We start from the raw sequence: 43,360 nt of genomic DNA on the forward strand, positions 1-43,360 counted from the left end.
TACGGGCCCGGCGACCGCTTGGTTGAAAGTGAGTTGGCCGAGCGCTTCGGCGTGTCTCGTACGCCGATCCGCGAGGCGTTGCAGCGCCTTGAGACGCAATCTCTGCTGGAGCGCGATGGCCGTTCGATGATTGTGGCGTCGCTCGATCACAATCAGATGGCCGAGCTTTATGTCGTGCGTCGCGAGCTTGAAGGTTTGGCCGCGCGTCTGGCCGCGCGCCATGCCACCGCCGAGGAAATCACGATATTGCGCGAGATGGTGAACAGCGATGACCAACTCGTGAAGGATCCGGCCGCGCTATCGCGGGCCAACCGGCGGTTCCATCAGCAGATCCATCTGGCCTCGCATAACCGTTATCTGGTGCAACAGTTGGATCTGGTGCATCGTACCATGGCCCTAATGACCACCACTTCGCTTGCTGTTGAGGGACGCTGCGAAATTGCCCAAAGCGAACATGACGGGATCGTGTCTGCCATCGAAGCCCGCGATGAAAAAGGGGCGGAAAAGGCGCTGCGTGACCATATTTCGGTCGCCTTCATGACGCGGTTGAAGCAGGATGCGGATGCGCGCGAACGCATGTCCTGACCGATCAGCAGGGCGGAGTGTCCGGGGCGGCCTGACCGTGCTGGGTCTTATCCCAATAGAATGGTCGGAACAGCAGTTCATATAGTGCCTTGTATGCGGCGATGCAGCCCAAAGGAAAATACAGGACCAGAGTTGGGACATAGGGCATGAGAAAGCGCCGCTCGCGGCGTGACACGCTGATCAGCCCGATCACGATACTTACTCCTTCGACAGCAATGAACATTGCGCTGACCGTGGCCACAAGGGCAGGCGAAAATGTATCTTTCATGGGATGCGGCAGGCCCAGTAGAATCAGCCAGAACGACCATAGAACGGGAGCCAACAGGAACTGACTTAACGTGCCGATGAAAAATGCCTGCACGCCAAGAAATCTCCATAGTCCGAGATCGCTTAACAGTCGGGCGGGGTTTCTCATATGAACCAGATAGGTCACCATGAATCCCTTGAGCCAGCGTGACCGTTGCTTGACCCAGGGCCAAGGCCGGCAATTGGCTTCTTCATAGGTCGTGGATTGAAGCATTTCGGTGCGGTATCCGGCCCGACACAGCCGCACGCCCAGATCCGCGTCTTCGGTCACGTTATGGGCGTCCCATCCCCCCAATTGTTCAAGCACGTCGCGCCGGAAGAACAGTGTCGTGCCGCCCAATGGCACCACCAATCCCAGCCGTGCGATGCCCTGCAGTACGATACGGAACCAAGCGGAGTACTCGATGGTAAAACACCGAGCCAGCCAGTTCGTGCGGGGGTTATAGTAATCGAGGACGCCCTGAAGGCAGACCACGTCGGGCGGGACGGTGGCGAAATGGGCAACAGCAATTTCGATCTGGTCGCTTTCGGGGGCATCCTCGGCATCCCAGACACCGATGATCTCGCCGTGGCAGAAATCCAAGGCATAGTTCATCGCCCGTGGTTTTGTGGTCAGCCCGTCATGGGCGGGAACTTCGATTAGACGGATCCAATCGGGCAGCGAGTATTTATCCAGTGTCGCGCGGGTTGTGTCGTCTTCTTCCTCAAGTACCAGAACCACATCCAGCAAAACCTTTGGATAGGTTAGCAGTTCAAGGCGGCGCAGCAGATCACCGATGATCTCACCCTCATGAAAAAGCGGCACCAGAACCGAAACATGGGGCAGTCGGAATGTGGCCTCTGATGTCGCTGTCGCAAGGGGGCGCCTCTGTTGTCCGATCTGCGAGAGGTGCGCGCAAGCGGCGACGGTCTTTAGGATTGCGAACATGACCAGCGAGCTGATCGCAAGCAGACTGAGTCCCGTGAACATTGTTACCGGAGCGACAATCAGCGCCGCGAGCGTAAGGGTCAGCATTGCTAGCAACACTGCGCGCTTGCGATGTTTCCAAGTGCGGCAACTATATTGCTGCGCCACCCGTTCGCTTGCTGCTATTGCCAAATCGGTGCGGAATTCACGCGCAATCGCAGTGGCAATGGCGTGCTCTCCGGTCAGCACCGGTGTCACATGAATGAACACGTCGCTCAGACGATTGCGGATCAATTCGAAACGATCCGGGCGGCAGGTGGCAATCATGACGGTATCGCCCGGTTGCTGCCACGGTATCACACGATGATGCAGCCAGAACTCGGCCGGCAGGCGGCGGCATAATGTTGTGTCGGGCGGTATGCTTTCGAGGTCGACGAGGGACAGGCTGTATTGAGCGGCCAGCGCCGCTTCAAGCGTCTGGCGTGTGATCCACCCCTCGGCCATGAGGATTTCGCCGATGGGCGCGCCCAGTCGCAATTGCAACTCCAGCGCCTTGAGTAACTGATCGGGGCGGATCGCGCCCATTTTTACCAGATGGTGCCCGAGCGGCGCATGCGGCTCGGACCGTGACGCGACCGGGCGATTGATATCAAGGAGCTGCAACTGGCTCCGCATAAGTGCATCCGACACACATCATTTCAGATACGCATCACCCTGCACGGCCCGAGGTTAACACACGGTTAAAGAGTTAATATTTTGATATTAGACTAATCAGGGCTGTTGGCGGCCCGCCATGACATTGGCGAAGCGGTCGAAAAGATAGAAGCTGTCCTGCGGTCCGGGGCTGGCCTCAGGATGATGCTGTACCGACCAGACGGGGCGATCCACCATGCGGATGCCGCAATTCGAACCGTCAAACAGCGAGACATGGGTTTCCAGAACGCCATCGGGCAGCGACTGGCTGTCGACGGCAAAGCCGTGGTTCATGCTGGTGATTTCAACCTTGCCGGTCTCGACGTCCTTGACCGGGTGGTTCGCGCCGTGATGGCCGTGGTTCATCTTGATTGTGCGCCCACCGAGCGCCAGCGCCAACAATTGATGCCCAAGGCAGATTCCGAAAACCGGCACGTCGGAGCGGTCAAGAACCTCGCGGATCATCGGCACTGCATACTCGCTCGTCGCCGAGGGGTCACCTGGGCCATTGGACAGAAACACCCCATCTGGCGAATGGGCCAGCACCTCTTCGGCGGTTGCGGTCGCAGGCAGAACGGTGACGTCACAGCCGACCGAGGCCAGACAGCGCAGGATGTTACGTTTGGCGCCGTAATCTATTGCGACCACTTTGTGCTGTGGCTGGGTCTGGCGTTGATAGCCCTCTGGCCAAGCCCAGCGCATTTCATCCCAGCGATAGGATTGCGCGCAGGTAACCACGCGTGCGAGATCCATGCCCTCGAGGCCGGCAAACCCGCGCGCGGCGGCGATCAGCGCCGGTACGTCGAAATCACCCGACGGGTCATGCGCCAGCGCAACATGGGGCGCGCCCTGCTGCCGAATCGCGCGTGTCAGGCGGCGGGTATCGACGCCACCAATGGCGATGCGCCCGCGCTTTTTCAGCCAAGTCTTCAGTGTCTCGGCGCTGCGCCAGTTGCTGGGCGCGGTCGGATCCCATTTTACCACCATGCCTGCAGCCACCGGATCGGCCCCTTCATCGTCTTCGGGGGACACACCTGTATTGCCAATATGAGGAAAGGTGAAGGTGATGACCTGCTGCGCATAAGAAGGATCGCTCAGGATCTCCTGATAGCCGGTCATTGCAGTGTTGAATACCAGTTCCGCCACCGTCTGGCCGGTTGCGCCAAATCCGGTGCCATAGAACACGGTGCCGTCAGCCAGTGCAAGGCAGGCTGTTGGCTTGGGCAGGGCAGGCTGTGCCATGGCGCGTCTCTCATCTGTTCAGGGCAAATCGGGGAACATCTATGCGGCGGCAGGACCCGGGTCAAGGCGCTCTGGGCCAATGTGCCCCGCGATAGCAGGTTGTGCCGGATGCGCGGTTTCGATAAGTTCCGCTCTCTGGCGATCCACGATGATAGAGGCGGAATGATGGATATGCGCACACGGATCAATGACGCGATAAAGCAGGCGATGAAGGACAAAGCAGCGACCCGCTTGTCGACATTGCGCCTGGTCAATGCTGCGATCAAAGATCAGGATATCGCCGCCCGAATGCAGGATGGTGATGACGGGGTCGGTGATGCCGAAGTCTTGGCGATCCTGAGCAAGATGACCAAACAGCGGCAGGAAAGCGCGCGCGCCTATGAAGAGGGCGGGCGGCTGGATCTGGCTGAGCGCGAACGCGAGGAAATCGAGATTATTGCTGAATTCCTGCCCCGCCAGTTGAGCGAGCAGGAGGCCGAAGACGCCGTGCGCGAAGCGGTCGCGCGTACCGACGCGGAAACGATTCGCGACATGGGTAAGGTGATGGCCGACCTCAAAGCGCAGTATGGCGGGCAGATGGATTTCGGCAAGGTTGGTGCGAAGGTCAAGCTGCTGCTGAGCGGTAAGTAAATAGCCACGTGCCTTTAATTACGTGGGGGCAGCTTGCGCGAGAGCTCATCAAAAAGCGCCACCCGTTCGTCTTCGGACAGGAATGCCCCGATCTCGACCTCACGCCCGCCGCCATGCAGGGTAACGTAGTAAGGCACCGGACCGTTAGAATCGTGCATTTCGGGGCGCACCCAATAGCGGTTACACTTCCACTCTTGCCGGACCCCGCGCGGATTGAGGCGCAGCAGGTGCGCCGTTGTGTCGGACAGCGTCAGGATTTCAAGGATCTGCGCATTGCGCCGACTGCGATCCAGAGCGAACCAAATCCCAGCAATTGCGATCATCACGAATGGCAGTATACCCCACAATAGCGCGGTCCCTAGCAGTCCGATCACAGGCAGCAGTATCAGTGCGAAGGTTCCCCCGATGAACCACGCATAACCGCGCGGCGGCAGCGATTGATGCGGCCACAGATGCAACTCTTGCTGCGCGGGCGCGTCTTCGCCGGTTTTCATCCAGTTATAGGGCATAATTGAAAAGAGTTTAGCATAGGTTCACGCTCTGTCGAATCCTGTTGAGAAGGGGTTCCTAGGCTGTGAACGGCAGGAGGCCAGCACAAACACGCACGCCACCTGATCAAGGGCAAACCACATCAGCGAAAATCCAGACTTGCAAACAGATACGGCCCCGGCAAGCTCTGCCGGGGCCGTATCCAGATCATATCATCACGCAGGTTGCGCTCAATGGGCGTGGCCCTTGTCCCAGTCTTCGCGCTTGGGCAGCTGCTCGAACGTGTGCTCGGGTGGCGGGCTGGCCACGGTCCACTCGAGCGTGTCCGCATATTCGTTCCACGGATTACGCTCGGGCGAGCGGGCTCCGCGGGTCAGCGTATAGAAGACGACCCCGATGAAGAACACGAAGGAGGCAAAGGACAGGAACGCGCCCCAAGACGACCAGTAGTTCCAGAATGCATAGCCTTCGGGATAGTCGATATAGCGGCGCGGCATGCCTTGACGACCCAGGAAGTGCTGCGGGAAGAAGGTCAGGTTGGTCCCGATGAAAAACAACCAGAAGTGCACTTGGCCAGCCCATTCGGGATACATGCGACCGCTCATCTTGGGCAGATAGAAATAGACGCCTGCGAAGATCGCGTAGGCCGCGCCGAGGCTCATCACATAGTGGAAATGGGCGACCACGTAATAAGTGTCGTGGTAGTAGCGGTCCACGGCGGCTTGTGACAGCACGATGCCAGTGACACCACCGACGGTGAACAGGAACAGGAAGCCGAACGCCCACAACATAGGGGTACGGAATTGCACCGAGCCACCCCACATTGTGGCGATCCAGCTGAACACTTTGATGCCGGTCGGTACCGCGATGGTCATGGTTGCAAGTTGGAAATAGGCTTGCTGGTTCAGCGACATGCCTACGGTGTACATGTGGTGTGCCCAAACGATAAAGCCCAGCACTGCAATCGCGATCAGCGCCCACACCATCGGCAGATAGCCAAAGATCGGTTTGCGCGAGAACGTGGCGATGACATGGCTGATGATACCGAAGCCCGGCAAGATCACGATATACACTTCCGGGTGGCCAAAGAACCACAGGATGTGCTGGTAGAGAATCGGATCGCCGCCGCCGGCCGGGTCAAAGAAGGTAAAGCCAAAGTTGCGATCCATCAGCAGCATGGTGATGGCGCCGGCCAGCACGGGCAGGGCCAGAAGGATCATCCACGCGGTGACGAAGACGGACCATGCAAAGAGCGGCACTTTGAACAGCGTCATGCCGGGAGCGCGCATGTTCAGGAAGGTGGTGATCATATTGATCGCCCCCAAGATTGAAGAGGCGCCCGACAGGTGCACCGCAAAGATCGCAAGATCCATCGACAGGCCGGCTTCAGTGGTCGAAAGTGGCGGATAAAGAACCCAGCCAACTCCGGATCCGAGCTGATCATTGCCGCCCGGAGCCAAAATCGAACAAACGGCCATGACAACGCCAGCCACAAAAAGCCAGAACGACAGGTTGTTCATCCGCGGAAACGCCATGTCCGGCGCCCCGATCTGCAGGGGCATTAGGTAGTTGCCAAAGCCACCGAACAGTGCTGGAATTACCACGAAGAACATCATCAGGATACCGTGGCCGGTCACCAAGACGTTCCACAGGTGGCCGTTGGGCGTGCATGCGGCTGCAGAGTCGGCAACCAGCCGAGCGCCCTCCATACACATGTATTGAACGCCGGGCTCCATCAGCTCTAGGCGCATATAGACGGTGAATATCACCGAGACGAGACCAACCAGACCGGATACAAAAAGATAAAGTATCCCGATGTCCTTGTGGTTTGTGGACATAAACCAGCGGGTGAAGAAACCGCGCTGATCTTCGTGCTCGTGACCATGGATGACTGCGTCCGTCATATGGGTCTCCTGTTGAAATGGACGCCGCTCCGGCAGGGCAGGCGCGAATTATACCCTAACTTCTAGAATGACCGTATGCGCGCTTCAATGGTGGAGTTTGATCTGAAACAATATAAATTGCTGGCTTGGGCAGTGAATAGCGCCAAAAGAGCCGCTTGACCTGTGTGCACCCAGCCCCCAAAACCGAAGAAATTTCCGAGAAAACCACTATGAAAGGTTCGCTGATATGAGTTACGATTCCGACAATATATTTGCCAAGATACTGCGCGATGAAATCCCCTCGTCTCGCGTCTACGAGGATGACGAGACTTTGGCGTTCATGGATATCATGCCGCGCGCCAACGGCCATGTTCTGGTGATTCCAAAGACACCTTGCCGCAATATCCTTGATGCCAGCGAGCAGCAGCTTGCGTCGTGTATGGCGACTGCTCAGAAGCTCTCTCATGCGGTTATGACGGCGTTCGGTGCTGGCGGCGTGACCGTGCAGCAATTCAACGAGGCAATCGGCGGGCAGGAGGTGTTTCACCTGCACTTCCATATCTTGCCCCGATACCCGGGCGTCGCGCTGTTGCCGCCGGGGCAGATGGAAGACACGGAAGTGCTGACCGCCAATGCCGAAAAGATCCGCGCCGCGCTGGCTGATGGGTGATGGCTGAGCCGCAGGATGCGGTTGCGGTGATTCTCGCGTCCCCTGCCAGAAAAGGCGTCGGTTGCGCCAGACCCGCAATGATCCCACATGTTGTCGGAACTGGACTGTAATCGGGATGGCTGCACCGAGGCGCCGTTCGTTGGGCCTTGAGACGGCGCAGAGCCAAAATTCTCATGGCGCGATCCGAGACAAGAAGCGCGGCGATTGCCGTCAGGTTGACAGGTTCGGCACCATCTGACTGATTGGGTCCGCCTACTCAAGTAATTAGGTTTCGCGCCGTATCAGCGGGACGTCCGTTCGCATGGGCGGCATGTGGTTTGCAACCTTCTTGGCATCACCAGCATCCGCAGCGAATAAAACGCAAGAACGAGGTATCGAATGTCCACGCCCACACTGGTTCAGCAGCACAATACCGGCGTCGGAATGATCATGATGATTGTGGCGATGCTGCTGTTGCCGATGGGTGACAGTTTTTCCAAGTCGCTGACCGCGATCATGCCCGCGGCGGAGGTAACGATGTGGCGCCTGTTGTCGCAGGCAGTTTTCCTGATTCCGGTGGCGGTCGTCCTGCGTCGGCGCTTACATGGGCGGATGTTCTCGCCGGTCGTGGCGCTGTCCGGATTGCTGATCACGATCACGTTGCTGGGTTTGATCGGGGCCTTTGCCAAGATGCCGATTGCCACGGCGATCTCGATCTTTTTTGTCGAGCCGCTGTTGTTGACGCTGCTGGCCGGTCCGCTGCTGGGGGAGAGGGTAGGACCGCGTCGTATTGCTGCGGTTGTGGTCGGTTTGATCGGGGCCTTGATCGTAATTCGGCCCGGATTTACGACTTTTGGCTTTGTCGTGATCTATCCGTTGATTGCGGCGGCAAGCTATGCGCTGAACATGATCGTCCTGCGACGTGCCAGCGGAACGCGCTCGGGGTTGACCGTGCAATGCGGCGCATCCGCCTATGCAGGTGTCGGTATGTTGCTGGCAATGATCTTCTGGTACGGACCGGAAGTCGTAACCGAGGCTCCGGCGACCTTTCCTTTGTGGGCCTGGGGCGCGATTGTGGCGGCAGGCGGCCTTGCCGCAACCAGTTTCGTACTGATCGCCGAGGCATTCCGCCAGGTTGAGGCCAGCACATTGGCACCGTTTCAGTATCTTGAAATCCTTGGAGCGACTGCGGTGGGCTATATGGTTTTTGGTGATTTCCCCGATGCAATGACCTGGTTGGGCGTCGCCATCATCTTGGCTTCGGGGATCTATGTGTTCTATCGAGAAAAAAAGGTGGCGACCGCCGAGACCAAGGCGCGCAGCGGGGGGCGGTAAGCAAAGTCCTACGGTCAGTTGCTGGCTTCGCCTATCTGGTCAGCTTTTTGCGCCCCTTGCGTACCCATCGGCTCATCCGGCGCCGGAGGTGGTGTCATGACCCGTCTGTGCCTCTATTGCGGCGTTGATTTCGGCCCCCAGCAATACGACGAGGGCCGAGATCCACAGCCATAGCAACAACACGATAATACCGGCGAGCGATCCGAAGCTTTCGTTATACGAACTGAAATTGCTCACGTAGGTCGAAAATCCCGCCGACGCCGCGATCCAAAGCAAGCAAGCCGACACTGCGCCTGGCGTCACCCATTTCCATTCGGGACGGTCCCGTGAAGGGCCAACGCAATACATCACTGACAGCCCCAAGAGTAACAGGATAAGCATCACGATCAGGCTGCCGGCAGTCACGGTGAATTTCGCGCCCGCGCCCAGTGGCAACAGCCCGAGTACAGCCGGCAAAGCGAGAGTCAGCCCAATGGCCAAGATAAAGCCGATGATCAGCAGCAGGGTCAGGCCGAACGTAAGCGCCTTGAGCTTGATAAAGCCGCGTTTTTCCTTCTCGTCATAGGCAACGTTCAATCCTTCGAGCAGGCTACCCACCCCCTTGGATGCGGAATAAAGCGCGATGAGAATACCGCCGATTGCTGCCAACCCAAGACCACCAGTTTCACTGCCGGCCACTTTCTGCGCCTGTCCGATGACGATTTCGCTGACATCGGCGGGCAGGAAACCCGACAAATCGTCAAGCTGCGCGACAATATCCGAAGGATCTAAAACCAGACCGGCGATGGCTATGAACGCGGTAATTGCGGGGAAAAGCGCAAGAAGCGCATAAAACGCGACCCCCGCAGAAATCAGCGTGACGTGGTCCTCGGTGACCTTGCACTTTAGGCGCATTGCGATGTCTTTCCATCCCTTTGCGGGGATGCGGCTCGGTGTCTCTGGGTGGCGACCACGGTCCATGAAAAGCTCCTGCTGCTTTAGCGCGCCGGCCCGCTGTTAATGTGGGCCGACAAAAAGGATCAGGACCTGGGATTGCCCAGACCCTCTTTGTTGGCGTTATGTTTAACCGGTATCTGCCATTCGCTCGGCCGCCGACTTTGTCTTGTCTGCGGCGGCTTGGGCTGCGGTCTTATCGCCCGGTGCGCGCTCGTCGATTTCCTGTAAGGTTTCATCGGCGACCTTCTGTGCTTCGGACAACCTAGCATAAACGACTCTTCCGGCCTTCGCGCACTCTTCTTCGTAGAAATATTTGATCGCCTGTTCGATTTCGGACGGGGATCTGTGGTTATTCGTCATCTTAAACCTCATTAAAGGTCTTTACGTCGCGTTCAACACTCTTCACCGTTCTGAACGGTCTACGCAGGAAAGTTTTAAATCACTCAACCCCTTGCTCTGCAGCGGGAAGGCGATAACGGCCAGCCCCACGCCCACAATCAGTTCGCTCCAGCCAGCGTCAATCCCGGCCTCGGTGGCGCGGCGACTAACGCGGCGCTCAGCACGTTCAGTATGGCAGGAGCGATGACCGCCGCCCCAACCGCAGTCACAGCAAAGCCGACCAGCGTGCGGTACCGCCTAAAAATACGAGCGGGTTGTTGCGGGGGAAGTCGCTGAGGTCGCGGGCCGATTCGCCCCGATCCTTATTGCGGATCGTGCCCGACGCATCGGCTAAACCTTCAAACTTCATCTCCTCCAAGGCTTAGAGTCTTGACAGCCTAGAGGGACCATGACCCGAAAAATGGCTGGGCAGAGAACCGGCTGGACCCCGAATGAGGACGCAGCCGGCCCCGATGGCGAACAAAAAAATCCCCCGCAGAGTTCTCTGCGAGGGGTTCGAACCGAATGGCGGTGGGTCAGGGGGTCTTGCGACCTTTGACCGGTGCCCACAGGCGCTTGTTTGTCAGGTAAAGCAGAACCGACAGGATCGTCAGGAACAGCACACCGATAAACCCGGCCTGCTTGCGGGCCATCATCTTGGGTTCGGCGGCCCACATCAGGAAAGCCGAAACATCGACCGCCATGGCGCGCATATCGTTGGCGTGACCATCGGCAAACTCCACTTGCTCATCGAACAGTGGCGGCGCCATCGAGATCCAGCCCCCTGGAAAAGCGGTATTCTCATAGAATAGCGTGCCCGCCTCTTCCTTTTCTTCACCGGTATAGCCGACCAGAAGTGATGCGATGTATTCTGCCCCGCCCATCCCTTTGAACAGCTGGTTAAGCCCCAACCCGTAAGGGCCGTGAAAACCGGCACGCGACTTGGCCATCATGCTCAGGTCAGGAGCTCCCATTGCCGTGTTGGCAGGGAAATGGTCGGTCGGAACTGCTGGCCGATAGTCGTCGAGTTCGGAGTCGAACACTTCGAACGTTTCCGCTGCATAGGCTCGTACCTGATCCTCGGACATGGTTGGTCCGCCATCTTCCGACAACGAGCGCAGCGGCACATATTGCAGACCATGGCAAGCTGAACAGACCTCGGTATAGACCTGAAGGCCGCGTTGCAGCTGGTGTTGATCATAGGTGCCGAACGGGCCTTCGAATGAGAAGGCAAAGTCTTCGATATGTTGCTCACCCTCTGCCGCCAAAGCGGCGGCAGGGGCAAGCGCGATGGCAAAGACGGCACCGATTGCGGTTTTCTTGAACATGCTCCCGGTCCTTTTCTTATTCGGCAGGGGTGGTGTCGGGCTGGGTCTTGGTATCGCCGACATTGGGTGCGTAATGAGACTGGAAATCCTCTTCGATCGTGGCCGGCGGAGTATCCGGCTTCTCGATCACCCCCAGCAGCGGCAGGATCACCAGGAAATAGGCGAACCAATAGGCCGAGCCGATCAATGAGAAGGTCGCATAGGGCTCTTCTGCGGGCATTGCACCCAGCCACATCAGCACGAAGAAGTCGATCACCAAAAGAGCGAACCACCACTTGAACATCGGACGATAACGACCCGACCGTGTGCTGGAGGTATCCAGCCAGGGCGCCAGCGCGATCACCAGAATCGCTCCGAACATGGCAAGCACACCGAAGAACTTGGCGTCGATGATGCCACCAGTCAGGAAGGAGGCAATCTGCACCACCCAGACTTCGCCGGTAAAGGCGCGCAGGATCGCGTAGAAGGGCAGGAAGTACCATTCGGGCACGATATGCGCGGGCGTGACCAGCGGGTTGGCTTCGATATAGTTATCGGGGTGACCTAGATAGTTTGGCATAAAGCCAACGACCGCCCAGAAAACCGTCAGGATCACCGCCAGCGCGAACAGGTCCTTCATCACGAAATAGGGCCAGAAGGGCAGGGTGTCTTTCTTTGCCTCGGCTTTCGAGGAGCGGCGCACTTCAACGCCGGTGGGGTTATTGTTGCCGGTGCTGTGGAAGGCCCAGATATGCACGATCACCAGCCCCGCAATCACGAAGGGCAACAGGTAGTGCAGGCTGAAGAACCGGTTCAGCGTGGCATTATCCACCGCCGGTCCGCCCAGCAGCCATGTTTGCAACGCTTCACCAACGAAGGGGATCGCCCCAAACAGGCCAGTAATCACCGTGGCACCCCAGAACGACATCTGTCCCCATGGCAGCACATAGCCCATGAAGCCGGTTGCCATCATCAGCACAAAGATCAGCATGCCGATGATCCACGTGATCTCACGCGGGGTCTTGTAGCTGCCATAATAGAGGCCGCGGAAAATATGCGCATAGACGGCGATAAAGAACAGCGAGGCACCGTTGGTATGGATATAGCGCAGCATATGCCCGCCATTCACGTTGCGCATGATGTGTTCAATCGACGCAAACGCCTGATCGACATGCGGCGTGTAATGCATGGCCAGTACGATACCGGTGACGATTTGCAGCGCCAGACAGAAGGCCAGAACGATGCCCCAGATCCACATCCAGTTCAGGTTTTTGGGGGTCGGGATCATCAGCGTGCCGTAGATCAGGCTGAGGACCGGCAGGCGGCTTTCGACCCATTTTTCGCCACGGGTCTTTGGCTCGTATTGATCGTGCGGAATACCGGACATTTGTTGTTTCCTTATCCCAGTTGGATCGTTGTATCGTCGACAAAGGACGCGACGGGAATGTGCAGGTTTTCCGGTGCCGGACCTTTGCGGATGCGTCCCGCAGTATCGTAATGCGAACCATGGCAGGGGCAGAACCAGCCGCCATATTCGCCTGCACCATCGCCGATTGGAACACAGCCCAAGTGGGTGCAGACACCGATCATCACCAGCCATTGCTCTTTGTCATCGATGACGCGGTTGATATCCGATGCATCGGTGCCGGGTTTGTTGGGGTTCTCCGAGGTCCGGTCAATCAGGTCGGTGAGAGCAACCGCTTTGGCAGCTTCGATTTCTTCTTGGGTTCGATAACGGATGAAGACCGGCTTGCCGAGGTATTTCACCGTGAGCTGGGTGCCTTCTTCGACACCGCTAATATCGACATAAATCGAAGAAAGGGCCTGCACATCAGCAGAGGGGTTCATCTGATTAACCAGTGGCCAGATAGCGGCACCTGCGGTCACGGCTCCGGCGCCTGCGGTGGCATAGTAGAGGAAATCTCTCCGGGTGCCTTCGTGGTCTTCTGCGTGGGACACGAGGTTTTGCTCCATTTCCTGCGCCCGTCACCGGGCATGGGTCTGCGCCGCATTGCGCGACATATATGCGCGGGTGTCTAGCGGCGCAGTGCGCGTTCGTCCAGTCGTGATGGCCCCACAGAGGGGCGATTCGTGTTTGCTGTCACCGATTTGCCGCGTTGCGGGCCACGGGGCGGATCAGCCTGTGCCACCTAAATAGGCCCGGAGTGCAGCGGGCGGATTGTCCAGCAGCGGCCCGGTTTCCTGCGGCGCTAGGGCAACACCTTCGTCCACCAGAATGATCTGGTCAGTAATACGGCGCGCGTCCGCCGGGTCATGGCTAACCATCAGCACGGTGGCCCCGGTTTCCGCCGAAAGCTCCGTTACCAGATCCAGCATCGCATGTTTCAGCGCCGGTCCCAGCGCGGCAAAAGGTTCGTCCAGCAACAGCAAGGGCCGGGCCTGCACCAACACTCGCGCTAGTGCGGCGCGGCTTTGCTGCCCGCCGGACAGTTCGGCGGGCTTGCGCGCCTCTTTCCCCTCCAGGTCGACGCGGGCGAGGGCGTCGCTCACGCGAGCTTTCTGCTCGCCGTTCAGGCGCAGGTCTGGACGCAGGCCCAGCCCGACGTTCTCCGCGATGGTGAGATGGGGAAACAGGTTGCCGTCTTGAAACAGCATCGCCACAGGGCGCTTGCCGGGTGCAGCCGTGGTCATGTCCTGATCGCGCCATAGGATGCGACCTTGCGTGACCGGCAGAAATCCGGCGATGCCTTCGATCAATGTGGACTTGCCCGCACCCGAAGGCCCGATCACCGCGATGCGGTGGCCGGATTCTATCGCCAGATTGGCGGTGACGTTGAACGGGCCATTGCGGATAATCGCGTTTTCAAGCCTCAGCATGGCCGCGCCCCCCGCGATCGAAAATCCAGAACAGCGCCATCGACAGCGCGAGCAGCAATAACGCCGCGCCAGCAGCCGCTTGCATTTGATAAGCTCCCATCAACCGATAGATTTGTAGCGGGAGCGTCGTGCGTTCGGGCGAAGCGAACAGCGCGATCACGCCAAGATCGCCCATCGACAGGGCGGCTGCAAGCCCGGCGGCAAATCCGATCTGCGCGCGCATCCGCGGCAGCAATATTCGCAGCAGGAATAACGTGCTGCTCATATCCAGCGACAACGCCAGCCGCCCGTTTTGCGCCACAATCTGACGTGCGCGGGGAATAAGAATGCGTAGCGCAAAGGGCAGGGCCATCACCGCATTGACGAGCGCCGTCAAAGGCAGGGCCAGCGCAAAAACATCCGTGACCGGATGCAGAATGACAAACAGGCCGGTCCCGATGACAAGCGGCGACACCGCCAGCCCCAGCAGCCCGGCCAGTTCGATCGCGCCACCACGACCGGCGGCGACCGTTGCTGCCATTGGCAGCGCCAGCAGCAGCATCGCAACCGTACTGGCCAGCGCCACCAGTACCGAATTCAGCGCGGCCTGCCAGACGCTGGCCGGCAAACCGGGCAGACCCGCTGCGCCCGAGGTGATGATCGCGGCCAGCGGCAACATCAGGAACAGCGCCGCCAGGGCGATCAGCGCGCCATCCAGCAGACGATGACCAAATGTATTGGCGTCCCAGCGTTGCACCGGACGCTCCAGTCCGCCGCCAAACCCATCGCCCCGCCCCAGCTGCAGCGCGACCAGCGCCGCCGCTACGGTCAGCGCGATCTGCACACAAGACAATAACGCCGCCCGGCCCAGATCGAAGTCAAAGCGGAACGCCTGATAGATTGCCAGCTCGATGGTGGTGGCGCGCGGCCCGCCACCCAGCGTCAGTGCGACGGCAAAACTGCTGAGGCAAATGGCAAAGATCACCGTTGCAGCACTGGGAACGACGCGCATCAACATCGGACGCTCCAATAATCGCCAGATCTCGCGCGGTCCCGCGCCCAGTTGCGCAGCAAGACGGAACCGCTCGGCGGGGATCTCTTGCCAGCCTTGCAGGATCAGCCGCGCCGCCAGCGGCAGGTTAAAGAACACATGCGCCAGCACCACGCCATGCAGGCCATAAATCTGCACCGGCGGCAGGTTCAGCACTCCCAGCGCCGTGCTGATCCAGCCCGCCCGCCCGAACACCGTCAGCAGCCCCAGAACGGCCACGATCACCGGCAGGATGAATGGCGCGCCCAACAGCCCAACCAGCGCCCGCCGTCCGGCAAAGCGCCGCCGCGCCAGCGCCCGTGCCACCGGCACCGCCAGCGCAACACTGATCAAGGCCGAAAGCACAGCCTGCACGACCGTGAACCGCACCGCCGCCCAATCTGCCGGGCGCAATCCCGCGCCGGGCTCGGCGCGCAAGGCCACGGCAACCAAAGCCCCAAGGATCAGCGCCCCGACCAGTGTGCCCGTGGACCAGCCCGGCCAGCGGGCTAGCGGGACAGCGCGGTCAGCCATTCATCCAGCGCCAAGTCGCGCAGCGCTGCGGCCTCATCGGAGGGCAGCAACAAAACCTGTTCGGCGGGGAGCGGCGTGCCGAACCCCTCGGGCAATCCACCCTCGGGCAGCACGGCGGGATACATCCAGTTGCCGGTCATTATCGCGGCCTGTGCTGCATCGCTCAGCATGAATTGCAGGAATTGCTCGGCCAGTTCTGGCTGGTCGCTGCTGGCCAGTTTCGCAGCCACCTCGATCTGCGCGTAATGGCCTTCATCAAAGACCGCCGCGGTCTTGCTGTCATCATCCTCGGCAATCCGGTGATAGGCGGGGGAGGTGGTGTAGGACAGCACCATGTCAGCCTCGCCATTCAGGAACAGGCCATAGGATTCGCTCCAGCCCTTGGTGACGGTCAGAATATTGTCGGCTAGCTTGGCCCAGATTTCCGGTGCCGCGTCGCCATAAGCCGTCTTGATCCAGAGCAGCAGCCCCAGACCGGGCGTGGACGAACGCGGGTCCTGAATCACGATCTTAAGATCGCTCTCGGCCAGATCTCGGAAGTTGGCCGGTGCCTTGAGGTCGGTATTGTGCACAAAGGCAAATAGCCCCCAGTCATAGGGCACGAAAACCGGATCGTCCCATTCCACTGGCAGCGCGTATTCGGCGTCGACACCGCTTTCTGCGAACAACCCGCTGCCGCGCGCCGGGTCGATCAGGCTGGTGTCCAAACCCAGCACCACGTCAGCCTTGCTGCGCGCGCCTTCCAGTCTCAAGCGCGCCAATAGTGCCGCTCCGTCGCCCGCACCGACCAGGTTCAGATCACAGCCGCATTGCGCCTCAAACGCCTTCTCGATCTTCGGGCCCGGCCCGAAATCGGAAACGAAGCTGTCATAGGTGTAAACCGTCAGTTCCGGCGTCTGCGCACCGGCGGCGGTGGCGCAAAGAAAGCCCGCTGCGATCGCGAGTCGTTTCATTCTCATCCCCTCTTTGCGGCGACAGGCAAGGGGTGAATGCGCACCTGACCTTCCCTCCGCCAGTGTTATCCGGTTCAGGTTCAACGGGTCCGCAAATAGCACGTCTCAGCCCCACTGGGCGCCCCGAGGTGACGTGATCCTATCGCCCCCTGCGAATCCCGGCAAGGCGAAAGCCCTTGAGGCAGACCTCTCGCGCCGCTAAGCACGGGCGGCAAAGGAGAGCGCCCATGTCGATCAACAGCTTCGGCCATCTGTTCCGCGTCACCACATGGGGCGAAAGCCACGGCCCCGCTTTGGGGGCCACCGTCGATGGTTGCCCGCCCGGTGTTCCTATTGACGAGGCCGGGCTCCAGCACTGGCTGGACCGGCGCAAGCCGGGCCAGAACAAATACACCACTCAACGCCGCGAGCCGGATCAGGTGCGCATCCTGTCGGGCGTGTTCGAAGGTCAGACCACCGGCACGCCGATCCAGTTGATGATCGAGAACACTGATCAGCGCAGCAAGGACTATTCCGACATCAAGGACAAGTTCCGTCCGGGCCATGCCGACATCACCTATTGGCAAAAATACGGTATTCGCGACTATCGCGGTGGTGGGCGGTCCTCGGCGCGGGAAACTGCCGCACGGGTGGCGGCAGGCGGCTTGGCGCGCGCGGTGCTGGCCACGCTGCTGCCCGAACTGCGCATCACCGGCTATATGGTGCAGATCGGGCCGCACAGGATCGACCGTGCTCGCTTTGATGCTGCGCAAATCGAAGAAAACCCCTTCTGGGTGCCCGATGCACAGGCTGCCACTGATTGGGCCGAATATCTTGACGGCCTGCGCAAATCCGGCAATTCGGTCGGTGCGATGATCGAGGTGACCGCCTCGGGCCTGCCCGCGGGGCTTGGCGCACCGGTCTATGGCAAGCTCGACACCGATCTTGCCAGCGCGATGATGAGCATCAATGCCGTCAAGGGCGTCGAAATCGGCGAAGGCATGGCCGCCGCCGAACTGACCGGAGAGGCAAACGCAGACGAGATCTTCATGGGCGAGGATGGCAACCCGGTCTATTCCTCCAACCATGCTGGCGGGATCCTCGGCGGGATCAGCACCGGACAGGACATCATTGTGCGCTTTGCGGTCAAGCCGACCTCGTCGATCCTGAAACCGCGTCAAACCATCACCCGCGCCGGAGAAGCCACCGAGATCATCACCAAAGGCCGCCATGATCCCTGCGTCGGCATCCGCGCCGTGCCGGTGGCCGAGGCCATGATGGCCTGCGTCTTGCTTGACCACTATCTCTTGCATCGGGGCCAAATCGGCCACAACCGTGGCGCCATCGGCTGAAGCGCAGCCCTGCATCTTCTTCTTGCGAAGAAATATCCTGGGGTCCGGGGCAAAGCCCCGGTCCGCGGCCTCGGCCGTGATCGCGATCCGTTGATCTTTCCTTGTCGGCAGCGCATCGTGCGCCAATGGCAACTCCGCTCACGTCTCACCGCCCCGGTCTGGCGATCCTGCTCAACCTCAGCGCGGTATTCTTCTTCACCGTCATGAGCGCGCTGATCAAGGCGACTGCGGACAGCGTCCCGCCGGGGCAGGCAGTATTCTTTCGCTCGCTTTTTGCGATTCCGGTTATCTTGGTCTGGCTGGCGCTGCGCCAGGAATTGCGCCACGGACTGATTGCCCGCCGCCCGATCGTGCATATTCGGCGCGGCGTGCTGGGCACCACCGCCATGGGCTTGATATTCGCCGGGTTGGGCTTGTTGCCACTGCCTGAAGTGACTGCGATCGGCTTTGCTGCACCGATCTTTACGGTGCTTCTGGCGGCATTGCTTCTGGGAGAGCGTATCCGCCTGATCCGGATTAGCGCGGTGTTGCTGGGACTGCTGGGCGTGCTGATCATGGTCTGGCCGCGTTTGGGCATCGGTGGCGATTATCAGAAATCCGCTGCGGTGGGCGCGCTGCTGGTTCTGTTGTCGGCGATGGCGCGCGCATTGGTGCAGATCCAGATCCGCTCGATGGCTGAGAGCGAAAGCACATCCGCCATCGTGTTCTACTTTTCGGCCACCGCGACCGTGCTGTCGCTGCTCACATTGCCGTTTGGTTGGGTGGTGCCGACAGGGCAGGTTCTGATCCTGCTGGTGCTGGCCGGAGTGATTGGCGGAGCCGCGCAGATTTGCATGACGTCGTCCTATCGGTTTGGTGCGGTGTCGATGCTCGCGCCGGTCGAATATGCCTCGATGCTGTTTGCAATCCTGATCGGTTATATCTGGTTCTCAGAGGTGCCGACCGCGGTGATGTTGGCTGGCGCGGGGCTGATCATTGCGGGTAATATTCTGGTAATCTGGCGCGAACATCATCTGGGGCTAGCGCGCGCGAGGGCGCGCCCAATTGCAGACCCGAAAAGTTAGACGCGGGTTGCGCCGCGCCCGACTGGGGTCAGGCGCGCACCAGTTTTTCATAGCTTTCCGCGATTTCGCGGGTCAGCGTCCCGACTTCAAACCGGAAATCGCCGATCTGCCCCACCGGGGTGACCTCGGCGGCGGTGCCGGTCAGCCAGCATTGCTGAAACCCGTCCAGTTCCTCGGGCATGATGTGGCGCTCATGTACCGTGATGTCGCGCTCTTTCAGCATTTCGATCACGGTCTGGCGGGTGATCCCGTTCAGGAAGCAATCCGGCAGCGGGGTGTGGACCTCGCCGTCCTTGACGAAAAAGATGTTGGCACCCGTCGCCTCGGCCACATAGCCGCGATAGTCCAGCATCATCGCGTCCGAACAGCCCTTGGCCTCGGCGGCATGTTTGGACATGGTGCAGATCATGTAAAGCCCGGCGGCTTTGGCCTCGGAGGGGATGGTTTCGGGGCTGGGCCGTTTCCATTTCGCGATGTCCAGTTTCGCGCCCTGCATCTTGGCGTCACCGTAATAGGCCCCCCATTCCCAGGCGGCCACCGCCATCCGCACCGGATTGCGGGCGCTGGCCACGCCCATATCCTCGCCGGCGCCGCGCCAGGCGACAACGCGCACATAGGCGTCTTGCATGTCATTGGCCTTGAGAACCGCCGCCTTGGCCTCTTCGATCTGGTCCACGGAATAGGGGATGTCGATATCAATTAGTTGCCCCGAGCGGATCAGGCGCTCGGAATGTTCGCGGCTCTTGAAGATCGTGCCGTTATAACAGCGCTCACCCTCGAATACCGAGCTGGCATAATGCATTGCATGGGTCAGGATATGCACCTTGGCGTCGCGCCATGGCACCAGTTTGCCGTCCATCCAGATCTGGCCATCACGATCATCATATCCAGCCATGACATGTCTCCTGTTTTCAAATGTTGCGCTTTCCGCCGGGTTTCTGGGCATAATATTACCCCGAAACCCCGATGCGATACTGCTTCACTCTTGGAATGTCAATAAGGCTGACGTATGCTTGGGCAAAAGCGGGGGATAAGAATATGCCGGGATTGGGTGCAACGCAGACATTCAGCAGTGACGACCTGATATTTCTGAGCGACGAGCAGTTGCGGCAAGGGATCGAGGCGATGTTTTTCGCCTATCGCGGCTTCACTGCTGATCCCGATCGCATTCTGGCCGAATTGGATTACGGACGTGCGCACCATCGGGCGATTCACTTCATCAACCGGGCTCCGGGGACGACGGTAACCAATTTGCTGGCGATTCTGGGTGTCACCAAGCAATCGCTGAACCGGGTGCTGCGCCGGCTGATCTCTGACGGGCTGGTGGAAAGCCGGGTCGGAACGCTGGATAAGCGCGAGCGCCATCTCCACCTGACCGAGGCGGGGTGCGAACTTGAGGGCCGTCTGTCGGATGCACAGCGTGCCCGGTTGCGCGCGGCGTTTCGCGACGCAGGCCCCGAGGCGGTCGCCGGTTTTCGGCAGGTTTTGGAGGCGATGATGGACCCGGACATGCGTCGCGCCTATGCGAAATTGCGGGAGGGCCGGGTATGAGTGTCCCTGACGCCCACCTGTTGATTGTGGACGATGACGAGCGGATTCGCAGCCTGCTGCGCAAATATCTTCTGCGCAACGGTTTTCTGGTGACAGCCGCCCGCGATTCTGCCCATGCGCGCCGTATTCTTGCGGGGCTGGATTTCGATCTCATCGTGCTGGATGTGATGATGCCCGGCGAGGATGGTCTGGCGCTGACCCGCGCCTTGCGCGAAACCCGCGACACGCCGATCCTGCTGCTGACCGCGCGCGGCGAGACCGAAAACCGCATCGACGGACTGGAGGCGGGTGCGGATGATTATCTGGCCAAGCCGTTCGAGCCGAAGGAGTTGCTATTGCGTATCAACGCGATTTTGCGGCGCATGCCCGAGATGTCGCCGCAAGGCGCGTTGCCCAAGTTTCTGCATTTGGGCCCGATCCGTTACGATGTTGAACGGGGCGAGATGTGGCAGGGCGATGAGCTGGTGCGCTTGACCGCCACCGAAAGCCAGTTGATGCGGATCTTTTCGACCTCGCCGGGCGAACCTGTCAGCCGCGCCAAACTGGTCGAGGATCTGGGCCGCGACCGCGGGCAGGCACAGGAGCGTGCGGTGGATGTGCAGATCACCCGGTTGCGTCGCAAAATCGAAAGCGACCCGAAACAGCCGCGCTATCTTCAAACCGTGCGCGGATCAGGGTATATGCTGGCACCAGACTGAGGGTGCGGCCGCCTCCGGCGGGGGTATTTGAAACCAGAAAGATGCAGGGCGAGCGCACCAAGCGCCTGCGCAGGGGGTTAGAGTTGAAAACCGCAGTTTTGACACATGCCGATTGTTTGAATCACGTGACGCCTGACGGCCACCCGGAACAGGTGGCGCGTCTGGAGCATGTCCTGCATGCGCTGGAGTCGCTGGACGTGCAGCGGGTTACAGCGCCGTTGGCCGCAGACGATGATATTTTACGGGTTCATCCGGCCAGCTATCTGGCCGGGCTGCGCGCCGCGCTGCCGGCCAAGAATGCGCGCGCCGTCGATTCGGATACATGGCTGTCGCCGGGCTCGCTGGATGCAGCGTTTCGTGGTGCCGGTGCTGCGGTGCGCGCCGTCGACATGGTGTTGGGGGGCGAGGCACCGAATGCGTTCTGCGCCATCCGCCCGCCGGGCCACCATGCCGAGCGTGAAACCGCGATGGGCTTTTGCTTTTTCGGCAATGCCGCGCTGGCGGTCAAACATGCCTTGGACCATCACGGTCTGAGCCGGGTTGCGGTGGTGGATTTTGATGTACATCACGGCAACGGCACGCAGGATCTTTTGTGGGATGAGCCCCGCGCGCTGACCATCACCAGTCAGCAAGTACCGCTGTTTCCCGGCACCGGCAAAGCCGAGGAGACTGGCGCATATGATAATGTATTGAACATTCCACTGCCGCCGGGCAGTGACGGGGCGCATATGCGGGCCGAGTACGAGCGTCTGGCATTCCCGCGTCTGCGTGCCTTTGCCCCGGAATTGATCGTTGTCTCGGCCGGGTTTGACGCCCATCAGGACGACCCGCTGGCGCAACTGAACTGGAGCACGGAGGATTTCGCCTGGCTGACACGCAACATCTGCGACCTGGCCGAGGAGTTGTGCGAGGGCCGGGTGGTGTCGACCATGGAGGGCGGTTATGATCTGCAGGCGCTGGCCGCATCGGCCAAGGCGCATGTTGAAGAACTGATGAAGGCCGCGGAATGAGCGATACCCCCGTTGAGAAATTGAGCTTCGAAGAGGCGATGAAAGAATTGGAATCTGTGGTCAATCAGCTTGATCATGGGGACGTGGCGCTGGACCGCTCCATCGCGCTGTATGAACGTGGTGCTGCGTTGAAGAAACGCTGCGAGGACGAGTTGAAGCGCGCCGAAGAGAAGGTGGCCGCAATCACGTTGGACAATGACGGCAACCCCACGGGAACCGCGCCGGTCGAAGGTAACTAGTGCCGGGAGAGTGGCTGGAAGATGCCGTCGCGCGTATCGAGGCCCATTTCGCAACTGTCTTGCGCGGATTTCCCGATCTGGCAGTCATGCATGCCATGGCCCATGCGACCAGCGGCGGCAAGCGGCTGCGCGGGTTTCTGGTGATGGAGGGAGCAGCGTTGCATGATGTGCCCGCCGAGCGCGCGATCTGGCCTGCCACCGCGATCGAGGCGCTGCATGCCTATAGTCTGGTGCATGACGATCTGCCCTGTATGGACGATGATGCGATGCGTCGGGGGCAGCCGACCGTGCATGTAAAATGGGACGAGGCAACCGCCGTGTTGGCGGGAGATGCATTGCAGGCGCTGGCCTTTGAACTGGCTACGCATCCCGACTGCGGGCCGCCTGCGGTGCGCGCTGAACTTGCGTTGACTTTGGCGCAGGCCAGCGGCGCACGAGGTATGGTGATGGGACAGGCGCTGGATATTGCGGCTGAAACCGCTGCCACACCGCTGACCTTGGAGCAGATCACCGCGTTGCAAGCAGGAAAAACCGGTGCGTTGATTGAATGGGCGGCCAGTGCGGGGGCCCGGTTGGCGGGCGAAGACCCGGGGCAGTTGCGTGAGTATGCCGCCGCACTAGGGCTTGCGTTTCAGATCGCCGATGACATCTTGGATGTTGAAGGTGATGCTAACAAGGCCGGCAAACGTCTGCAAAAGGATGAGCAAGCCGGCAAGGCTACATTCGTGTCACTGCTGGGATTGGAAGGGGCGCGCGCGCGAGCCGATGAACTGGTTGTGGCGGCCTGCGAGGCGCTTGAATGTTACGGTCCCCGCGCCGATCCCTTGCGCGCAGCGGCGCGCTTCGCTATCTCGCGGGAAAGTTGACTTCGCCCCCGAAGGAGGCGCCGATGCCCAACAGGCCCAAAACTCCGCTTCTGGATCAAGTGACCACACCTGCCGACCTGAAACGGCTGAGCGATGCTGAACTGGCACGGCTGGCGGCGGAATTGCGCGCCGAAACCGTTTCGGCGGTTGCGGTCACCGGTGGCCATCTGGGCGCCGGGCTGGGCGTGGTCGAGCTGACCGTGGCCTTGCACGCGGTGTTTGCGGCCCCGCGCGACAAGATTATCTGGGATGTCGGTCACCAATCCTATCCCCACAAGATCCTGACCGGACGGCGTGACCGTATCCGCACCCTGCGCCAGAAGGACGGGCTGAGCGGGTTCACCAAGCGCAGCGAAAGCCCTTATGATCCGTTTGGGGCGGCTCATTCCAGTACTTCGATCAGTGCGGCGCTGGGCTTTGCTGTGGCCCGCGACCTTGGCGGCGTCACGCCCGAGGGGCTGGGCGATGCCATCGCGGTAATCGGCGACGGCGCGCTGAGTGCGGGCATGGCCTATGAGGCGATGAACAATGCGGGCGATCTCAACAAGCGTCTGATCATCATCCTGAACGACAACGAGATGAGCATCGCACCGCCGGTTGGTGCCATGTCGTCCTATCTGTCGCGACTTTATACCGAAGCACCTTTGCAGGAACTCAAGGCTGCGGCCAAGGGCGCGGTATCGCTGCTGCCGGAACCGTTCCAGATCGGCGCGCGCCGGGCCAAGGAGATGCTCAAGGGCATGACCATTGGTGGCACCTTGTTTGAGGAACTGGGGATTTCCTATGTCGGCCCGATCGATGGCCACGACATGGAGCAGCTTTTGGCGGTGCTGCGCACGGTGAAGGCGCGCGCGACCGGGCCGATCCTGATCCATACCCTGACCCGCAAGGGCAAAGGCTATGGCCCCGCTGAAACGGCACGCGACCGGGGCCATGCGACGGCAAAGTTCGATGTTCTGACGGGCGAGCAGAAAAAGGCGCCCTCGAACGCGCCCAGCTATACCTCGGTATTCGGCAAGACGCTGGCCGGGCTGGCAGCACAGGACGACAAGATCTGTGCGGTGACGGCGGCAATGCCCGATGGCACCGGACTAAATCTGTTTGCCGAACGCTTTCCCAGTCGCTGTTTCGACGTGGGCATCGCCGAGCAGCACGGGGTGACGTTCTCGGCGGCGCTGGCGGCAGGGGGCATGAAACCGTTTTGCGCGATGTATTCGACCTTCCTGCAACGCGGCTATGATCAGGTTGTGCATGATGTGGCAATCCAGCGGCTGCCGGTGCGGTTTGCCATCGACCGGGCCGGGTTGGTGGGTGCGGATGGCGCGACCCATGCGGGCAGCTTTGACATCGCTTTTCTGGCCAACCTGCCGGATTTTGTGGTGATGGCTGCCGCAGATGAGGCTGAACTGATGCATATGGTGGCGACTGCGGCCGCCTATGATGCGGGACCGATTGCCTTCCGCTATCCGCGCGGCGAGGGCGCCGGTATCGATCTGCCCGAGCGCGGCGAAGTGCTGGAGATCGGCAAGGGGCGGATCGTGGCGCAGGGCAAGCGCGTGGCAATCTTGTCGTTTGGTACGCGTCTGGCCGAAGTCCAGAAAGCTGCCGAAGCGCTGGCCGCCAAGGGAGTCAAACCGACCATCGCCGATGCGCGTTTTGCCAAGCCGCTGGATCGCGATCTGATCCTCGACCTGGCGCGCGATCACGAGGCGCTGATCACCATCGAAGAAGGAGCCGTCGGCGGCTTTGGCAGCCATGTGGCGCAGCTTCTGGCCGAGGCGGGGGTGTTCGACGCGGGGCTGAAATATCGCTCGATGGTGTTGCCGGATGAGTTCATCGACCAAGCCAGCCCCGACGACATGTATAAAATGGCCGGCATGAACGCGGAACAGATCGAGGCGCGGGTCTTGGATGTGCTGGGTGTGGCCTCACTCGGTGAACGGCGGGCTTGACGCAACTGTGACGGTCAGGCCGCGGTGACCAAGGCTGCCAACCCTTCCCGATAGGTCGGGTATTTAAGCCGCACGCCCAGTTCCGTCTTGATCCGCTCGTTTCGTACCCGTTTGTTTTCAGCATAAAAACTGCGCGCCATCGGGCTGAGATCGGCCTGATGGAATGAAATTTCCGGCGGGCTTGGAAGGCCGAGCAATTGCGCGGCATGTGCGATCACGTCCTGCGGCGGGGCCGGGTCGTCGTCACATACGTTATAGATGGCACCGGGGTTGGGGCGCTTGATCGAGGCGGCGAGCACTTGAGCGATGTCTTCGACGTGAATGCGCGAAAATACCTGCCCTGATTTGACGATGCGGCGGGCGGTACCTTTTCGCACCTTGGCAAACGGGCCGCGGCCGGGGCCGTAGATGCCGGCAAGACGGAAAATATGCAATGGCAGGCCGGGGATGGAGGCCCACTCGGCTTCGGCCAAGGCCCGCCATTCGCCCCGATCGGTAGAGGGTGTCACCGGCGTGGCCTCATCGACCCAATCCCCGTTGTGATCTCCGTAAACGCCGGTGGTTGATAGATATCCTGCCCAGATCAAATTGGGCGCAACCGCTTGAATTGACCCACGCAGCTTAGCCAGAACAGGGTCGCCGGATGCATCGGGTCCCGCCGAGATCAGCATATGCGTTGCCGCTTCTAAGGGCGGCACGATATTTTCATCGGGCCAAAGCAGCGGTGTGGCACCGCTGGCACGGATTGCCGCGAAATTGGCTGGAGTCCGGGTGGTGCCGATGATTCGCCAACCCTCGGGGGCGAGTTTTCGTGACAGGGCCTGGGCGGAGTAACCGTGGCCAAAAGAAAGCAGCGTCTTATTCATACCGTCTGATCATCCGTTCGTGCCCAAGTTTCAACCCCGAAGGATAGAGCGCCCAAGGCCGTCCTGCAAACGCCGGGCTGAAATCTACCCGGCATGATGAACTGCGGCGAGACGCCGGATCTTGGCTTTTTTCGCGCGTTGATCGCTGGGCTTGATAAAGCTTAACGCCCTTTCCAAATGGGATCGCGCTTTTCGGCAAAGGCTCGCGCACCCTCAGACTGATCCTCCGAGGAGTAGAGCCTATCAACGCTGCGCAATTGCCGCCTCGTGATGCGGTTCATGATGTCCTGAAACCGGGAGGCCTCGGCATCGCGGACGATCTCTTTGATTGCGGCATAGACCAGCGGCGGCCCCGAGGCCAGAAGGCGGGCCAGTTCCCAGGACCGCTCCAGCAACTCGCCCGCCGGGACGATCTCGTTCACCAGACCCCAGCGATGGGCCTCTTCGGCATCAAACCAGCGCCCGGTCAGCAGCAGTTCCATCGCGATGTGATAGGGGATGCGCTTGGGCAGCTTGACGCTGGCGGCATCGGCCACGGTGCCCGAGCGGATCTCGGGCAGCGCAAAAGTGGCGTGGTCGGCGGCCAGGATCATGTCTGCACTCAGCGCCAGTTCCAGCCCGCCGCCGCATGCGATGCCATTGACGGCGGCGATCACCGGCTTGTTCAGATCCGGCAGTTCCTGCAACCCGCCGAAACCGCCGACGCCATAGTCGCCATCCACGGCATCGCCATCGGCGGCTGCCTTGAGATCCCAGCCGGGACAAAAGAACTTCTCGCCTGCGCCGGTCAGGATCGCCACCCGCAGGTCAGGATCGTCACGAAACGCGCTGAATATCTCGCCCATGATGCGACTGGTTTTCAGATCAATGGCATTGGCCTTGGGCCGGTCCAATGTCACCAGCAGGATGGCGCCGTCGCGCTCGGTTCTGACTGGTGTGTGTGTATCGGTCATCGTTCAGGCCTTTCGGATCAGGGCATCGACTGCAACCGCTCGGTCGGGCGTGGAGATCAGCGGATTGACTTCGACTTCGGCAACGGTATCGGCATTTGCTACGATATAGGATTGCACCGCCGCGACGGCGTCAAGAATAGCCGGGATATTCGCGCTCGGGCGGCCGCGATAGCCGGTCAGCAGCGGCGCACAACGCAAGCGCATCAGCGCGGCGTGGATCTGTTCCCTGGTGCTGGGCACCAAAAGCGACACCGTATCGCGCAGGATCTCGGTTAATATGCCGCCCGCACCCAAGGTCAGGATAAAACCGTGCGCCGGATCGCGGATGATGCCAATCAACAACTCGGCGACGCCTCCAGCCACCATTTCCTCGATCAGAAACCTGTCTGTCCCGATTTCTGCTGCGGTTGTTTCGATCAAGGATGGTTCAAGATTAAGCCGTACTGCGCCATATTCGGATTTATGCGCGAGCCCGAGGCCTTTCAGAACCAGTGGCGGGGTCAGGTCGGCGGCGACAGATGCAGCGCCAGTGGGGTCATCGGCTGTGCGCCCTAATGGGATCGTCAACCCATGACGGCCGAGCGCTGATTTTGCCTGATCTTCGTCCAATACCTGCGTTGCCTCAGCAGTGCCAGGCAGAATCAGGGCGTCAGCGTCGGACAGGACCGGAGCAGCGGCGGCGCGGATCGCGGCCAAGGCTTCCGCCAACCCATTGAGGGGCACAACGCCGCCATTCATCAATTGTCGGGCCGTGTGCGGGGGCATCAGCTCGGGCAGCGTCGCAACAACCGCGAAGGGCGCGCCGGTCTGAGCCCGGGCATCAAGGGCGGCCTGCGTAGCACAGGCCCAATCGGCGGCATCGGTATGGGGGTAGTCGACAATTGACAGGGTCAATGCGATATCCGGCCCAGTCATTGCGCCCCAAATGCGGGTCATTTTTTCGGCATCGCGCCAGATATAGGTGTGATAATCTAGCGGATTGGCCACCGCCACCATCGGACCCAGCACCTGTTGCAACTTTCGTTTCTGACTGACTTCCAGTGGCGGGAAATGCAGGTTTTCAGCAAGCGCCAGATCGGCGATCAGGCTGGCCTCCCCGCCGGAGCAACTGATCGAAGCGATATTCGATGACGCCAGGCGGCCAGTGCAATGCAGCAGTTTCAGGGTTTCCAGAAACTCCGGCAGCGTGTTGAGGCGGGCGATGCAAAGCCGGTCCAGCAGCGCCTGCGCTCCGGAATCGGTTCCAGCAAGCGAGGCGGTATGGGACACGGTCGCGCTTCGCGCCTGATCCGACCGTCCGACTTTCAGCGCCACCAGCGGTATGTCGTGCGCTCGCGCCTTTCGCGCCAGAGCTTCCCATTCGCGCAGTTTGCCAAAGCCTTCCACATGTAGACCAATGGCGGTCACGCGTTTGTCGTCCAGAAGCGCCATGGCAATCGCAGCCTGACTGGTCTGGGCCATGTTGCCGCAGGTCACCATATAGGCAATCGGAAGCGTGCGCTGCTGCATGGTCAGATTGATCGCGATATTTGAGGATTGGGTCAGTATGGCGACGCCGCGTTCCACCGGTTCCATACCGTGCTGGTCTGGCCAGATGGCGGTACGATCCAGCGCGTTCACGAAGCCATAACAATTTGGCCCCAAGATCGGCATCTTGCCTGCCGCTGCCACAAGGGCCGCTTGAAGGGAATCGCCTGTTTCATCTTCGGCCTGCGCCTCAGTAAAGCCCGAGGCAAAACAGACCGCGCCGCCCGCGTTCATATCAGCCAGCGCTGCAACCGCCGCAACTGTGGCATGGCGATTGATACCGAGGAATGCCGCATCAATCGGGCCGTCATAATCTCCAAGACGGGGCAGCGTGCGCAGGCCTGCAATCTCTTTTTTGTCGGGATGGACCGGGACAATCACGCCCCTATACTCAATCCGCTGCGCCGCATTGATTATCGATGCGCACCATGCGCCGCCACCGATCACGGCAATGCTTCGCGGGTTCAGCAGACGGCAGAGGTCGCGCATCGAGCAGGCTTTCGCAGCAAAGTTTTTTCGCCTTCGGCGAGGATATTTGGGGCAAGAAGAAACGAATTGTTCATTCTTAAGGGCCATTTTGCCTTTACGGTACAGGCGGGGACGCCGATGACCGTGCGAGGAGAAGGCCCCTTGCGCCGTCTCACGGGTGCAGGGGGCTGACCTGCACTTCTTCTCGCAATAAATATCCCCACCGGAGGCATCGCGCGCACAGCGTGCGATTTCATGGCCCGCCCGGATCTCATGCGCCCAATGTCCGCAGCAGGTCGCGGCTGATGATGTGGCGCTGGATTTCGCTGGTCCCGTCCCAGATGCGTTCCACCCGTGCATCGCGCCAGAATCGTTCCAGGGGGTAATCGTCCATCAGCCCCATGCCGCCATGGATCTGGATCGCCCCATCGGTGACCCGTGCCAACATCTCGGACGCGAACAGTTTGGCGGAGGCGATCTCGCGATTGGCAGGCAGTCCTTGATCCAGCCGGTCGGCGGCGGCCAGCGTCAGCAGGTCGGCGGCGTCGATCTCGGTGATCATGTCCGCGATCTGAAAGCTGACCCCCTGGAACTTGCTGATCTTCTGGCCGAACTGTTCACGCGTCGCGGCGTAATCCAGCGCATAATTGAACACCCGCCGGGCCCGGCCCACCGACATCGCCGCCACGGTGATACGCGTGGCGTAAAGCCAGGTGTTCATCACCTCGAATCCGCCATCGACCGTGCCGAGCACCTGACTATCTGGCAATCGGCAGTCGTCAAAATCCAGAATCATGTTCTTGTAGCCGCGATGACTGACCGAGTTATAGCCGTCGCGCACCGAGAAACCCGGCGTGCCGCGATCGACGAGAAACGCGGTGATGCGCTTTTTCGGCCCCTTTACGGTCTGCTCCTCGCCGGTGGCGACGAAGACGATGAAGAAATCCGCATGATCCGCGCCCGAGATGAAATGTTTGGTGCCGTTCACGACCCAATCCCCTCCATCCCGCCGCGCGCTGCAGGTCATGCTGCGCACATCGGATCCTGCGCCGGGTTCGGTCATCGCCAGCGCGTCCATCCTTTCGCCGCGTACTGCCGGCATCAGGTAACGCTCCACCTGATCGCCCTCGCAGGCCATCAAGATATTCTGGGGACGGCCGAAAAAATGGGTGAGCGCCATGGACCCGCGCCCGAGCTCACGTTCGACCAGCGCAAATTCGAGATGACCGAGACCCGCGCCACCGACGCTTTCCGGAAAGTTGCAGGCATAGAACCCCAACTCGATGGTTTTGCGCTTGATCTCTTCGGCGATCTCTTGGGGCACTTCGCCCGTGCGCTCCACAAGAACCTCGTGCGGATAGATTTCACGCTCGACAAAACTGCGCACTGTGGCGGCGATCATCTCCTGTTCTTCGGTCAGTCCGTATTGCATCTGGTGGTCCTTATTGCGCTCAGTCGGCGTAGTCCGCGCCTTCGGCGTCGAGTATCGCCTTGAGTTCGGACAGGTGGCGGTCAGCCTGATCTGGATAGGTTTCCAGTTCGCTGGCGGTCTTTTCGGCGATGTCATCGGGCAGCACGCGCAGTTCCCGCCCGGTCTGGAGCGCGCGGATATAGGTTTCCGCAGCGCGTTCGAAATAAAACAGCCGGTTGAACGTGTCGGCGACGCTGTGGCCGATAACCATGATGCCGTGATTGCCCATGATCAGCACTTTGTGCCGCGGATTGGTCAGCAGCGCGGCGCAGCGTTCGCCCTCGTCTGCAAAGGCGAGCCCACCATAATGCTCGTCGATGATATAGCGATTGTAGAAAGTGGCGCAGTTCTGGTCGATCGGAGGCAGGCGGCTATCGGCCAGTGACGCTAGAACCGTGGCAAAGATTGAATGAACATGCATCGCGCAGCGCGCATGGGGGCATTGTCGGTGCAGCCCGCCATGCAATCCCCATGCTGTCGGGTCGGGGGCGTTGGGTTCCGAAAGAGTGATAGGGTCATTTGCATCGACCACAATCAGATCGCTGGCACGGATGCGAGAAAAATGCATCTGGTTGGGGTTCATCAGAAACCGGCTGCCATCGTCATTGATCGAGAGGCTGAAATGGTTGGCCACTGCCTCGTGCAGGTTCAGCCGCGCAGCCCAGCGAAAGGCGGCCGCCAGATCGACCCGGTCCTGCTGCTGATCCGTTCGGTTATGCAACGCATTGACCGCCATCTTGGTCCTCCCTTGGCCTGATGCTGCCGCGGTCGGCGTGTTCTGGCCAACGAAAAAAACCTGGCTTTGCGATAAGTAAAACTTATGCCAAATTGATATGCATGCAGACGCCCGTTCCTCCTCTTGGCTGGCTGCGCACCTTTGAGGCGGCGGCGCGGCATTTGTCTTTCACCGGCGCGGCACGCGATCTGAACATGACGCAAAGCGCGGTGAGCCAGCAGATCAAGGCGCTTGAAGGGCATCTGGGCCGTCCGCTGTTCCACCGCCGGCCCCGCGCGCTGGAGCTGACCGAGGCGGGGATCACCTATCTGCCAGTGGTACGCGAGGCGTTTCGCACTTTGATGCGCGGCACCCGCGCGGTCACGGGCAATTCTGGCGACGTGGTGCAAGTACAGGCGAATCTCAGCTTTACGGTGCATTGGCTGGCACCCCGCTTGGCTGGTTTCCATGCCACCCATCCTGAGGTGCGGCTGAACCTGTCGACCGGATTGTGGGAGCCGCGTGAGATGGCAGAGGGCGTCGATCTGGAAATCCGCTATTCGCTGCGCCCGTCGGACACGGTGCGCGCCGAATTGCTGCGCCGCGATCATTATTACCCGGTCTGCGCGCCCGATTATCCGGTGGCGCTGAGCGATCTGGCGATGCAGCCGCTTTATGATTGTACGAACCTGCTGTGCAACTGGGCTACTTGGGCCGAGGATCAGAGCCTGCCATGGAATAATCCGCCGATCACCTATGCCAGCACCTTTACCGTAACGCTTGCCATTGCCAAGGCCGGAGGCGGGTTGGCGCTGGCGCATGATGTGATCGCGCGGCGGCTGATCGAAACCGGGCAACTGGTTGCGCCGTTTAATCACCGTGCGCCGATGCCAGAGGCGTATTACCTGATCCTGTCGCCGCAGGCGGAGCAAGCGCCGGGTGCTGTGGCCTTCGCAGCGTGGCTACGTGCGGAAATGGCCGCCGATGACAGTGGGGGGCTTGCGCCTGCGGCCTCGTTAGGGACAATGGGGCCATGACGCATACCGCTTTCCCCGCATGGCCCGCTGTGGCCGCCGACCTGATTGCCGTTGCCGCTGGCCGTGTCCCTGCCGATATGGTGATACGCGGCGGCATCTGGGTGAATGTCCATAGCCGCGAAACCTTGCCCGGTTACGATATCGCCATCCATTCCGGGCGTATTGCCGCCGTGCTATCGGATGCAAGCGCACAGATCGGGCCGGATACGCAAGTTATCGAGGCGCAGGGGCGATTTATGATCCCCGGCTTATGCGACGCGCATATGCATATTGAAAGCGGCATGCTGACCCCGGCGGAGTTCGCCCGCGCGGTGATCCCCCATGGCACTACGTCGATGTTCACTGACCCGCACGAGATTGCCAACGTGCTCGGGCTGGCGGGCGTGCGGATGATGCATGACGAAGCGCTGATGCAGCCGATCAATATTTTCACCCAGATGCCCTCCTGCGCACCCTCGGCACCGGGGCTGGAGACCACGGGTCACGAGATCACGCCCGAAGACGTGGCCGAGGCGATGGAGTGGCCCGGTATTATCGGGTTGGGCGAAATGATGAACTTTCCGGGCGTCGCTGCCGCCGACCCAAAAATGCTCGCCGAGATCGCCGCGACGCAAGCCGCCGGAAAGACCGTTGGCGGTCATTATGCCAGCCCCGATCTGGGGGCGGATTTCGCGGCCTATGTCGCGGGTGGTCCAGCCGACGATCATGAGGGTACGAGCGAAGCCGACGCCATCGCCCGTGTTCGGCAGGGCATGCGCGCCATGCTGCGGCTGGGGTCGGCGTGGTACGATGTTGCGGCGCAGATCACCGCGATTACCGAGAAAGGGCTGGACCCGCGCAATTTCATCCTGTGCACCGATGACAGCCATTCCGGAACGCTGGTGCATGATGGACATATGAATCGGGTGGTGCGCCATGCGATCGAATGCGGCTGCGATCCGCTGGTTGCATTGCAGATGGCGACGATCAACACTGCCACCCATTTCGGTCTGGAACGCGAGATTGGCAGCCTGACACCGGGACGGCGTGCGGATGTCATTCTGACATCCGATCTGACCGCCTTGCCGATTGAGACGGTGATCGCGCGCGGGCAGGTGGTGGCCGAAAACGGCGCATGTCTGGTCGATTGCCCGCATTATGATTGGCCCGCAAGCGCGCGCGGCACGGTGCATCTGGGGCATGAATTGGCGGCGCGAGACTTCGAGATTGCCGCACCCGAGGGCGCGACCACTGTGCGCGCCAATGTGATCGGCGTGGTTGAAAATCAGGCTCCGACCAAGGCACTCACCGCTGATCTGCCGGTGCGCGGCGCATTGGTTGAAGGGCAGGGCGATATTTGCCAGATCGCGCTGGTCGAACGGCATCGCGCGACCGGAGAGGTCGTCAATGGCTTCGTTTCGGGGTTTGGCTACACGGGCACAATGGCCATGGCCTCGACCGTGGCCCATGACAGCCATCACATGATCGTCGTAGGTACCGATCGCGAACAGATGGCGCTGGCCGCGAACCGGTTGGCCGAGGTCGGGGGCGGTATCTCCGTCTGGCGCGATGGCGCGGAATTGGCGCTGGTCGAACTGCCCATTGCTGGATTGATGTCCGACCGCCCGGCTTCTGAGGTCGCAGAGCGGGCGCAGCAGATGATGCAGGCCATGCGCGACTGCGGTTGTGAGTTGAATAACGCCTATATGCAGCATTCTCTGCTGGCACTGGTGGTAATCCCGGAATTGCGGATTTCAGATTTAGGATTGGTGGACGTGCGTAAATTCGAGATGATCCCGCTATTGGAGCTGCAACCATGACGCGGCTGCGCGTCCCCGAGACCCCCGCACCGCAAGACTTCACCGATCCGGTCGAGGCGGTCGAGCGACTTCAGTTGCTTTATACTCAGGCAACCGAATTTCTGGCTGCGGCTTTTGCTGACTCCATGACACATGGCGCGCCGGGTGCGCGGATCCGCGCGTTTTATCCGGAGATCCGCCTGACCACCTCAAGCTTTGCGCGGATTGATACGCGGCTCAGCTTCGGACATGTGGCCGGGCCGGGGACTTATTCCACAACTGTTACGCGGCCCGATTTGTTTCGCAACTATCTGATCCAACAGATCGGCCTGTTGATCCGCAACCACGGTCAGCCGGTCACTATTGGACCATCCGAAACCCCGATCCCGGTGCATTTTGCGCTGACGGAGGAGCCGGCGCTTACGGTGCCCCACGAGGGCGCCGCCGCGTTCACTCTGCGCGATGTGTTCGATGTTCCCGATCTGGTCACCACCAATGATGACATCGTCAACGGCACCCATGTGCCTGCTGATGGCACCGGCCCGCTCTCGTTGTTCACTGCGCAACGCATCGATTACTCGCTGGCCCGTCTGGCGCATTACACGGCGACCGATCCGGAGCATTTCCAAAACCATGTGATGTTCACCAACTACCAGATCTATGTCTCCGAGTTCGAAAGCTATGCTCGGGCGCAACTCGCGGATCCCGACAGCGGCTATTGCAGTTTCGTCAGCACCGACAACGTCGAGATCACCGACCCTGAGGCACCGCTTGAAACGCCCCTGAAGCTGCCGCAAATGCCGACCTATCATCTCAAGCGGCCTGACGGGTCGGGGATCACGCTGGTCAATATCGGCGTCGGACCCAGCAACGCCAAGACAGCGACTGACCATATTGCGGTGCTGCGCCCTCACGCGTGGCTGATGGTTGGACACTGCGCCGGCTTGCGCCACACGCAGACGCTGGGGGATTTCGTGCTCGCCCATGCCTATCTGCGCGAAGATCATGTTCTGGACGATGATCTGCCGCTTTGGGTTCCGATCCCGGCGCTGGCGGAAATTCAGATCGCGTTGGAACAAGCGGTGGCCGAGGTAGCCAAGTTGGATGGCTTCGACATCAAGCGGATCATGCGCACCGGGACCGTCGCGACCATCGACAACCGCAATTGGGAATTACGCGACCAGTCCGGCCCGGTGATGCGCCTGAGCCAAGGCCGCGCCATCGCATTGGATATGGAAAGTGCCACGATCGCGGCCAATGGGTATCGGTTCCGGGTGCCATATGGCACGCTTCTATGTGTTTCGGACAAGCCCCTGCATGGCGAATTGAAGCTGCCCGGCATGGCCTCGGATTTCTATAATACGCAGGTTTCGCGTCATCTGGCGATTGGATTGCGTGCGATGGAATCGCTGCGCCTGATGCCGCTGGAACGGCTGCACAGTCGAAAATTACGCTCGTTTGACGAAACGGCCTTCCTGTAAGTGGTCAAAAAGCCATAAAAGCAGCGAAAAACGGCTGTTTTCCTCTTGCAACACACCACTATTCGTTGTGTTCCTACACAATATACCGCTAGATACGGCCATAACGGCCCTACAGTTCGGGCGGACGAAGGAGATAAAAGCATGTCAAAACCAATGACCAAGACCCAGCTCGTCGCCGCACTGGCCGAGGATATGGACACGGACAAGAAAAGCGCCAGCGCTGCGCTGGACGCAATTGTCGGGATCATTACGCGCGAGGTCAGCAATGGCGGAGCAGTGACCTTGCCCGGTGTCGGCAAGATTTATTGCCGCGAACGCCCCGAGCGGATGGTGCGCAACCCCGCCACCGGCGAGCAGTTCATGAAAGAGGCCGACAAGGTGGTCAAGATGACCATCGCCAAGGCGCTCAAGGACAGCGTGAACAGCTGAACTCGAAATCGACACGAATTGATCAAGAGGGTCGTCTGGAATGGGCGGCCCTTTTTTTATGCTGCGCAGGCGGATGTCTTTGCGGTTTGCGCTGTGTTCCTGCATCCCTATAGTGCGCCTGACGACATTTTTGTCACCGTTGCAGAAGGACAAGAATTTGCGAGCAGCGCCCTCTGATCGCCCGGTTGCTGGCCCCGCGCTGGATACGGCCGCCATCGTCATGGGGCTGGCATTTGCGTTTATGTGGTCATCGGCGTTCACGTCGGCGCGGATCATTGTGCAAGATGCCTCGCCGCTTCTGTCGCTGGCGCTACGGTTCCTGATCTCGGGGCTGCTGGGCGTTGGTATCGCCCTGTGGATGGGCCAAACATGGCGGCTGACAAGGGGCCAGTGGCGCGCGACCATCCTGTTTGGTGTCGGTCAAAACGCGCTTTATCTGGGTTTGAACTTTGTCGCCATGCAGACTGTCGAGGCCTCGCTTGCTGCGATTATTGCCTCGACCATGCCGTTGTTAGTGGCGGTGGCAAGCTGGCTGTTTCTCGGTGAGAAACTGCGCCTTCTGGGTATTGCGGGGCTGATTGCGGGGGCCATTGGTGTGACCCTTATCCTCGGCAGCCGGATCAGCGCGGGCGTTGATCTATATGGCGTTATCCTTTGCGGAATCGCGGCACTGGCGCTGACCTTTGCCACATTGATGGTGCGCGGGGCCACGTCGGGAGGCAATTTCATGATGGTGGTGGGATTGCAGATGCTGGTCGGGTCGGCGATCCTGTTTGTCGCGGCACCGCTGACGGAAACCCTGTTTATCAACCCGACATGGCCGCTGGCCTTGGCCTTTGGCTATACCACGCTGGTTCCGGGTCTTACGGCGACATTCGTCTGGGTATTGCTGCTGAACCGGATCGGAGCGGTCCGTGCCGCGACGTTTCATTTCCTCAACCCGGTGTTTGGCGTTGCCATCGCGGCGATGCTTCTGGGCGAAACGCTGGGTCTGTGGGACGCGGTCGGGGTGCTGATCGTCACCTTGGGAATCCTAGCCGTGCAGGTGTCGCGCCAGCGGCCAGAAGAGAAACCAGCCGTTGTGCCGGCAGGCGGCGCGCGCAAACGAACACGCCGCTGAAATGGAGTGAATAGTTCTTTAATTCTGCCGCGCGCAACACATGTATGAAAGCACAGCCCTTTAGATGAGGATTGCCATGTCACGCTACACCAAATCTCCCGAAGCGGTCGCTGCTCTGACCCCCGAAGAATACCATGTCACCCAAGAAAGCGGGACCGAGCGCCCCGGCACCGGTAAGTTGCTAAACAACACCGAGCCCGGCATCTATGTTGATATCGTCTCGGGTGAGCCGCTGTTCGCCAGTTCCGACAAATATGAAAGCGGCTGCGGCTGGCCCAGCTTCACCAAGCCCATCGAGCCGGCACATGTCGCCGAATTACCGGATCGCAGCCTTGGCATGGTACGTACCGAAGTGCGCAGCACCCATGGTGACAGCCATCTGGGCCACGTGTTTCCCGACGGACCGGCGGATCGTGGCGGGTTGCGCTATTGCATCAATTCGGCCTCGCTGCGCTTTATCCATCGCGACGATATGGAGTCCGAGGGATATGGTGAATATCTCAACCAGGTGGAGGACGTGACATGACCAAGACCGAACGCGCTGTTCTGGCAGGCGGCTGTTTCTGGGGGATGCAGGACCTGATTCGCCGGCGGCCCGGGGTCGTGAAAACCCGCGTCGGCTATACCGGCGGGGACGTGCCGAACGCGACTTACCGCAACCACGGCACCCATGCGGAAGGAATCGAGATCATTTTTGACCCATCGGTGCTTTCCTACCGCGAGATTTTGGAACTGTTTTTCCAGATCCACGACCCGACGACGCAGAACCGGCAGGGCAATGATATCGGGCTGAGCTATCGCTCGGCGATCTACTATGTAGACGAGAACCAGAAACAGGTGGCGCTGGACACGATTGCCGATGTCGACGCCTCTGGCCTTTGGCCGGGAAAGGTTGTGACCGAGGTCGAGCCGGTTGGTGCGTTTTGGGAGGCCGAGCCCGAGCATCAGGATTATCTGGAGCGGGTGCCGAACGGCTATACCTGTCATTTCGCGCGCCCCGACTGGGTGTTGCCCAAGCGCAAGGCATCCTGAGAGCGGCTTAGTGGGTCGCTATTCGGGGCCGTCCGCTGGCCTCGACGGTGATCTGTGCCTCGACAATGATCTCACGCGCTTCGACGGGCGCAGAGTTCACCTCGCGCCAGACCGTTATCTGGATACCCTCGGCCCCCGCTTGCATCACTTCGCTCTTGGCCTGCGCCCGCAATAGAGTTTCAAGATGGTCCAGCGCTTCGTCGGGTGAAGTAAAATCCTCGGGGCCGCTTTCCAGATGCACCCGAAACTGGCCCGCAGCAGGTGAAGTCATGGTGCCAATACGCCGAATCGTGACCCGCCCGACGACCGCACCGATCGCATTGGCCACATCCGAATGTTCGGGCAGGACCATGCGACAACCCAGTCGCTTGCCCACCGCTGGATAATAACAGCGCGCTGCTGCGCCCAACCCGACCACGTCGATATTCAGCCATGTGTCGAACGCCAACAAGCCCCGATGGTGGTTCAGTCCGGCGTGCAATAGCTTGTTGCCGACCAATTCGGACGGGGAGGTGTCAAAACCGGGCACTTCCTCGGCGAATGCGCTTTCCAGCAAGGTCAGGCTGGTCTGCTCGGTCATCTGATCGACAATCATATTTGCTAGGGCGGCGGCATCTGTTGCCAGCCGCTGGCCTGATCCGCTGCGTTTGCGCGCAATCAGGGTCAGCGCCTTTTGCGCAGCCGCGCCATCCCATACATCGACCCGGCCCAACACATGCGCCGCATCGGAGGGCGTGGCGCCCGCCAGTTGCACCAGCCCGCGATCGACCAGCCGACGCAATGCACTTTTGTCGATTCGGTTGCGAATCACCGCGCCCAAAGGCTGCAGGCCGGTGCCGATTCTTTCCAGCAGAAGCGCGTCACGCGGGTTCAAGCCGTTGGAGGGCTGGCCGGACACCGCGCGGACAAAGCTTGCATCATATTCACCGGGGGCAGTGGCGCGCAGTTGCGCATCCAGCGTCGCGTGGACCAGATCAGGCGTTTCCTGCGCAATCAAGGCCACCGGCAACACGCGGCGGGGGCCAAGAATCACCCCGCCTGCAAGGCCTTCTCTAAGCGGGTGCACCTGACTGTCACCACCAAGTCCGCTGGTGCGCATCGCCACGGCCTCGACCATTGTTCGAAAACCGCCCACGCGCGCGCCGTCCGGGTCAAGGGCGGGCCTTCCATCGCGCAACAGCGCGACATCCGTCGTGGTGCCGCCGATATCGGACACCAGCGCCTCCTCCGTCCCGGTCAGCCAGCGCGCGCCCACAATGGACGCAGCCGGGCCGCTGAGGATGGTTTCGATCGGGCGCGCGCGGGCCTGTTCGGCGGACATCAGCGCACCGTCACCGCGTACCACCATCAGCGGGGCGTCAATGCCCAGATCGATCAATCCAGCCTGTGCGCGTCCGATCAACGCGTCGATCATGCCGATCAGCCGCGCATTCAGCACCGCCGTCACCGCCCGCTTTGGTCCGTTCAACCGTGCCGAAAGCTGATGTGAACAGGTCACCGGTACGCCGGTGCGGGCCGTGATAATGCGCGCGGCCTCAAGCTCGTGGGCAGGGTTGCGGGTGGCAAATTGCGACGCCACGGCAAAACCCGACACAGGCTCGAGATCCGCCAGAAACCTGTCCAGCGCGGCGACATCCAGTGGTGCAGCCTCGCTACCGGCATGGCTATGGCCGCCCGACAGCACCAGCAGCGGGTCACCATTCACCGCCTCAGCCACGCCATTGCGCTCAAGGTCGCCAGTCGGAAACCCAATATAGATCAGGGCCACACGCCCGCCTTGACCTTCGACCAGCGCATTCGTGGCCAATGTGGTGGACAGTGACGCCAGCGCGATCTCGCCCGGTGCGATGGAGGACTGGGTCAGCACTGCGCGCACCGCTTCCGTGACGCCGATCGCCAAATCGGACCGTGTCGTCAGTGCTTTGGAACTCGCGATCACCTGCGCCTCATCGCGCATCAACACAGCATCCGTATAGGTGCCGCCGGTATCCACACCCAACAGAATCGCCATGCCGGACCTCCCTTCTACCGTGCCAATTGCGTGACTGCCCAGCGCGCCGCATCAGCCACCGCCGGGTCGGGATCATCGACCAGAGCCTGAGCGACCCCGGATAATTCTTCTTCCTCCGAATTTCCGATCGCGTACAGCACATTGCGCACAAACCGGTCGCGTCCGATCCGCTTGATCGGCGAGCCCGAGAACAAGGCGCGAAACCCCGCATCGTCCAGCATTGCCAGATCGGCCAGTTTCGGGGCCAGCAACTCTTCGCGCGCGGCATAGCGCATGTCGCTCGCGGCAACGGCAAACTTGTTCCACGGGCAGGCCGCCAGACAATCGTCACAGCCATAGATCCGGTTGCCCATCTTTTCGCGCAATTCTTCAGAGACCGGACCTCTGTGCTCGATGGTCAAATAGGAAATGCAGCGTGTCGCATCGATCTGCCAAGGCGCGGGGAAGGCATCGGTCGGGCAGGCATCCAGACAGGCGCGGCACGAGCCGCAATGTTCGACTTCGGGCGCATCGGTGGGCAGGTCCAGCGTGGTAAAGACCGAGCCGATAAACGCCCAGTTGCCCCAGTCACGGCTGAGCAGATTGGTATGTTTGCCCTGCCAGCCCAGCCCCGCCGCCTGACCCAACGGCTTTTCGGGCACCGGCGCGGTATCAACGAAGACCTTCACTTCTGGTGCCGCGTCCGCTGCCTCGGCAATCAACCACCGTGCCAGCCGCTTCAGCCGCTTCTTGACCATATCGTGATAGTCGCGGTTTTGCGCATAGACGGAAATTGCGCCGCGGTCGCGTTGCCCCAGAATAGCCAGGGGGTCATGTTCTGGCGTGTAACTTTCGGCCAGCATGATGACTGATCGCGCGTCCGGCCAAAGCGCCGCCGGGTTGCCCCGCCAATGGCTGCGCTTTTCCAGCCAGTCCATCTGCCCGTGATAACCGGCCTGTAAAAACGCCTCCAGCCGCTCCGGCACCTCCGGCACGTCCCAGGGCCGACAGATCCGACACGCAACAAAGCCTTCGGCCAGAGCCTGCTGGACCAGCCGTTGCTTCAGCGCAGCCATGTCGTCTTTCTGGTTCAAAATACCCTCGGGGGGAATCGCCGCAGGCGATGGGGGCAGAACGCCCCCGGCAAGATCAGCGGCTCAAAAATCCAGATCTGCATAATGCGCCGGCGGGCGGAACCCGGATATCTGATCGGCGAGAATCGAGCGGAAGGCAGGGCGCGATTTGATCTTGGCATACCAATCCTTGACCGTGGAGGATCGGTTCCAGTCGACATCGCTGATATAGTCCAGCGCCGAGAGATGCGCGGCAGCCGCAAAATCGGCCAAGGTCATATTGTCACCGGCCAACCAGCGGCGATGGTCCAGAAGCCAAGCCATGTAATCCAGATGATATTTGATCGCCCTGGCCCCATCCTTGACGTTGCGGCTGTCGGGATAGCCCGCCCCGGTCACCTTCTTGTTCACCCGCTCATAGAGCAGTTTCGATGTGACTTCATGATGGAACTTGTCATCGAACCAGCCAACAAGGCGGCGCACTTCAAAGCGGCTATTGGCGTCCTTGGGCAATAGGGGCGGATCGGGGCGGGTTTCCTCAATATATTCGCAAATGGCGGCACTTTCCGCTAGCATTTTGCCATCCAGCTTGAGCACCGGCACCTTCGCTGCCGGATTCCGGCGCAGGAAATCGGGGTCCTGTTCCCAATAGCGCTCCTCGATCAGTTCGACCTCGACCTTCTTCTCGGCCAAGGACAGCCGCACCTTGCGGCAAAACGGTGAGAGGGGGACGTGAAACAGACGAGCCATGGAGTTCCGGTGATGGTTGGACGTTATTCCCTCCATGCCCTGCATTGCGGCAGTTTTCAATCCTCGAAACATGCGGCGCGACCATCTGCGCGAATCGTGTCCGCGCCGGCTGCGATCGAAGTGGCGCGTCGGCTCATCCATGCGCTGGGTCTGCCGGCTGAGCGATCGCGTGGGTCGGGCAGGGCGGCGGCCAGCAATGCGGCCTGCCGGGGAGTGAGTTTGTCGGCGCCAACGCCGAAATGATGGCGCGCGGCGGCTTCGACGCCAAAAATGCCTTGGCCCATCTCGGCAACGTTCAAATAGACTTCGATGATGCGGCGTTTGGGCCAGATTATCTCGACCGCAGGGGTGATCGCGGTCTCCAGTGCCTTACGCAGCCAACTGCGCCCCTGCCACAGGAACACGTTCTTGACCACTTGCTGGCTGATCGTTGATCCACCGCGCCGCGCCCCCGAATCCATTGCCGCGCGGATCGCGGTCACGTCAAAGCCCCAATGACGGCAAAAATTGGCATCTTCGGCCGCCACAGCCGAGCGCGCCATGACCGGTGCGATATTGCCGATCTTGACCCAATTACGCTCGATTTGTCCGAAGCGCCGCTTTTCGGAAAGCATGGTATGGGTAATCGGCGGGTTCACGACCGAAAACAACACCACCAGCGCGAGAACAAGCAACGCCACCACCATGACTGCACGCAATGCAAACCTGCGGAGCCGGTGCAACGGTCGCATCGGTTTCTTGCGCTTTGTACGCGCTTTTTTCTTACGGGTTTTAGTGGTCGTTGCCATAGAGCAGCTATAGGCTCTGTCGTTCATTCACGAAAGCCCCGCAAGGTTAGGGCAGGCCGGAGCGGATCCAGATGTGGCATTCGCGTCAATGCCAATGCCATTGCCAGTGTGCGAACCCCAAACGGCATTGGGTGAAAAGAGCCGGATATGACACTGGAAACGAAGGCTGCTTTGGACGATGATGTCGTCTTGAACTTGCCTCTGGGCCGGGCTGCTCAGGCCGAGGGCAGTCGGAGATCATGGGGGCACTCGCGGTCGGCTACACCAGTCAGCGGGTGACAGAAAAGGATAGGTAATCGCGATGAATAAAAACATGACGTTCGACAGTTACCCTCAAAAGCCCCACGGAGGGGTGCTGGTCAATCAGGTCGTGTCGGCTGATAAGCGGGATGAGCGCATAGCATATGCGAAAACATTGCCAGCGATCCGTGTCGATTTGGAAGCGGTCATTACCATCGAAATGATCGCCACCGGGGTGCTTTCGCCCAACACGGGGT

General features: G+C 60.5%; 43 protein-coding genes and 1 riboswitch (1 of these 44 only partly in view). Of the genes, 20 read left to right on the top strand and 23 right to left on the bottom strand.

Annotated features, from left to right (window positions below):
- Positions 1-585, top strand: the 3' portion of a protein-coding gene (locus JAO82_RS11705) for a GntR family transcriptional regulator (RefSeq protein WP_232897366.1). It extends 69 nt beyond the left edge of the window; the window shows 585 of its 654 coding nt (coding positions 70-654); its start codon lies off the left edge, out of view; it ends in the stop codon at positions 583-585.
- A gap of 4 nt (positions 586-589) precedes the next feature.
- Here JAO82_RS11705 and JAO82_RS11710 read toward each other — a convergent pair whose 3' ends face one another.
- Together JAO82_RS11710 and carA are read right to left on the bottom strand one after the other, a co-directional pair.
- Entirely contained in the window at positions 590-2,473 is a 1,884-nt protein-coding gene (locus JAO82_RS11710; RefSeq protein ID WP_198686570.1) for a glycosyltransferase, read from the bottom strand.
- Positions 2,474-2,569: 96 nt separating this feature from the next.
- Positions 2,570-3,733 carry a glutamine-hydrolyzing carbamoyl-phosphate synthase small subunit gene (carA, locus tag JAO82_RS11715; RefSeq protein ID WP_198686571.1) on the bottom strand — a complete coding sequence of 388 codons (1,164 nt, stop codon included), beginning with the start codon at positions 3,731-3,733 and terminating at the stop codon, positions 2,570-2,572.
- Between the two features lie 165 nt (positions 3,734-3,898).
- Here carA and JAO82_RS11720 point away from each other — a divergent pair, with 165 nt between their 5' ends.
- Positions 3,899-4,363, top strand: a complete 465-nt coding sequence (locus JAO82_RS11720) for a GatB/YqeY domain-containing protein (protein WP_198686610.1) — start codon at positions 3,899-3,901, stop codon at positions 4,361-4,363.
- A 14-nt stretch (positions 4,364-4,377) separates the two neighbouring features.
- Here the strand turns inward: JAO82_RS11720 and JAO82_RS11725 are convergent, their stop codons facing one another.
- Entirely contained in the window at positions 4,378-4,872 is a 495-nt protein-coding gene (locus JAO82_RS11725; RefSeq protein WP_198686572.1) for a DUF2244 domain-containing protein, read from the bottom strand.
- Positions 4,873-5,082: 210 nt separating this feature from the next.
- Positions 5,083-6,756, bottom strand: a complete 1,674-nt coding sequence (locus tag JAO82_RS11730; protein WP_198686573.1) for a cytochrome c oxidase subunit I — start codon at positions 6,754-6,756, stop codon at positions 5,083-5,085.
- Positions 6,757-6,982: 226 nt separating this feature from the next.
- Between JAO82_RS11730 and JAO82_RS11735 the strand changes: the two genes are divergently transcribed.
- Complete coding sequence (locus JAO82_RS11735) at positions 6,983-7,405, top strand: HIT family protein (RefSeq protein ID WP_198686574.1); 423 nt, start codon at positions 6,983-6,985, stop codon at positions 7,403-7,405.
- A gap of 378 nt (positions 7,406-7,783) precedes the next feature.
- Positions 7,784-8,719 (top strand): DMT family transporter, encoded by a 936-nt coding sequence (locus tag JAO82_RS11740; RefSeq protein ID WP_232897367.1) that lies wholly within the window; start codon positions 7,784-7,786, stop codon positions 8,717-8,719.
- 72 nt (positions 8,720-8,791) lie between these two features.
- On the opposite strand, the gene JAO82_RS11745 is transcribed toward JAO82_RS11740, so the two are convergent.
- From JAO82_RS11745 to thiB, 9 genes are all read right to left on the bottom strand, one after another.
- Positions 8,792-9,679 (bottom strand): YihY/virulence factor BrkB family protein, encoded by an 888-nt coding sequence (locus tag JAO82_RS11745; protein ID WP_332872524.1) that lies wholly within the window; start codon positions 9,677-9,679, stop codon positions 8,792-8,794.
- 102 nt (positions 9,680-9,781) lie between these two features.
- Positions 9,782-10,015, bottom strand: a complete 234-nt coding sequence (locus JAO82_RS11750; RefSeq protein WP_198686575.1) for a hypothetical protein — start codon at positions 10,013-10,015, stop codon at positions 9,782-9,784.
- A gap of 244 nt (positions 10,016-10,259) precedes the next feature.
- The gene (locus JAO82_RS11755; RefSeq protein WP_198686576.1) at positions 10,260-10,403 is read right to left on the bottom strand and encodes a hypothetical protein; all 144 of its coding nucleotides are present in this window, start codon (positions 10,401-10,403) and stop codon (positions 10,260-10,262) included.
- A gap of 166 nt (positions 10,404-10,569) precedes the next feature.
- Positions 10,570-11,361: a cytochrome c1 gene (locus tag JAO82_RS11760; RefSeq protein WP_198686577.1), complete on the bottom strand. Its 792-nt coding sequence runs from the start codon at positions 11,359-11,361 to the stop codon at positions 10,570-10,572.
- A gap of 16 nt (positions 11,362-11,377) precedes the next feature.
- Entirely contained in the window at positions 11,378-12,727 is a 1,350-nt protein-coding gene (petB, locus tag JAO82_RS11765; protein WP_198686578.1) for a cytochrome b, read from the bottom strand.
- 11 nt (positions 12,728-12,738) lie between these two features.
- Complete coding sequence (gene petA / locus JAO82_RS11770; protein ID WP_198686579.1) at positions 12,739-13,299, bottom strand: ubiquinol-cytochrome c reductase iron-sulfur subunit; 561 nt, start codon at positions 13,297-13,299, stop codon at positions 12,739-12,741.
- Positions 13,300-13,476: 177 nt separating this feature from the next.
- Positions 13,477-14,178 carry a thiamine ABC transporter ATP-binding protein gene (locus JAO82_RS11775; protein WP_198686580.1) on the bottom strand — a complete coding sequence of 234 codons (702 nt, stop codon included), beginning with the start codon at positions 14,176-14,178 and terminating at the stop codon, positions 13,477-13,479.
- Complete coding sequence (locus tag JAO82_RS11780) at positions 14,165-15,721, bottom strand: ABC transporter permease family protein (protein ID WP_198686581.1); 1,557 nt, start codon at positions 15,719-15,721, stop codon at positions 14,165-14,167. Before JAO82_RS11780 ends, JAO82_RS11775 begins: the two co-directional genes overlap by 14 nt.
- Positions 15,697-16,674: a thiamine ABC transporter substrate binding subunit gene (gene thiB / locus JAO82_RS11785; protein ID WP_198686582.1), complete on the bottom strand. Its 978-nt coding sequence runs from the start codon at positions 16,672-16,674 to the stop codon at positions 15,697-15,699. Before thiB ends, JAO82_RS11780 begins: the two co-directional genes overlap by 25 nt.
- A 34-nt stretch (positions 16,675-16,708) precedes the next feature.
- Positions 16,709-16,810, bottom strand: a riboswitch (TPP riboswitch).
- 91 nt (positions 16,811-16,901) lie between these two features.
- On the opposite strand from thiB, the gene aroC reads away from it, so the two are divergent.
- The gene (gene aroC, locus JAO82_RS11790) at positions 16,902-18,005 is read left to right on the top strand and encodes a chorismate synthase (protein WP_198686583.1); all 1,104 of its coding nucleotides are present in this window, start codon (positions 16,902-16,904) and stop codon (positions 18,003-18,005) included.
- A 125-nt stretch (positions 18,006-18,130) separates the two neighbouring features.
- Positions 18,131-19,069 carry a DMT family transporter gene (locus JAO82_RS11795; protein WP_198686584.1) on the top strand — a complete coding sequence of 313 codons (939 nt, stop codon included), beginning with the start codon at positions 18,131-18,133 and terminating at the stop codon, positions 19,067-19,069.
- Positions 19,070-19,097: 28 nt separating this feature from the next.
- On the opposite strand, the gene JAO82_RS11800 is transcribed toward JAO82_RS11795, so the two are convergent.
- On the bottom strand, positions 19,098-19,964 hold the full coding sequence (locus tag JAO82_RS11800; protein ID WP_198686585.1) for a branched-chain amino acid aminotransferase: 867 nt from the start codon (positions 19,962-19,964) through the stop codon (positions 19,098-19,100).
- A 143-nt stretch (positions 19,965-20,107) separates the two neighbouring features.
- On the opposite strand from JAO82_RS11800, the gene JAO82_RS11805 reads away from it, so the two are divergent.
- From JAO82_RS11805 to dxs, 6 genes are all read left to right on the top strand, one after another.
- Positions 20,108-20,620, top strand: coding sequence for a MarR family winged helix-turn-helix transcriptional regulator (locus JAO82_RS11805; RefSeq protein WP_198686586.1), 513 nt, complete (start codon positions 20,108-20,110; stop codon positions 20,618-20,620).
- A complete protein-coding gene (locus tag JAO82_RS11810) occupies positions 20,617-21,318 on the top strand; it encodes a response regulator (RefSeq protein ID WP_198686587.1) in 702 nt (233 codons plus the stop codon). The genes JAO82_RS11805 and JAO82_RS11810 overlap by 4 nt, the downstream gene beginning before the upstream one ends.
- Before the next feature lie 83 nt (positions 21,319-21,401).
- On the top strand, positions 21,402-22,328 hold the full coding sequence (locus JAO82_RS11815; protein WP_198686588.1) for a histone deacetylase family protein: 927 nt from the start codon (positions 21,402-21,404) through the stop codon (positions 22,326-22,328).
- Entirely contained in the window at positions 22,325-22,567 is a 243-nt protein-coding gene (locus JAO82_RS11820) for an exodeoxyribonuclease VII small subunit (RefSeq protein ID WP_198686589.1), read from the top strand. Before JAO82_RS11815 ends, JAO82_RS11820 begins: the two co-directional genes overlap by 4 nt.
- On the top strand, positions 22,567-23,433 hold the full coding sequence (locus JAO82_RS11825) for a polyprenyl synthetase family protein (protein WP_408635540.1): 867 nt from the start codon (positions 22,567-22,569) through the stop codon (positions 23,431-23,433). Before JAO82_RS11820 ends, JAO82_RS11825 begins: the two co-directional genes overlap by 1 nt.
- A gap of 23 nt (positions 23,434-23,456) precedes the next feature.
- Positions 23,457-25,385 carry a 1-deoxy-D-xylulose-5-phosphate synthase gene (dxs, locus tag JAO82_RS11830; RefSeq protein ID WP_198686590.1) on the top strand — a complete coding sequence of 643 codons (1,929 nt, stop codon included), beginning with the start codon at positions 23,457-23,459 and terminating at the stop codon, positions 25,383-25,385.
- 14 nt (positions 25,386-25,399) lie between these two features.
- Here the strand turns inward: dxs and JAO82_RS11835 are convergent, their stop codons facing one another.
- The 5 genes from JAO82_RS11835 to JAO82_RS11855 form a co-directional block, all read right to left on the bottom strand.
- Entirely contained in the window at positions 25,400-26,251 is an 852-nt protein-coding gene (locus tag JAO82_RS11835) for an SDR family oxidoreductase (RefSeq protein WP_198686591.1), read from the bottom strand.
- A 161-nt stretch (positions 26,252-26,412) separates the two neighbouring features.
- Positions 26,413-27,204 carry a carnitinyl-CoA dehydratase gene (locus JAO82_RS11840; protein WP_198686592.1) on the bottom strand — a complete coding sequence of 264 codons (792 nt, stop codon included), beginning with the start codon at positions 27,202-27,204 and terminating at the stop codon, positions 26,413-26,415.
- Between the two features lie 3 nt (positions 27,205-27,207).
- Complete coding sequence (locus JAO82_RS11845; RefSeq protein ID WP_198686593.1) at positions 27,208-29,220, bottom strand: acetate--CoA ligase family protein; 2,013 nt, start codon at positions 29,218-29,220, stop codon at positions 27,208-27,210.
- 250 nt (positions 29,221-29,470) lie between these two features.
- A complete protein-coding gene (locus tag JAO82_RS11850; RefSeq protein WP_198686594.1) occupies positions 29,471-30,631 on the bottom strand; it encodes an acyl-CoA dehydrogenase family protein in 1,161 nt (386 codons plus the stop codon).
- A 19-nt stretch (positions 30,632-30,650) separates the two neighbouring features.
- Positions 30,651-31,406, bottom strand: a complete 756-nt coding sequence (locus JAO82_RS11855; protein WP_198686595.1) for a class II aldolase and adducin N-terminal domain-containing protein — start codon at positions 31,404-31,406, stop codon at positions 30,651-30,653.
- Positions 31,407-31,507: 101 nt separating this feature from the next.
- On the opposite strand from JAO82_RS11855, the gene JAO82_RS11860 reads away from it, so the two are divergent.
- The 7 genes from JAO82_RS11860 (at position 31,508) to msrA (ending at position 38,262) form a co-directional block, all read left to right on the top strand.
- Positions 31,508-32,422, top strand: coding sequence for a LysR substrate-binding domain-containing protein (locus JAO82_RS11860; RefSeq protein WP_198686596.1), 915 nt, complete (start codon positions 31,508-31,510; stop codon positions 32,420-32,422).
- A complete protein-coding gene (gene ade, locus JAO82_RS11865; RefSeq protein WP_198686597.1) occupies positions 32,419-34,221 on the top strand; it encodes an adenine deaminase in 1,803 nt (600 codons plus the stop codon). Before JAO82_RS11860 ends, ade begins: the two co-directional genes overlap by 4 nt.
- Entirely contained in the window at positions 34,218-35,681 is a 1,464-nt protein-coding gene (locus tag JAO82_RS11870) for an AMP nucleosidase (protein ID WP_198686598.1), read from the top strand. The genes ade and JAO82_RS11870 overlap by 4 nt, the downstream gene beginning before the upstream one ends.
- A gap of 141 nt (positions 35,682-35,822) precedes the next feature.
- Entirely contained in the window at positions 35,823-36,110 is a 288-nt protein-coding gene (locus tag JAO82_RS11875; RefSeq protein WP_198686599.1) for an HU family DNA-binding protein, read from the top strand.
- A gap of 199 nt (positions 36,111-36,309) precedes the next feature.
- Positions 36,310-37,230 carry a DMT family transporter gene (locus tag JAO82_RS11880; protein ID WP_198686613.1) on the top strand — a complete coding sequence of 307 codons (921 nt, stop codon included), beginning with the start codon at positions 36,310-36,312 and terminating at the stop codon, positions 37,228-37,230.
- 76 nt (positions 37,231-37,306) lie between these two features.
- Positions 37,307-37,756 (top strand): peptide-methionine (R)-S-oxide reductase MsrB, encoded by a 450-nt coding sequence (msrB, locus tag JAO82_RS11885; RefSeq protein WP_198686600.1) that lies wholly within the window; start codon positions 37,307-37,309, stop codon positions 37,754-37,756.
- Entirely contained in the window at positions 37,753-38,262 is a 510-nt protein-coding gene (gene msrA / locus JAO82_RS11890) for a peptide-methionine (S)-S-oxide reductase MsrA (protein ID WP_198686601.1), read from the top strand. The genes msrB and msrA overlap by 4 nt, the downstream gene beginning before the upstream one ends.
- 7 nt (positions 38,263-38,269) lie before the next feature.
- On the opposite strand, the gene JAO82_RS11895 is transcribed toward msrA, so the two are convergent.
- The 4 genes from JAO82_RS11895 to mtgA all read right to left on the bottom strand — a co-directional run bounded on the left by JAO82_RS11895 (position 38,270) and on the right by mtgA (position 42,863).
- Positions 38,270-40,273 (bottom strand): hydantoinase/oxoprolinase N-terminal domain-containing protein, encoded by a 2,004-nt coding sequence (locus tag JAO82_RS11895; protein ID WP_198686602.1) that lies wholly within the window; start codon positions 40,271-40,273, stop codon positions 38,270-38,272.
- A 14-nt stretch (positions 40,274-40,287) separates the two neighbouring features.
- Positions 40,288-41,328, bottom strand: coding sequence for a tRNA epoxyqueuosine(34) reductase QueG (gene queG / locus JAO82_RS11900; RefSeq protein ID WP_198686603.1), 1,041 nt, complete (start codon positions 41,326-41,328; stop codon positions 40,288-40,290).
- An 81-nt stretch (positions 41,329-41,409) separates the two neighbouring features.
- A complete protein-coding gene (gene fzlA / locus JAO82_RS11905; protein ID WP_198686604.1) occupies positions 41,410-42,075 on the bottom strand; it encodes an FtsZ-binding protein FzlA in 666 nt (221 codons plus the stop codon).
- Positions 42,076-42,131: 56 nt separating this feature from the next.
- Entirely contained in the window at positions 42,132-42,863 is a 732-nt protein-coding gene (gene mtgA / locus JAO82_RS11910) for a monofunctional biosynthetic peptidoglycan transglycosylase (RefSeq protein ID WP_198686605.1), read from the bottom strand.
- A 301-nt stretch (positions 42,864-43,164) separates the two neighbouring features.
- Between mtgA and JAO82_RS11915 the strand changes: the two genes are divergently transcribed.
- Positions 43,165-43,360 (top strand): hypothetical protein (locus tag JAO82_RS11915; RefSeq protein WP_198686606.1); only part of this gene is annotated, 196 nt, incomplete at its 3' end.

The organism is Pontibaca salina, assembly GCF_016307205.1.
In the GTDB taxonomy this organism is placed as follows: Bacteria; Pseudomonadota; Alphaproteobacteria; order Rhodobacterales; family Rhodobacteraceae; genus Pontibaca; species Pontibaca salina.

Coding starts and splice junctions, on each gene's coding strand:
- JAO82_RS11835 (WP_198686591.1), bottom strand. CDS start 26,251: ATGAATAAGACGCTGCTTTCTTTTGGCCACGGTTACTCCGCCCAGGCC.
- JAO82_RS11750 (WP_198686575.1), bottom strand. CDS start 10,015: ATGACGAATAACCACAGATCCCCGTCCGAAATCGAACAGGCGATCAAA.
- JAO82_RS11780 (WP_198686581.1), bottom strand. CDS start 15,721: ATGGCTGACCGCGCTGTCCCGCTAGCCCGCTGGCCGGGCTGGTCCACG.
- queG (WP_198686603.1), bottom strand. CDS start 41,328: ATGGCTGCGCTGAAGCAACGGCTGGTCCAGCAGGCTCTGGCCGAAGGC.
- JAO82_RS11850 (WP_198686594.1), bottom strand. CDS start 30,631: ATGCAATACGGACTGACCGAAGAACAGGAGATGATCGCCGCCACAGTG.
- JAO82_RS11855 (WP_198686595.1), bottom strand. CDS start 31,406: ATGGCGGTCAATGCGTTGCATAACCGAACGGATCAGCAGCAGGACCGG.
- mtgA (WP_198686605.1), bottom strand. CDS start 42,863: ATGGCAACGACCACTAAAACCCGTAAGAAAAAAGCGCGTACAAAGCGC.
- JAO82_RS11760 (WP_198686577.1), bottom strand. CDS start 11,361: ATGTTCAAGAAAACCGCAATCGGTGCCGTCTTTGCCATCGCGCTTGCC.
- msrB (WP_198686600.1), top strand. CDS start 37,307: ATGTCACGCTACACCAAATCTCCCGAAGCGGTCGCTGCTCTGACCCCC.
- JAO82_RS11870 (WP_198686598.1), top strand. CDS start 34,218: ATGACGCGGCTGCGCGTCCCCGAGACCCCCGCACCGCAAGACTTCACC.
- JAO82_RS11895 (WP_198686602.1), bottom strand. CDS start 40,273: ATGGCGATTCTGTTGGGTGTGGATACCGGCGGCACCTATACGGATGCT.
- JAO82_RS11875 (WP_198686599.1), top strand. CDS start 35,823: ATGTCAAAACCAATGACCAAGACCCAGCTCGTCGCCGCACTGGCCGAG.
- JAO82_RS11710 (WP_198686570.1), bottom strand. CDS start 2,473: ATGCGGAGCCAGTTGCAGCTCCTTGATATCAATCGCCCGGTCGCGTCA.
- JAO82_RS11755 (WP_198686576.1), bottom strand. CDS start 10,403: ATGAAGTTTGAAGGTTTAGCCGATGCGTCGGGCACGATCCGCAATAAG.
- dxs (WP_198686590.1), top strand. CDS start 23,457: ATGCCCAACAGGCCCAAAACTCCGCTTCTGGATCAAGTGACCACACCT.
- fzlA (WP_198686604.1), bottom strand. CDS start 42,075: ATGGCTCGTCTGTTTCACGTCCCCCTCTCACCGTTTTGCCGCAAGGTG.
- JAO82_RS11725 (WP_198686572.1), bottom strand. CDS start 4,872: ATGCCCTATAACTGGATGAAAACCGGCGAAGACGCGCCCGCGCAGCAA.
- aroC (WP_198686583.1), top strand. CDS start 16,902: ATGTCGATCAACAGCTTCGGCCATCTGTTCCGCGTCACCACATGGGGC.
- JAO82_RS11845 (WP_198686593.1), bottom strand. CDS start 29,220: ATGCGCGACCTCTGCCGTCTGCTGAACCCGCGAAGCATTGCCGTGATC.
- JAO82_RS11820 (WP_198686589.1), top strand. CDS start 22,325: ATGAGCGATACCCCCGTTGAGAAATTGAGCTTCGAAGAGGCGATGAAA.
- ade (WP_198686597.1), top strand. CDS start 32,419: ATGACGCATACCGCTTTCCCCGCATGGCCCGCTGTGGCCGCCGACCTG.
- JAO82_RS11735 (WP_198686574.1), top strand. CDS start 6,983: ATGAGTTACGATTCCGACAATATATTTGCCAAGATACTGCGCGATGAA.
- JAO82_RS11860 (WP_198686596.1), top strand. CDS start 31,508: ATGCAGACGCCCGTTCCTCCTCTTGGCTGGCTGCGCACCTTTGAGGCG.
- petB (WP_198686578.1), bottom strand. CDS start 12,727: ATGTCCGGTATTCCGCACGATCAATACGAGCCAAAGACCCGTGGCGAA.
- carA (WP_198686571.1), bottom strand. CDS start 3,733: ATGGCACAGCCTGCCCTGCCCAAGCCAACAGCCTGCCTTGCACTGGCT.
- JAO82_RS11745 (WP_332872524.1), bottom strand. CDS start 9,679: ATGGACCGTGGTCGCCACCCAGAGACACCGAGCCGCATCCCCGCAAAG.
- JAO82_RS11795 (WP_198686584.1), top strand. CDS start 18,131: ATGGCAACTCCGCTCACGTCTCACCGCCCCGGTCTGGCGATCCTGCTC.
- JAO82_RS11730 (WP_198686573.1), bottom strand. CDS start 6,756: ATGACGGACGCAGTCATCCATGGTCACGAGCACGAAGATCAGCGCGGT.
- JAO82_RS11740 (WP_232897367.1), top strand. CDS start 7,784: ATGTCCACGCCCACACTGGTTCAGCAGCACAATACCGGCGTCGGAATG.
- thiB (WP_198686582.1), bottom strand. CDS start 16,674: ATGAAACGACTCGCGATCGCAGCGGGCTTTCTTTGCGCCACCGCCGCC.
- JAO82_RS11805 (WP_198686586.1), top strand. CDS start 20,108: ATGCCGGGATTGGGTGCAACGCAGACATTCAGCAGTGACGACCTGATA.
- msrA (WP_198686601.1), top strand. CDS start 37,753: ATGACCAAGACCGAACGCGCTGTTCTGGCAGGCGGCTGTTTCTGGGGG.
- JAO82_RS11775 (WP_198686580.1), bottom strand. CDS start 14,178: ATGCTGAGGCTTGAAAACGCGATTATCCGCAATGGCCCGTTCAACGTC.
- JAO82_RS11720 (WP_198686610.1), top strand. CDS start 3,899: ATGGATATGCGCACACGGATCAATGACGCGATAAAGCAGGCGATGAAG.
- JAO82_RS11810 (WP_198686587.1), top strand. CDS start 20,617: ATGAGTGTCCCTGACGCCCACCTGTTGATTGTGGACGATGACGAGCGG.
- JAO82_RS11800 (WP_198686585.1), bottom strand. CDS start 19,964: ATGGCTGGATATGATGATCGTGATGGCCAGATCTGGATGGACGGCAAA.
- JAO82_RS11840 (WP_198686592.1), bottom strand. CDS start 27,204: ATGACCGATACACACACACCAGTCAGAACCGAGCGCGACGGCGCCATC.